Raw genomic sequence first — 42,461 nt, 5'->3', positions numbered from 1 at the left:
CGCCCGGTTACATTCCGAACCCGGAAGCTAAGCCTTTCAGCGCCGATGGTACTGCAGGGGGGACCCTGTGGGAGAGTAGGACGCCGCCGAACAATCTTTCAAGGACCCTTGGTCCCAGCGACATGCTGGGACCAAGGGTCCTTTTGTTTTTCCGAAGCGCGCCGAAGTCGTCGGTGCGTGAGAATGAATGCAGTACCGAAGACAGGAGTCACGTCGATGTCCACCAACTCTTCCGACGATCGTTCGGAGCGCCGGCCGCAGCGGCGTGACGACGGTGACCGCGGTGGTTTCCGGCGTGACGACCGGGGGCCGCGGCGCGACAGCCGCGACGCCCGCGACAGCCGGGACGGCCGTGGTGGTGACCGCGGCGACCGCGGTGGGTTCCGGCGGGACGACCGCGGGCCGCGGCGGGACGACCGTGGCGGGTTCCGGCGCGATGACCGCCCGTCCGGTGGTGACCGCGGTGGCTTCCGTGGGGGCGACCGCCGGGACGAGCGGCCGCGTGGGCCGCGTCGTGACGATGAGCGCGGGGGCGGCTTCCGTCGGGACGAGCGTGGGCACGGTGGCGACCGTGACCGCGGCGGGTTCCGGCGCGATGACCGGTCGGGCGGTGGCGACCGCGGCGGGTTCCGCCGGGACGACCGTCCGTCCGGTGGTGACCGCGGTGGCTTCCGTCGGGACGACCGCCGGGACGACCGTGGCGGGTTCCGTCGGGACGAGCGGCGCGACGACCGTTGGGACGACCGGCGGGACGACCGGTTCTCGCGGGACCGGGACGAGCGGTTCTCCCGGGGTGACCGGGGTGGCGACCGTGACCGTGGGGGCTTCCGGCGGGATGACCGGCCGGGTGGCGGCGACCGTGACCGGGGCGGGTTCCGGCGTGACGAGCGGTCGGGCGGTGGCGACCGCGGTGGCTTCCGGCGCGACGAGCGGCGGGACGACCGTCGTGACGAGCGGCGGGACGACCGTGGTGGGTTCCGTCGGGACGAGCGTGGGCACGGTGGTGACCGTGACCGCGGCGGGTTCCGGCGCGATGAGCGGCGGGATGACCGGCGGGACGAGCGGCGCGATGACCGTGGTGGGTTCCGGCGCGATGACCGTCCGTCCGGTGGTGACCGCGGTGGGTTCCGGCGGGACGACCGGGGGCCGCGGCGGGACGACCGTGGTGGGTTCCGGCGGGACGACGAGCGCGGTGGGCGCCGGCCGTACGGTGGCGGGCGCGGCCGGGACGACCGGCGGGACGACCGTCGTGACCGGGACCGGGAGCCGATCAAGCGGCTGCCGATTCCGGACGACGTCACCGGTGAGGAGATCGACAAGGACGTCCGGCAGGAGCTGATGAGCCTGCCGAAGACGCTGGCCGGGGACGTCGCCAGGAACCTGGTGATGGTCGCGCGGCTGCTGGACGAGGACCCGGAGAAGGCGTACGGGTACTCGCGGGTGGCGCTGCGGCTGGCGTCGCGGGTCGCGGCGGTGCGGGAGGCCGCGGGCTTCGCCGCGTACGCGGTCGGCAAGTACAGCGAGGCGCTGGCGGAGTTCCGGGCGGCGCGGCGGATGACCGGCAGCGTGGAGCTGTGGCCGGTGATGGCGGACTGCGAGCGTGGGCTGGGCCGGCCGGAGAAGGCGCTGGCGATGGCCGGCGAGCCCGAGGTGCAGAAGCTGGACCGGGCCGGGCAGGTCGAGATGCGGCTGGTCGCGGCGGGTGCCCGTCGGGACATGGGGCAGGCGGACGCGGCGGTGGTGACGCTGCAGAGTCCGGAGCTGGCCTCGACGGCCGTGCACCCGTGGACGGCGCGGCTGCGGTACGCGTACGCCGATGCGCTGCTGGAGGTCGGGCGTGAGAGCGAGGCCCGTGACTGGTTCGCCAGGGCGCTGGAGGCCGACCAGGGCGGTACCACGGACGCCTCGGACCGGCTGGCGGAGCTGGACGGTGTGGAGTTCACCGACGTGCTGGAGGAGTCCGGCGAGTCGGAGGAGAACGGTGACGCGGACGGTGACGCGGACGGCGGTGAGCGGCCCGAGAAGGGCTGACGGTCGCCGGATGAGGTGATGACGAAGGGCGGGACCCCGGTGGGGTCCCGCCCTTCGGCGTTGTGGGGGTGTCCGGCTCAGCGGGCCGGGGCGTGGGGGGCGATCGGGTTGCGGAGGGTGCCGATGAGCTGGAGGGCGCCGGCCGGGTCCTGGAGGTCGACCATCTGCTGGTTGTTGCGCAGCTGGAGGCGGTTGAGGCAGGAGAGTGCGAACTCGTCGGTGAACATGTCGTACTGGGCGAACTTGTCGGCCAGGTGGGGGTGGGCCGTCTGGTAGTCGGTGACGCATTCGGCGACCGTGCGCCAGAAGGCGTCCTCGTCGAGGATGCCCCGGTCGTCGAGGGTGGCGGCGAGGAAGCGGAAGAAGCAGTCGAAGACGTCGGTGAAGACGGAGAGGAGCTTCTTGTCCTCGGGGACGTCGGCGCGGATGCGTTCGACGGCGGGCGGCAGGACGGCATCGGGGTCCATGACGGCGATCTCCTCCGCGATGTCCTTGAAGATCACGCGGGCCACGGCGCCGTCCTCGACGACCAGGATGGCGTTCTCGCCGTGCGGCATGAAGACCAGGTCGTAGGCGTAGAAGGCGTGCAGGACCGGGACGAGGTAGCCGTCGAGGTAGCGGCGCAGCCAGACGGCGGGCTCCAGGCCGGACTCCTCGATGAGGGCGCCGGCGAGGGAGCCGCCGTCGCGGTCGGTGTGGAGGAGGGAGGCCATGGTGGCCAGGCGCTGGCCCGGTTCCAGGGTGGGGACCGGGCTCTCCCGCCAGAGGGCGGCCAGCATCTTCAGGTACGGGGAGCCCTTCTCGGTGGCGGCCTCGTACTGGCGGTGGTGGTAGCCGATGGCGGCGCGCTCGCGGATGATCGAGAAGCGGGCGGCGCGGAAGGTGTCGTCGGCGTCGATCAGGCGGGCGAGCCAGTCGTTGATGGCCGGGGTGGCTTCCATGTACGAGGCGGACAGGCCGCGCATGAAGCCCATGTTGAGGACCGAGAGGGCCGTTTTGACGTAGTGCTTGGCCGGGTCGGTGGTGTTGAAGAAGGTGCGGATGGACTGCTGGGCGAGGTACTCGTCGTCGCCGGGGCCCAGGCAGACCAGGTGCTGCCGGGCGACCTCGGCGGCGAAGGTGACCGAGAGCTTGTTCCACCACTGCCAGGGGTGGGTGGGGAAGAGGTAGTAGTCGTCGGGGTCGAGGCCGAGGCCGGTGAGGGTGGCGGTGAAGCGGGTGCGGGTCTCCTCGGGGAGTTCGGCGCGGATCAGGGTGTCGTAGTCGAGGCCGGCGCCGGCGCCGGCGGTGAAGGTGGCGTGGTCGCGGCGGGCGGCGAGCCAGATGAGCGCCAGCGGGCTGGCGGCCTCGGGGGCGTAGGCGTGGTACTCGTGGATGCCGAAGCCGAGGCGGCCGTTGTTGGCGACGAAGCAGGGGTGGCCCTCGGTCATGCCGGTCTCGATGGCCTGGAAGCCGGACTTGGCGAGTTCGGCGGCGGAGGGCTGGTCGAGGCCGAGCTTGTAGGCGGTGCCGGAGAGGGTGGAGCTGATCTCCTCCAGGTAGACCGGCAGGATCTCCTGGCCGAGGCCCAGGGCCGTGCGGAGTTCGAGGAAGAACTCCAGGGCGTCCAGGGGGAGTTCGTCCGGTCCGCGGTGGCGGGTGATGCTGTCGGCGTCGACCTGCCAGTGGTCGAGGGCGGTTCTGCGGGCGGCGAAGCGGTATTCGGTGCCGCCGTCGTCGCTGCGTACGGCGTAGTGGCCGTCCTGCGGCAGGCGCTGGGGGGTGAGCAGCCGCTCGTGGGCGAATTCGGCCAGGCCTTTGCGGATCAGCAGGCGGTTGGCGCGGGCCCACAGGGCGGGCGTGAGGTGGGCGACGGCGTCCTGGGCGGTGGGCATCAGTGGTCTCCTCGGGCAGCCAGGAACTGGTCGCGGGTGCAGGTGCTCAGGTAGGCGTCCTTGGAGGGCAGCGAGACGGTGCGGCGGATCTCGAAGCCGACGGCCTTGTTGAGGGCGTGCACGGCGGTGTTGCGGGTGTCGGGTTCGACGACGACGCGGTGGGTGGCCGGGTCGGCGAAGAGCATCTCCATGACGGTGGTGATCACCGCGTGGGTGAAGCCGTGGAGGGGGTTGGCGGTGGGCGCGGTGAGGAAGTGCATGCCGATGTCGCCCGGCTCGGCGATGTGGATGCCGACCAGTTCGCGGTGGGCGGGGTCGTAGCGCTCCATCAGGAAGGCCGGGGTGCCGTTGTGCAGGCCGAGGAAGGCGTCGTGGTGGGGGTCGGCGGCGATCCGCACGAACTCCTTCTCGACGGCGGCGAGGTCGCACTCCTGCATCAGCCAGAAGACCGCCTTGGGGTGGGTGACCCAGGAGTGCAGGACGGCGGCGTCGGCGGTGGGGTCGACGGGCCGCAGGGAGAATTCCCCCAGAGCGGGATCGGTGCGGCTGAAGACGGGGGTACTCATGCGGGTATCTCCATGGGGTGGTGCGGGCCGGCCGGGGCGGCGAACTCCTGGAAGGCGATGGCCTTTTCGACCGGGTAGTACTCGCGGCCGAGCAGCTCGCGGACGATGCACGAGTTGCGGTAGGCGGCCATGCCGAGGTCGGGGGTGACGAAGCCGTGGGTGTGCAGCTCGGCGTTCTGCACGAAGATGCCCTGGCCGGTGGTGTCGATGCTGTAGTTGCGGGCGACGGCGTAGCGGCCGGCGTCGTCCCAGGCGATCCGGTCGTGGATCGGTGCGAGGAAGTCCGGTACCTGGTAGCGGTATCCGGTGGCGAGGACCAGGCCCTGGGTGTCGTGGGTGAAGTCGGTGCCCTGTTCCTCCTGGCGCAGGCCGAGGGTGTAGGTGCCGGAGGTCTCGTCGTAGGAGGCCGTGTGCAGGGCGGTGTTGGTGAGCAGGCGGGTGCGGACCGGGCCGGCCAGGCTCTTCTGGTAGAGCAGGTCGAAGATCTCGTTGATCAGCTCGGAGTCGATGCCCTTGTAGAGGTGCTTCTGGGTGGCGTTGAGCCGGTCGCGGGTGGCCCCGGGGAGGGCGTGGAAGTAGTCCACGTACTCCGGTGAGGTCATCTCCAGTGTGAGCTTGGTGTATTCGAGGGGGAAGAAGCGCGGCGAGCGGGTGGCCCAGGTCAGGTGGTAGTCGTGGGCGTCGAGGTCCGTGAGGAGGTCGTAGTAGATCTCCGCGGCGCTCTGGCCGCTGCCGATCAGGGTGATCGAGTCCTTGGCCTGGAGGGCGGGCTTGGCGTCCAGGTAGCCGGCGTTGTGCAGCAGGTCGCCGCCCAGGCCCCGGCACGCCTCGGGGAGGTGCGGCGGGGTGCCGGTGCCGAGGACGAGTTTGCGGGCGCGGAAGGTGAGGCGTTCGCCGGTGGGGAGGTGCTCGGCGTGGACGGTGTACAGCTCCTCGCGGGCGTCGTACTCGACGGTGGTGACGCGGTGTCCGAAGCGGATGCTGTCGAGCTTGCCGGCCGCCCAGCGGCAGTAGTCGTTGAACTCGGCGCGCAGCGGATAGAAGCTCTCGCGGATGTAGAACGGGTAGATCCGCCCGGATTCCTTCAGGTAGTTGAGGAAGGAGAACGGGGAGGTCGGATCGGCGAGGGTGACCAGGTCGGCCATGAACGGCACCTGGAGGTGGCTGCTTTCCAGCATCATGCCGGGGTGCCAGTCGAAGGACGGTTTGTCGTCCAGGAACAGGCCGTCGAGTCCGTCGATCGGCTCGGTCAGGCAGGCCAGGCCGAGGTTGAAGGGGCCCAGGCCGATGGCGAGGAAGTCGTAAGGGGCGGACACGGGGTCTCCGATGGGGGGTTCGGCTCGGGGAGGGTCAGCGCGCGCTGAGCGCCGGCCGGGGTTGCTCGGCGAGGAAGGCGCCGGCGTGCTCGGCGATCAGGTCGAGGACGGTGGCGATGTCGTCGAGGGTGGTCTCCGGGTTGAGCAGGGTGAACTTGAGGTAGTGGCGCCCGTCGACCTTGGTGCCGGCGACGATCGCGTCGCCGGAGGCGAACAGCGCTTCGCGGGCGTGCAGGTTGACCCGGTCGGCGAGCTCGGGATCGGGGTCGGCGCTGGGGACGTAGCGGAAGACCAGGGTGCTCAGCCGGGGCTCGGTGACCACCTCGAAGCGGGGGTCGTCGTGGAGGAGTTTCCAGGCGTCGGCGGTGCGGTCGACGACCTCGTCGAAGAGTTCGCCGACGGCCCGGGCGCCCATGATGCGCAGGGTAAGCCAGAGTTTGAGGGCGTCGAAGCGGCGGGTGGTCTGGATCGACTTGTCGACCTGGTTGGGGATCCTGGCCTCGGCCATCCGGCGCGGGTTGAGGTAGTCCGCGTGGTAGGTGACGTGCCGCAGGGTGGCGCGGTCGCGGACCAGGACGGCGCTCGAACTGACCGGCTGGAAGAAGGACTTGTGGTAGTCGACGGTGACGGAGTCGGCGCGCTCGATGCCGTCGAGCAGGTCGCGGCGGCGGGAGACCAGCAGCCCGCATCCGTAGGCGGCGTCGACGTGCATCCAGGCACCGTGGCGGGCGCACAGGTCGGCGGTCTCCGGGAGCGGGTCGATGGAGCCGAAGTCGGTGGTGCCGGCGGTGGCGACGACCGCCATGGGTATCAGGCCGTCGCGGTGGCAGCGGGCCAGTTCGTCGGCCAGTGCGTCGGTGCGCATCCGCTTCTCGGCGTCGACGGGTACGGCGATGACGGCCTCGGCGCCCAGGCCCAGCAGGGTGGCGGACTTGCGGATGCTGAAGTGGCTGCAGGCGGAGGTCAGGATGCGCAGCCGGGGGAGGACGTCGGTGAGCCGGGCGTCCGGGGCTGTGTCGGCCAGTGCGCGGCGGCAGGCCTCGTCGCGGGCGAGCAGCATGGCCTGGAGGTTGGACTGGCTGCCGCCGCTGGTGAAGATGCCGTCGGCCAGCTCGCCGAGGCCGATCCGGGCGGCCGTCCAGTCGATCAGCCGGCGTTCGATGAGCGTGCCGCCGGCGCTCTGGTCCCAGGTGTCCAGGGAGGAGTTGACGGCGGAGAGGACGGCCTCGCCGACGAGGGCGGGGATCACCACGGGGCAGTTGAGGTGCGCGAGGTAGCGCGGGTGGTGGAAGTAGACCGCGTCGCGGAGGTAGACCTCTTCGAGTTCGTCGAGCGCGGCGGCCGCGTCGTGCAGCGGCGCGTCGAGGTCGACACCGGCGATCGCGGGGGCGAGGTCGTCGACGGAGATGCCGGTGAACGGGCGGGTGGTACCGGCGATTTTGGCGCTGATCCGGGTGACGCTCTCGGTGACCGCGCTGTGGTAGCGGTGGGCCGTACCGTTGTTGAGCAGATACGTCCGGCTGTCGGCCGGGTCCTCGGCGGAGTGCGCGAGGAGACTCATGAAGGTGTCCTCCCTGGTGCGGAGTTGACCACGTCCTGCGCAGGGTGGGGTGTGCGCAGGGGCAGGGAGGCCCGCCCGGCGACGTAGTGAGGTAAGCCTAACCTAACTACGTCCCAGGTGGGGAGACGGGGCCCGGACCGGGCCCCGTCCGCGGCTCAGTTGTCGTCCTCCAGCGTCCGCAGCACCAGGCCGGTGGCGGGCTTGGGCCCGAAGGACGTGGACTTGCGGGGCATCGTCACACCGCACTCGGCGAGTTGACGGACGGTCTCCTCGGACGTGGCGCGCATCAGCACGGCCGATCCGCCGTGCCGGGCGGCGTGCGCGACGGCGGCCTCGGCGTGGTGCAGATAGCCGATGTCCGACGGGTGGTCAGGGATGTGCCATACCTCGTCCAGCAGGACGGAGTGCAGCACAGTGGCGTCCAGCCGCCGCCACGCCTCGGGCCGGTCTCGGCGGATCATACGGTCCAGCAGCTCGGGATCCGGGCGGTCCAGGAGGTGGAAGGTGTCCGGCCCGCCGCTGAGGACGAAGGCGGTACCGGGCGTCTCCTCCAGGGCGCGCAGGGCGTCCGGCAGCCCGCCCGCGAGCGGACGGGTGCGGAAGGCGCCGGCCAGCTCCGCCAGCGCCTTGGCGGGCGGCAGATGCGGCAGTACCCGGTGGATCGCGCGGACCTGGAGCGGATAGCGGGCGGTGTCGACGAGCAGGACCAGGCCGGACGCCCAGGGGGAGGCGGCGGTGGCACCCGGCTGCTGCTCGTACAGCCGCTGGTAGGTCGCCCAGCGGTGGTGGCCGTCGGCGATCAGGGCCTGCCGGCGGGCGAGGTCCGCCTCGATGGTGGCGAGGTCGGCGGGGGCGGTGACCGCCCACAGGCGGTGGGTGAAACCGTCCTCCGTGGTGGTGGACAGCAGCGGGGTGCCCTCCACCACGCGCTCGATCACCGCGGTGGCGCCGTTCGCCGGGTTCCCGCCACGGTACGACAGCAGCAACGGCTCGAAATTGGCGGCCGCGGCACGCATCAGCGCGGCCCGGTCCTCGACGACCTCGGGGATCACGTCCTCGTGCGGCAGCACCGGGCCGTCCAGGCGCAGCGCGCCGATCAGCCCGCGCTGCAGCACCTCGCCGGAGCGCTGCTCGTACACGTACAGTGCGGGGTCGGGGTCCTGCGCCAGCACGCCCTCGGCGCGCCAGCGGCGCAGGGTGTCGGCGGCCTGGCGGTGCCGGGCGGCCGGGTCCGCGGCGTGCGGGAGGATCAGCCGGACGATGTTGTACGGATCGGCGGTCTCCAGATGGCGCACCCCCTCCGGCCGGACCACCACGTCGTACGGCGGCGAGGTCACGGCGGTGAGGCTGCTGATCCGGTCCGGGGCGTAGCGCAGTCCGCGGAACGGGAGGAGGCGGAGGCCGTCGGTATCGGTCATTGAAGAATGCTATGCCGCGGGGGCGATGAGGGAAGATCGGGGGACAGTCCGGATGTGGCTGGAAATACCGGTAGGTGCGAGGAGCAGGACGGCATGAACGAGCAGGTTCGCAGGCAGCCCGACGGGAGCCGGCGCGCGCTGAGCGCGGCGTACGACACCGCACTGCTGGATCTGGACGGGGTCGTCTACGCCGGTGGGCGGGCCATCGCGCACGCCGTCGCGTCGCTGACCTGCGCCCGGGACGGCGGGATGCACCTGGCGTATGTGACCAACAACGCGGCCCGCACCCCGCAGGCCGTCGCCGACCAGCTGTCCGGATTCGGGCTGCCCACCGGCGCCGCGGACGTGATCACCTCGGCCCAGGCGGTGGCCCGGCTGATCGCCGAGCAGGTACCGGCCGGGGCCCGGGTGCTGGCGATCGGCGGCGAGGGACTTCTGGTCGCGCTGCGCGAGCGCGGTCTTGAGCCGGTGTTCTCCGCGGACGACGACCCGGCGGCCGTGGTGCAGGGCTATGACCCGTCCCTGGACTGGGCACGGCTGGCGGAGGCCGCGTACGCGGTGCAGCGCGGGGTGCCGTGGTTCGCGTCCAACACCGACCTGACGATCCCCAAGGAGCGCGGGATCGCGCCCGGCAACGGGGCGTTGGTGGAGGTCGTCCGGATCGCGGCGGGCGGCACGCCCCAGGTGGCGGGCAAGCCGCAGCCGCCGATGCACCGCGAGACGGTGCTGCGGACCGGTGCCCGGCGGCCGCTGGTGATCGGCGACCGGCTGGACACCGACATCGAGGGCGCCCACAACGGCGCGGTGGACTCCCTGCTGGTGCTCACCGGCGTGACCACCCCCGCCGAACTGCTGGCCGCCCCGCCGGAGCACCGCCCCTCCTACGTGGACGCGGACCTGCGCGGGCTGCTCGCACCGCAGCCGGAGGTGACCGCGGACGGCGGTGGCTTCCGGTGCGGCGGCTGGCGGGCCGAGGCCGCCGGCGAGGTGCTCGCCCTGGCGGGCGAGGGGGAGCCGCTGGACGGGCTGCGGGCGCTGTGCGCGGCGGCCTGGACGCAGGCGGGGGACGGCAGTTGCCGCGCCGACGCGGGGAAGGCGCTGGCCCGCATCGGGATGTGAGGACGGCGCCCCGGGGCCCGGCCCGCGGCGGGGCCCCGGCGCTCGGCGGCCGATGGCTCAGTCCTGCTCGGCCGCCGCGGTGCCCGCCGTCAGCTCGGCGAGCAGGTCCTCCTCACAGGCGCCGCGCCGCCAGTAGCCGGTGAACTTGACCGCCCGGCGGTCGAAGCCGCGCTCGCGGACGAGATGGCGGCGCACCGCCTTGACGGTGCCGGACTCCCCGGCGACCCAGGCGTACGGCGTGCCGGCGGGCAGCGCGGCGACGCGCAGCGCGTCGAGCACCGGCTCGTGGTGCGCCGCGGCGGCCGGGTCCCGGACGAGCCAGGTGACCTCGGCGTCCGCGAAGGTCGGCAGCGGCTGCCGGTCGTCCTCGTGCCCGATCTCGATGAAGACCTTGGCCTGGGTGCCGGGGGAGAGCCAGGAGAGGATGCCGGCGATTGCGGGCAGCGCCGTCTCGTCGCCGGTGATCAGGATCCAGTCGGTGCCGGCCGGCGGCCGGAAGTCGACGCCGCCGTTGTCCTCCACGGCCGGGGCGAGGACGGTCAGCCGGTCGCCGGGCCGGGCGGCGGCGGCCCAGCGCGAGGCCGGCCCGCCCTTCGTCGCAAAGGCCCCGGGTTCCGCGCCGTGCAGCGCGAAGTCCACGTCGAACTCCCCGGAGTCCGGGCGCTGTTCGCGGATGGTGTACGAGCGCATCACCGCGCGCTCGGCCGGATCCTGGGCCCGCCAGGCGGTGTACCAGCCCTCGCCCAGGTCGTCGAGGACCGGCCGGTCCTGGTGGGGCTGCGGGAGGAAGAGCTTGAAGCGCTGGTCACGGCCGCCGGAGGCCAGTTCGTCCAGCCGCTCGCCGCCGAAGGTGACCCGCAGCATGGCGGGGCCGAGCCGTCGGGAGCGGACGACATGCACGTCGAAGAAGCGGAACGGGGCGGTGGCGGGGGCGGCGGTCGTGGTCATGCGGGAACCTCCCGGACGGTGGTGGGGGTGGGGGCGGCCGCGGGGACGCGCGGGTGCGGGCGGGCGGCCCACCGCGGCCGGCGGACGTGCGGTGCGGACGGCCCGGAGCCGGTCCGCGCGGCACGTCGGTGCGTCAGCCGACCTTCTTGGCGCTCTCGACGGCCTTGGCCAGCGTCTCGATGAGCGGTGCGGAGCCCGCGTAGGAGAAGCGCGGCTCGCTCGACCACGGGGTGATCTGGCCGGCCTTGACGGCGGGCAGCTTCGCCCAGGAGGGCTTGGCGGCCAGGTCCTTGGGCTGGAGGGTGGCGGTCCGGTTGTCCAGCAGGAGCACGTCCGCCTTGTACTTGTCGGCGTTCTCCCAGCTCAGGCTCTCGAAGTAGCCGCCCTTGTCCAGGTGGTCGGGGACGATCAGGTCGACGCCGAGGGACTTGTAGTACATCAGGTCGGCGTTGATGCCGGGGTTGGAGGCGTAGAAGAGGCCCGGGCTGCCGGAGCAGGCGAGCACCTTGACCGGGTTCGACCTGGCGGCCTTGCGCAGCTTCTCGGCGGCCTCCTCGAAGCGGGACTTGGCGTCGGTGACCTTCTTTGCCTTGAGGTCGGCGCCGAGCGATCCGGCCAGTTCGGCGTAGCGCTCGATGATTTTGACGAGCGGGACGCGGGAGGAGGTGAGGGCCACGGACTCGGCGAGCTTGGTGATCTTGTCCTTGCTGTCGTCCGGGACGAACCACAGCGCACCCGGCTCGTACATGTTGGTGACCAGCAGATCCGGCCGCAGCCCCGCGAACTTCTCGACGTTGAACTGGTTGTAGGCGTTGCCGAGGATGGTGACCTTGTCGACGTCGAGGTCGCCGGCCTGCGGGTCGGGCTTGCCGTTCTTGAGCTTGGTGGGGCCGAAGACGCCGACGATCTGGTCGTCGATCCCGAAGTCGTGCAGGGCGGCCGCGGTGCCGGTGAAGGCGACGATCCGCTGTGGGGTGCCCTTGAGGGAGACCTTGTGCTTGCGGTCGTCGGTGAAGCTCCACGGGCCGCCCTTGGCGCCGCCGTTGGCGTCCGCCGGTCCCTTCTCGCTGCCGCACGCGGCCAGCAGGGCGCCGATGCCGACGGCGCCGCCCGCGGCAAGGACGCCGCGGCGGGACAGGGATACGCTTCGGGAAGTGCTCATGGTGGCTGCGCTTCTCTCTGGGAGGGCCGGCAAGTCGATGTGAGGGTAGGCTAACCTAACTACCGTGTTGGTCGACAGTCCCCCCGAAGCATCAACGGCCCCGGCCCCCACGGCACCCCGGAGGCGGCACGCCCTGCGCTCCGCGGGACTGCTCGGCTCCGTGGCCGTCCTCGCCGCCGTCCTCGTCCTCGGCATCGCCGTCGGCGCCAAACCGATCCCGCTCGACCAGGTGTGGCACGGGGTGTTCCACTACTCCGGCACCGACACCGACGTGGTCGTCCACGACGTGCGCATCCCCCGCACCCTGCTCGGCCTGATGGCCGGCGCCGCCCTCGGCCTGGCCGGCACCGTCATGCAGGCACTGACCCGAAATCCCCTGGCGGACCCCGGAGTTCTCGGCATCAACGCCGGCGCCTCGGCCGCCGTCGTCTCCGCCATCAGCTTCTTCGGCGTCACCTCCCTGACCGGCTATGTGTGGTTCGCGTTCGCCGGCGCCGCGGTCGTCTCGGTCGCCGTCTACGTCCTCGGCGGCACCCGCAGCGCCACCCCGGTACGGCTCGCGCTGGCCGGCACCGCACTCACCGCCGTCCTCGTCGGCTACATCAACGCGGTCAACCTCATGGACACCGCGGCGCTCGACAAGATGCGCTTCTGGACGGTGGGTTCACTGGCCGCCGCCACCATGCCGACGGTCACCGATGTCGCCCCCTTCCTGGCCGTCGGCGGGGTCCTCGCGCTGCTGCTCGCCCGGCCGCTCAACGCCATCGCGCTCGGCGACGACCAGGCGCGGGCACTGGGCACCCGGCTCACCCGCACCCGGGTCCTGGCCATGGTCGCGGTCACCCTGCTGTGCGGCGGCGCCACCGCCGCCTGCGGCCCGATCGTCTACGTCGGCCTGATGGTTCCGCACGTCGTACGGGCCATCACCGGCCCCGACCTGCGCTGGATCCTGCCGTACTCCGCGGTGCTCTCACCGGTCCTGCTGCTCGGCGCGGACGTCCTCGGCCGGGTGGCGGCCCGCCCCGGCGAACTCCAGGTCGGCATCGTCACCGCGGTCATCGGCGGACCGGTCTTCATCTATCTCGTACGACGGCGGAGGATGGCCCAGCTGTGAGCGTCGCACCCGCGGCCGCCGGGCCGCAGTCGAGTACGAAAGCCGCACCTCTGCGCCGCGGGGGCGGAGAAGCGAGCAAGGAGACGCTGTGAACCCCCAGGCTGTGAAACCCGCGCAGGGCACGAAGCGCGCGGCGGCGCTGCGCATCAAAGGTGGGGCCGACGGCGGGCTCTCGCTGCGCCTGGACGTGCGTGCCGTGGTCGTCGGACTGGTGCTGCTGGTCCTCGCGCTGGCCGCCGGCATCGCGCTGATCGGCTCCGGCGACTACCCGCTGGCGCCGGGCGAGGTGATTGCCACACTGACCGGCGGCGGCGACCCCGGCGCCCAATTCGTCGTGCAGGACCTGCGGCTGCCCCGGGTGCTGGTGGGGCTGCTGGTCGGCGCCGCGTTCGGGATCGCCGGGGCGGTCTTCCAGACCGTCTCCCGCAATCCGCTCGGCAGCCCGGACGTCCTCGGCTTCGCCCAGGGCTCCTCGGTCGGCGCGCTGATCGCCATCGTCTACTTCCAGGCCGGCACCTTCGCGGTCGCCGCCGGAGCGGTCGCCGGCGGCGTGGCCACCGGAGTCGCCATCTTCCTGCTCGCCTGGAAGCGCGGCATCCACGGCTACCGCTTCGTGCTCGTCGGCATCGGGGCGAGCGCCATGCTCTACGCGATGGTCCTCTACCTGATGACCAAGGCCAACATCGTCGAGGCGACCAGGGCCACCACCTGGATGACCGGTTCCCTCAACGGCCGCGACTGGGACCAGGTGGGGCCGCTCGCCGCCGTCTGCGCCGTCCTGATCCCGCTGGTGCTCCTCCACGGGCGGCCGCTGCGGATGCTGGAGATGGGCGACGACGCGGCGTACGCACTGGGCGTACGCGTCGACCGGGTGCGCATCGTGGTGCTGCTGGCCGCGGTCGTGCTGGTCGCCGCGGCCACCGCGGCGGCCGGCCCGATCTCCTTCGTGGCGCTCACCGCGCCCCAGCTCGCCCGGCGCCTGACCTGCTCGCCCGGCCCCAACCTGCTGCCCGCCGCCCTCATGGGTGCCGTCCTGCTGGTCGCCGCCGACTGGGCGTCCCAGCGGCTCTTCGGCGCCGACCAGCTGTCGGTGGGCGTGCTGACCGGCGTCCTCGGCGGCGGATACCTGCTGTGGCTGCTGGCCGTCGAGCGGAAGGCCGGGCGGGTATGAGACCCGGACACCCTGGAGACTCGGGCCACCCGGGCCTCAGCGCCGACAGCAGCGCGACCACGTCCTCACCACCACCCCAGGAGTTTTCGAAGTGAGCCGTCTCACGGCCGAGAACGTCACCCTCGCCTACGACCGGCGGGTCATCGCCGAGAACCTCTCGGTCGCCATCCCCGACCGGTCCTTCACGGTCATCGTCGGCCCGAACGCCTGCGGCAAGTCCACGCTGCTGCGCGCCCTCTCCCGGATGCTCCGGCCGAGCGCCGGATCGGTGCTGCTGGACGGCGCGGCGATCTCGTCCCTCCCGGCCAAGAAGGTCGCCAGGACGCTCGGTCTGCTGCCCCAGTCCTCGGTCGCCCCGGACGGCATCACCGTCGCGGACCTCGTGGCGCGCGGCCGCTACCCGCACCAGGGGCTGCTGCGGCAGTGGTCCGGCGAGGACGAGCGGATCGTGACGGAGTCCATGGCGGCCACCGGCGTCGACGGGCTCGCCGACCGCTACGTCGACGAACTGTCCGGCGGCCAGCGCCAGCGCGTCTGGATCGCCATGGCGCTCGCCCAGCAGACCCCGCTCTTCCTCCTCGACGAGCCCACGACCTACCTGGACATCCAGCACCAGATCGAGGTCCTGGACCTGTGCGCCGAACTGCACGAGGAGCAGGGGCGGACGCTGGTCGCCGTGCTGCACGACCTCAACCACGCCGCCCGTTACGCGACCCACCTCATCGCCATGAAGGACGGCGAGATCGTTGCCCAGGGCCCGCCCGCCGACATCGTCACCGCGGACCTGGTCGCCCGGGTCTTCGGGATCAGCTGCCAGGTCATCGACGACCCGGAGACCGGCACACCACTGGTCGTGCCCGCGGCCCGGCAGCCGCGCGGCGGCCGGGCGGCACGGCAGGCGGCCGGCGAGGCGGTGGGCACCGCTACAGCAGCGTCCTGAGGCGCAGCAGATCGCGCAGCCCGGCCTCCAGCTTGACCCGGCCGCTGCCCCAGGCCCGGGCGAAGTTCAGCTGCCCGTCCACCAGCGCGACCAGATCGTCGCCCGTCATGGACAGCCGGATCTCGGCCCTGTCCGGGGGCGGGCCGGGCGCGCAGGTCACGTCCTGGATGCTGCCCTGGGCCAGCCGGCCCAGGAACGTGACGTCCAGGTCGGTGATGCGGCAGCTGAGCGAACGGTCGAGCGCGGCGGCGCCACGGACCTTGCCGTCAGCCGAGGACAGGTTCTGGGCCAGCCGGTCGAGCGCGGCACGGCACTGGTCGAGGGTTGCCATCCCGATCGACGATACGCCAGGTCGCCGGGCCGCCGGTCCGCCCCGGACACCCGCCCGCCGAGGTAGCGTCGGGGGCATGGAACAGTCCACGCCCGGCCCGGAGCCGGAGCCGGCCGGCGGCACGGAGCAGGCCGGGCCCGCGCGGCCGGCCGGAAGCGCCGGGGAGGCGGCCCCCGAGGAGGCGGCGGCCACCGAGGAGGCCGGGCCCGAGCCGCTCGGCGTCGCCGTCACCCCCACCGGCCAGGCCGCGGTCGACGCCGGACTGCGGCGTCTCGCCGATGCCGACCACCTGCCGGTGGGCGGACACCTGAAGGTGTACGAGGATGTGCACCGCGGGCTCCGCGACGTACTGGCCGGTCTTGACCAGCACCCCGGGCCGCCCGCACCGTCCTCCACGACGCACGACAACAGGAGCTGAACCACAGGTGGCAGGAGTGGCACGACGCCGACTCGACGCGGAGCTGGTGCGCCGCAAGCTGGCCCGCTCGCGCGAGCACGCCAGCCAGCTGATCGCCGCGGGCCGGGTGACCGTCGGCGGTACCACCGCGAGCAAACCGGCCACCCAGGTGGAGACCAGCGCCGCCGTGGTCGTCCGCGCCGACGACAGCGACCCGGACTACGTCTCGCGCGGCGGTCACAAGCTCGCCGGGGCGTTCGCCGCGTTCGTCCCGCACGGCCTGAAGATCGAGGGGCGCCGGGCGCTGGACGCCGGCGCCTCCACCGGCGGCTTCACCGACGTCCTGCTGCGGGCCGGTGCCGGTCATGTCGTCGCCGTCGACGTCGGATACGGCCAGCTCGCCTGGTCGCTGCAGAGCGACGAGCGGGTCACCGTGAAGGACCGCACCAATGTGCGCGAGTTGACGCTCGACCAGATCGACGGGCTGCCCGTCGACCTCGTCGTGGGCGACCTCTCCTTCATCCCGCTGGGGCTCGTGCTGCCCGCGCTGGTCGGCTGCGCGGCGCCGGACGCCGACCTGGTGCTGATGGTCAAGCCGCAGTTCGAGGTCGGCAAGGAGCGGCTGGGCAGCGGCGGGGTCGTACGCAGCGCCGCGCTGCGGGCCGAGGCCGTCACGGCCGTCGCGACCCGGGCGGCGGAACTGGGACTTGGCGTACTTGGAGTAGTTGCGAGCCCGCTGCCTGGACCTTCCGGGAATGTCGAGTACTTTCTGTGGCTGCGCGCCGGGGCGCCTGCACTCGACCCGGCGGATGTCGACCGTGCAGTGGCGGAGGGGCCTCGTTGACCACAACCCAGGCAGTTGAAGGCAGCGCAGCACACGAGAACACCGGAGCCGGGCGGACGGTGTTCCTGCTCGCACACACCGGCCGCCCCGCGGCCGTGCGCAGCGCCGAACTCGTCGTCCAGGGGCTGCTGCGCAGCGGCATCGGGGTGCGGGTGCTGGCCGAGGAGGCCGCGGACCTGCCGCTGCCGCCCTCGGTCGAACGCGTCGAGCTGGAGCAGTGCGCGGCCGAGGGCTGCGAACTGATCGTGGTCCTGGGCGGGGACGGGACCCTGCTGCGCGGCGCGGACTTCGCCCGGACGTCCGGCGTCCCGATGCTCGGCGTCAACCTCGGCCGGGTCGGCTTCCTCGCCGAGGCCGAACGCGATGACCTCGACAAGGTCGTCGACCGGGTCGTCACCCGCGCCTACGAGGTCGAGGAGCGCATGACCCTCGACATCCTCGTCCGCAACAACGGCAACATCGTGCACACCGACTGGGCGCTCAACGAGGCGTCGGTGGAGAAGGCCGCCCGCGAGCGGATGCTGGAGGTCGTGACCGAGGTCGACGGCCGGCCGGTCTCCCGCTTCGGCGGCGACGGCGTGGTCTGCGCGACCCCCACCGGCTCGACCGCCTACGCCTTCTCGGCCGGCGGCCCGGTGGTCTGGCCCGAGGTCGAGGCATTGCTGATGGTCCCCATCAGCGCCCACGCCCTCTTCGCCAAGCCGCTGGTCACCTCGCCGCACTCGGTCCTCGCCGTCGAGGTCCAGCCCAAGACGCCGCACGGCGTGCTGTGGTGCGACGGCCGCCGCACCGTCGAACTCCCCGCCGGCGCCCGCGTCGAGGTCCGCCGCGGCGCCGTGCCGGTCCGCCTGGCCCGGCTGCACCACGCCTCCTTCACCGACCGCCTGGTCGCCAAGTTCGCCCTCCCGGTGGCGGGCTGGCGGGGAGCGCCCCACTAGGGCCGGTCCGACGGGTCATGGCAGGGTCCGCGACCCTGCCCCGTCGGACAGGCCCTGGCGGCCGCTCACGACGGCCCGGCGAGGAGTGCCCTGGCACGGGCCAGGCCCGGATCCCGGTGCGCGGCGAGGTCCTCGTCGGCGAAGACCGGGACCGGTACGGCCGGAGGGATGCCGGCGCCGTCGAAGGTCCGGCCGCCGGCGGTCAGGAACTCCTCGTTGGGCAGACCGAAGTGCCAGCCGTTCGCCAGGCCGCGGTCCAGCACGTCGGAGAAGACGCCCTGGGTGGGCTCGCCGATCCGGGTGGGGGCGGGGGAGCGGCCCATCAGGGACTGGGTGAAGGTCTCGCCCGCACTGATGGTCAGACGGCCGGTGAGCACCGCCACCGGGCCGGTGTAGACCGGCCCGTGGTACGGCCGGACCCGCACCGGCACCGGCGTGGTGAACCGCGCCGGATCCCGCGGGTCGTTGCGCGCCCGCTTGCGGTAGGCGAGATAGCCGCGGTCGGTGAGCCGGGAGGCGATGCGCAGGCCCAGCGGATCGGCGCCGCCGCCGTTCAGCCGGACGTCGACGATCAGGCCGCGCAGCGCCCCCGGCCCCCGGGTACGGCCCTTCGTGAACACCGCGTCCAGGGCCCGGTCGAGCTCGGCGACGTCCCCCGCGTAATCGCCCTTCTTCGTGTACCGGGCGAACTGGGTGACACGGAAGTACCCGATTCGGCCGGGCAGATCGGCATAGGACAGCCTGCCCTGCGCCCACTCGCGCCGGTGGACGCCGGGACCGAGGCCGGCCGCTGTCGCCGCCTCGACCCGGGCGGTGAAGGCCGGTGTGGGCAGGACCGTACCGGGACGTTTCCCCGCGAACCACCGGTCCGGGCCGGCCACGACCCGGGTGTGCGCGTCATGCAGCGGCTCGATCATCGCGCGCAGCACCGCGAAGAGTTCGGCATCCGTGGTCCGGGCCGTGATCCGGGGACGGTAGCGGTCGCGGACCGCCGCCCAGTCGACCTTCTTCGCCCGGAAGAACGGGTAGTTCTCGGCGTACGTCCGCCAGAACACGTCGAAGGCCGCCCGGGGACCGCGCGGCGGGCGCCCGGCGCACCGGGCGGGCAGCGCGGCGATCCGGTGCAGGACCCGCCGCCCCGCGTTGTCCGCACTCGTCCACCGGGCGCGGCCGGCCCCCTCCGGGGTCAGCGTGAGCGGCGCCGAGTCCGGGACCGTGAACCGGCTCCCGCCCCGCCCGTCGGGCCCGCCCGCCCGGGTACCCGTGACGGCCCCCGGCAGACAGCTGACGGCGGTGGTCTCGTACGTCCGCAGGCTGCGGCCCTTGACGGTGACCAGGGTCCCGTAGCCGTCCATCCGCCAGACGCCCTCCAGGGACGCGCGGCCGGCGGACGCCGGCCGGGAAGCGGCGGGGTCCCGTGCGGTGGCCGGGCCGCCGGCGCACGCGGTGGTGGCGGTCAGCGCGGTCACGGCCGTCACGGCGGCGAACAGCGCGAGCGTGCCGCGGGGGCGACGGGGGCGACGGGAGCGGCCGGGGCCGCAGCGGTCGTTCATGGCGTACCTCGTGAGGGTGGTCAGGCCGCGGCCAGGGTGTCCGTGGCACGGCGGCGCAGCGTCAGATGGACCGGCAGACCGGTCGCGAGCAGGGCGAGCAGCAGGGTGCCGCCGGCGATCGCGGCGGCCGTCGTCCAGGGCACGTACGGCAGCGCGGCACCGAACATCCGCCGGAGCACCGGGGCGAGCGTGAGCAGGGCGATGGCCGTGCCGAGGACCAGGGCGGTGCCCGCGACGACGGCCGCCTCCCAGGCCGCCATCGCCCGCACCTGGCGGCGGTACGAACCGATCAGCCGCAGCAGCGCCAGCTCACGGCGGCGCTCGGCGGTGATCACGGCGAGGGTGTTGGCGGCGGCGATGGCGGCGAACCCCGCGTACAGCCCGGTACCGACCTGGTCCAGCCACACCTCGTCGGGCGGACCGGCGGAACCGGTCAGATGCTGCGCGGTGGTGTGCAGCGCGATCTTCGTGGTGCCGAACGCCACCACCAGGACCAGCGGGACCACCGCCGCGGAGAACCGGCGGGACTGCGCCGAGACGTTCCGCATCGCCAGCCCGGCCGCGCCGCCGAACCGGCCGACCAGCCGGGACACCAGCCACGCCGCCGGGCCCACCAGCCGCGGCCCCAGCAGCGCCACCCCGGCACAGAACAGCAGCAGCACCAGGAACGCGCCCTGACCGGCCTTCTCGGCGGGCTGGTCGGCCAGCAGCCGGGAGAGCAGCACCCCGCCCGCCGTCACCAGCAGCCCCAGCGGCAGCCGCAGCGGCCCCAGCTTCCGGCGCCCGGCCGCCGCCTCCGCAAGCGCCCGCGCGGGCCGCAGCCCCGCGAACCGGGCGGCCGCGAGCAGCCCGGCCACCGCCGACGTCACCACCGCCACCGCCAGGCACACCGGCAGCGCCACCCACCTGAACCGGAAGGCCACCCCGCCGGGAATCAGACCGCGGGCCACCATGCCGTCGAACCACCAGCGCGCCAGCACCGCGCCCAGCGCACATCCGGCGAGCGCCGCCGGCACGGCCGCCAGCACCGCCTGCACGGCGACCGCCCGCCGGATCTGCCACGGACGCGCACCGACCGCCCGCAGCATCGCGAATTCGCGGTGCTGCTGGGCGACGGCCGTACCCATCGTCGAGGCGATCACGAAGACCGACAGATAGACCGAGCCGAGGAGCAGGACCAGCGCCATCTCCCCGACGCCGTGGGCCGCCATCGTCCGCCGCGCCGCGACCGGAGCGCCGTCCGCACCGGCCACCGCGAGCATCGTCACCGACGCCCCGACGACCGCGGCGGCGAACAGCGCCGCCACCGCCGTCCCCGCGAACGCCGGCCGGTGACCGCGCAACGCCGCGCGCGCCAATCCGCTGGGCATGAACGCACCTTTCGTTTCGCAACCGTGATCAGGGCGGCCGAGCCGGAACGTGACCGACCCGGCCGCCCCGGACGTGACCTGCGGGGTCGTCCCGGAAGCCCGCGGGGCCGTCGTCCCGGACCCGTGATCAGGGTCGCGGCCCGGCGGCACCGGGCACCATGCGGAAACCCTCCGCTTTCGGGTGGGGTTTTCCGCAGTACCGGGCGGACGGGAGAGGGGAGGCCGTCGCGGGGCGCCCCCAGGACCTCGTAAGGTCGTATCCGTGTTGGAGGAGATGCGGATCCGGTCCCTGGGCGTCATTGACGACGCCGTAGTCGAGCTGTCCCCGGGCTTCACGGCGGTGACCGGCGAGACGGGCGCCGGCAAGACCATGGTCGTCACCAGCCTCGGCCTGCTGCTCGGCGGGCGCGCCGACCCCGCCCTGGTACGCCTCGGCGCCAAGTCGGCCGTCGTCGAGGGCAGGATCACCGTCGGCCCCGAGACCCCGGCCGCGGTACGCGCCGAGGAGGCCGGCGCCGAACTCGACGACGGCGCCCTGCTGATCAGCCGCACCCTCTCCGCCGAGGGTCGCTCCCGGGCCCACGTCGGCGGCCGCTCCGTACCCGTCGGCCTGCTGGGCGAGTTGGCCGACGACCTGGTCGCCGTGCACGGCCAGACCGACCAGCAGGGCCTGCTGCGCCCCGCCCGGCAGCGCCAGGCCCTGGACCGCTACGCCGGCGACGCGGTCGCCGTCCCGCTCGCCAAGTACACCGCCGCGCACCGCCGGCTGCGCGCCGTCACCACCGAACTGGACGAGCTGACCACCCGCGCCCGCGAACGCGCCCAGGAAGCCGATCTGCTGCGCTTCGGCCTCGACGAGATCGCCGCGGTCGAACCCCAGCCCGGCGAGGACACCGAACTCGCCGCCGAGGCCGAGCGGCTCGGCCACGCCGAGGCACTCGCCTCCGCCGCCACCGCCGCGCACGCCGCGCTGGCCGGCAACCCCGAGGACCCCGAAGGCGTCGAGGCCACCACGCTCGTCGCCGGCGCGCACCGCGCCCTCGAAGCCGTACGCAGCCACGACCCGGAGCTCGCCGGCCTCGCCGACCGCCTCGGGGAGCTCGGCATCCTGATGGCCGACGTGGCGGGCGAGCTCGCCGGCTACGCCGACAACCTCGACGCCGACCCGCTGCGGCTCGCCGCGGTCGAGGAGCGCCGCGCCGCCCTCACCCACCTGACCCGCAAATACGGCGAGGACATCGCCGCGGTGCTGACCTGGTCGGAGAAGAGCGCCGCCCGGCTCGCCGAACTCGACGGCGACGACGACCGGATCGGCGAACTCACCACCGAACGCGACGCACTGAGGGCCGAACTGGGCGAACTCGCCCAGACGTTGACCGATGCCCGCACCGCGTCCGCCGAGCGCTTCGCCGACGCCGTGACCGCCGAACTCGCCGAGCTGGCCATGCCGCACGCCCGGGTGACCGTCGAGATCCGGCAGACCGAGGTGCCCGAGGACGCCGACGGCATCGTGGTCGGCGGCCGCACCGTCGCCTACGGGCCGGCCGGCGCCGACGAGGTCGAACTCCTCCTCGCCCCGCACCCCGGCGCCCCGCCCCGGCCGATCGCCAAGGGGGCGTCCGGCGGTGAACTCTCCCGGGTGATGCTCGCCGTCGAGGTGGTCTTCGCCGGCTCCGACCCCGTACCGACCTACCTCTTCGACGAGGTCGACGCGGGCGTCGGCGGCAAGGCGGCCGTCGAGGTCGGCCGGCGGCTGGCCCGGCTCGCCAAATCCGCCCAGGTCGTGGTCGTCACCCACCTCCCGCAGGTCGCCGCCTTCGCCGACCGCCAGCTCCTGGTGGCGAAGACCAACGACGGCTCGGTCACCAGGAGCGGCGTCACGATCCTGGAGGGCGAGGAGCGGGTCCGCGAACTCTCCCGCATGCTCGCCGGCCAGGAAGACTCCGAAACGGCCCGCGCCCACGCCGAGGAACTCCTCGAAACGGCCCGAACGGGTCGCTAGGTGTGCTGCCCCGCCCGGCGGTGATCCCTGAGTCCGGACAGCCCGCCTCCGCCCCCTAGGGTGACCGGAGTTCGAGCCGGCAGGGTGCCGGCCGAGGGGAGTGACATGGTGGCGGCAGGCGGCAAGGTGCTCACACGGATCTCGGCGCTGCTGGGGGCGGCCTGCGCGACCCGGGCCGCCTACGGGGCGCTCAGGAGCCGGCCGCCGGGCGGCGCCGTCCTGTGGGAGCGCAAGAACCACGCCGGCCGCACCGTCCATCTGCACGCCGGGCTCGCCACGGCCACCGGCACCGTCCTCGCCGTGGCCACCGCACCGGGCCTCCCGGCCCGCACCCGGGCGGCATCCGCGCTGGCCGTACTGGCGGCCGGGGCCTGTGGGGCGTACGACGACGTCTTCGGCGCCAGTGACCCCCGCCGCGGATTCCGGGCCCACCTGTCGGCGCTGCGGAACCGTGAGGTCACCAGTGGGGCGGTGAAGCTGTTCGGCATCGGCGCCGCCGGTCTCGCGGCGGGCGCCCTGCTGAAGGAACGCCCGGCCGACAAGCTCCTGGCGGGCGTGGTCATCGCGGGCTCGGCGCACCTGGTGAACCTCCTGGACGTCCGCCCCGGCCGCGCAGCCGGCGCCGTCCTGGCCCTCGGCGCGCCGGGCCTCCTCCGCCGCGGCCCGGCGGGACCGCTGGCCGCCGCACCCATGGGGGCCGTGGCCGTGATCGCCCGCGACGACCTGGCGGAACGCACCATGCTCGGCGACGCCGGCGCCCACGCCCTCGGTGCCGCCCTCGGCCTCGCCATCGCCACCGGCACCACCCGCCCCGGCCTGACCGCCCACGCCGCCGCCCTGGTCGCCGCAACGATCACGGGGGACCGCGTGAGCCGGTGGGCGGGGGCGGGGGCGGGGACTGTGTGAGCCGGTGGGCGGGGGTGGGGGCGCGTGAGCTGGCGGGCGAAAGCTGAGGGGGCCGAGGCTTCCCCCGCCCCCTCCCCCTCTCCCCCTTCGGGGGAGGGGGCGGGGGGTGGGTTCGGGGGTGGGGGGAGCGGACGGCCGTTCGCGGCGCCACAACAGGGGGCGGGCGCGGCGGCAGGGGGCTGGGTGCCGCGGCAGCGGCCGCTGGGCCCAGGGCCGTAGCCCCTCAGGCACGCGGCGCGTAGGGGCCGCAGCTCTTCGGGCAGACGGCGCGTAGGGGCCCGGCCGCGGAGCGAGCGCGTCGTGCGCGCCTCCCGGTGGGGCAGACAGCGCGCTCCGGTGGGCGGCTCACCCGTACGTACCGTCGACCCGCGCGGGCGGATTGTCATCCGTGTGGGTGATCTCAAGCGCGCTGGGGTGAGACTTCCCACCGGAACGGCGGGCGGACGATGCCGAATTGACGCCGCCGGACTGGCATCCTGGGCCCGGTGCACGGTTCCGGGTGCGCTCGCTGCGTCCTGCCGTCGTCCGGTGGGCCGGCCCGCCCGGTGGCGCGCCGCGCAGCGTCCGCACCCAGCGGACCGACCTACCGGTACGGCCCGTTCCGCCTCGACCCAGGAGTCCCGCACACGTGAGTACCCCGACCTCGACGCACGGGCTGTCACCGCTGCGCACGGTCCAGGTGCTGGGGTACGGCGGCGCCGGCAGCGCGGCCCATGTCCGCTCGCTGGCCGAGGGACTGGTGGCGCGCGGCGTCCGGGTCACCGTCTGCGCCACGCCGGAATCCGAGGAGGCGTACGACTTCACCGGCGCCGGTGCGCGGTTCGTCCACGTTCCTCCGCGGATGGACCCGGTGAGCGTGGCGACGCTGCGCAGCGCCTGCTGGGACGCCGATCTGGTCCATGCGCACGGCCTGCGGGCCGGGCTGCGCGCCTCGATGGCGCTGCGCGGACTGCGCGGCCCCAGGGGAGGACGGCGGGTCCCGCTGGTCATCACCTGGCACACGAGTCCGCACACCGAAGGCCCGCGGGCCGGCGTGGTGCACCTGATGGAGCGTCGGGTGGCCCGGGCCGCCGCCGTGGTCCTGGGCGCCTGCTCCGACCTCGTGGACCGGGCACGCGAGCGGGGTGCGCGCGACGCCCGGCTCGCCCCGGTCGCCATTCCGCGGCCCCGCTCCGGCGGGGCACCGGCCGAGCCCGAGGAACGCGACCGGATGCGCCACAAGGAGCGGGCCGAACTGGGCGCGACCGGCCGCCCGTTGCTGCTCGCGGTCGGCCGCCTCGACCCCGGCCAGGGCCACGACCTGCTGCTGGACGCCGCACACGCCTGGTGCGCGCTCGACCCACAGCCGCTGGTCGTCATCGCGGGGGAGGGCGACCAACGGGCCGCGCTGCAGCGCCGGATCGACCAGGAGGAGCTGCCCGTCCAGCTGCTCGGCCGGCGCGACGACGTACCCGAACTCCTCGCCGCCGCCGACCTCGTCGTACTCCCCAGCAGGTGGGAGGCGCGCTCGCTGATCGCGCAGGAGGCGCTGCGCGCCGGGGTGCCGCTGGTCGCCACCGACACCGGCGGCACTCGCGAACTGGTCGGCCCCGCCGCGGAACTGGTCCCTTACGGAGACGCCGCCGCCCTCGCCCGCAGCGTGCTCGCCCTGCTCGCGGACCCCACCCGCCGGGACGCGCTCGCCGAGGCCGGCCGCATCCAGGCGGCAGGCTGGCCGACCGAGAACGACACCGTGACTCAAATCCTCAGCGTCTACGACGAGTTGACGCAACCCTTGCCGTCCCCGCACTAGCCGGGTGACGGGTACGGGCTGCGTGACGGGCACGGGGCTGTATGACGGGCACGGGCGGCGGCCGCAAGGCCCCGGGCCGAGGAGGCGCAGGCGAGGAGACGTACGCGAGGAGACGCAGGCGAGGAGACATACGCGACGAGACGTACGCGACGAGACGTACGCGACGAGACGTACGCGACGAGACGTACGACGGAACGCCGGTCTCACCGGGAAGGCCGGATGCCCCCTGGGTGGGCTACGGCCGGTCGGTGTGGCGTCTGGCGCGCAGGGCCAGGCGCAGGCCCAGTACGGTCTGTGGATCGTCCAGGTCGGTGCCGAGCAGCTGGGCGATGCGGGCCAGCCGGTCGTAGAGGGTCTGGCGGTTGACGTTCAGATCGCGGGCCGTCTCGGCCTTGCGTCCCGCGCTGGCCAGATACGCCTCCAGTGTGGGCAGCAACGGCTGCCGGGCGCCCCGGTCGTGGGCGAGCAGCGGGCCGATGGCACGTTCCACGAAATCGCTGAGCACACCCTGTTCGCCCTGTTCGCGCATCCGCCACAGCAGCAGCTCGATGTCCAGCCGGCGCGCGTCGTACCAGGGCTGTTCCGGCAGGCCCTGGGCGGCCGCCGCGGCCTCCGCGGCGTGGCGCAGGCCGGGGCCGGCCGCCGCCCAGTCGTCTGCGGCCCCGACGACGACCACCGGGCGGTGCGCCGTCGGACGGTCCAGCCCCGCGCGGACCACCCCGGCGCGCAGCGCCTCGGCGACGCGGTCGGCGAGCGCCTCGCGCGGCTGGCCGGCGCGCAGTGCCACGAGCATCGGCACCCGGCCCTCCACGGGGCGAACGCCGAGGAGCACCGGCGCCCCGAGGGCGGCGAGTTCCTCACGCAGTGTCTGGGCGAGCAGCGCCCAGCTGTTGGGGGTGGGGAGGCCGGCCGGTAGCCGCATGACCACCGGAAGGACCGGTTCCGAGCCGGGGCGGAACCCGAGCAGCCGGGCCTGTGCGGGTGCCTCGGCCGCGGAGATCCGGCCCTCCGCCAGATCGGCGAGGAAGTCACCGCGGCCGCGGGCGGCCAGCACTTCCTCCTGGCGGGACTGGAGCATCACGACGGCGAGCAGATCGGCGGCGCGTTCCGCGGCGATCCGGTGCACCGGTGCCACGGGGGCGTTGACGGGCAGCAGCACCAGGCGGGCGCGGACCGCGTCGGGACCGTGCCCGCCACCGGGAACGTCGATCCGGACGCCCGAATCGCGCAGACCCTCCCAGGCCAGCAGCGGATCGGCGTCGGCGGACCCGTCCTCGTCGCCGCCGTCCGGGCCCGCGGCGTACAGCGGGCTGCCGTCGGGGGCCTCCAGGCAGAGCGGGTTGCCGGTGAAGACGGCCAGCAGCCGCAGCACCTCGGGCGCACCGCCGCCGCGCAGCAGGACGTCGGTACACCGGCGCAGGATCTGGTCGGCGCGGCGCAGCAGCGCGTAGTGGCTGTTGATGATCTCCGTATGGATGGCCTCGGTGACCGTGACGTACGGGACCTCGCGGTGCAGCTGGATCAACGGCAGCCCGCAGTCCCGTGCGGCGTCCACCAGCGCCGGGGGCAGCGATTCGAAACGAGAGCCCAGCTCCACGACGAGAGCAGCGATCTCGCGGTCCGCGAGCTTACGGATGAACGCCCGCTGCTCGGACGGCCGGGTGCCCAGTCCGAGACCGGTGGTCAGCAGCAGCTCGCCGCCCTTGAGCAGCGAGGCGATGTGCGGCACCTCGCCCGCGTGCACCCAGCGCACCGCGCGGTCCAGCCGGTCCCCGCCGGCCAGCACCTCCGGCAGCCCGCGCCGCAGCGCGGGCAGCTCAAGTGCCCTGCGTACCGTGATCTCGGCTTCGATTTTTGCTTCCGGCCCCATGCCGACGAACGGTACCCGCAGTCCGCTATCCGGAGCCTCCCCGTCCGGGGGCCGGGCTGGGGCGGGGCCCGCTGGCCGGGCGCACGGCGAGGCCGGTGCCGGGGGCCACGGACGGGGCGCAGGCGACGCGGGTGGCGGGGGCCGCGGACCGGGGGCGGAGCGGTGCTTCCGTACGAGAGCGGTGGTCGGGTCTGGGGGCGGGGATTCTGTCTGAGAGTGGGCGTCGGGTCCGAGGACGGCGGTTCGGCCCGAGAGTGGTGGTCGCGCCCGAGTGCACCGGCCGCACCCGAGAGCGCTGCTCTTGTTCAAGAGCAGCGGCCGCCCGAGAGCGGACGCCAGGTTCGAGAGCGGCGGGCTCGTCCGAGAGCTCCGGCCGCATCCGAGAGCGGTGCTCTGGTGCGAGAGCGGCGGCTCCGTTCGAGAGCGGTGTCGCGCCGCCGCACCGGGAAGCCGGGCTCCGGCTGGAGAGCGGCCCGCCCCCGGTCGCGGCCCCGCTTCCGTCGCCGTACGTCCCAGTCGCGGCTCGTCCCAGTTGCGGCCCGCCCCGGCCACCGCCCGTTCGGCCCACCGCCCACCCCGGTCACCGCCTGTCCCGGCCACCGCCTGTCCCGGACCGCGGCAGGCACCAAGCTCGCCCGGCCCGCGCCTCACACCGGGACGGCTCGCTCACGTCGACTCACGTCGACTCACGTCGACTCACGTCGACTCACGTCGACTCACGTCGACTCACGTCGACTCACGCACCACCAACCGCGCCTCCGTGATCACCGGCGCCAGCCCCGGCGCAGCCGCCACGCCAGCCGTCCCGGACCCGAGATCCGCCTCGCCCCCACGGTCCGTTCCGCCACCGAGACCCGCACTGCTCCCACGACCCGCACCACCCCCAACGTCCGCACCGCCCGCTACATCCGCCCTACCTCCAACATCCACACCGCCCCCAAGCTCAGCCCCGGCACCCTCAAGCTCAGCCCCGGCGCCCGACCCCCGCGCACCCCCCGCCCGCCGCGTGTCCAGCAGCCGCAGCAGCAGCCGGGCCATCAGGCGGCCCATCTCCTCCACGTCCTGCCGCACCGTGGTCAGCGGTGGGTCCGCCCAGGCGGCCGGTTCCAGGTCGTCGTAGCCGACCACCGCCACATCGTCCGGGACCCGCCGCCCCCGCGCCCGTAGGGTCCGCAAGGCGCCGTTCGCCATCAGGTCGGAGCACGCGAAGACGGCGTCCAGGTCCGGCGCGGCGTCCAGGAGCGTGGCCATGGCACGCTCGCCGCCCTCCGCCGTGAAGCCGCCGTCCGCGATCAACCGCGGATCGGGCTCGCTCGTGCCCAGTGCCTCCCGATAGCCGTCGAGCCGGTCCAGCGCCGACGTCTGGTCGAGCGGACCGGTGATCACCGCGATCCGCCGGCGGCCGCGGTCGAGGAGATGGCGTACGGCCTGACGGGCGCCGTCGCGGTTGTCCGTGTCGACGTACAGCGGTCGCGGCGCGCGGTCGGCGCCCGCCCAGCCGGGCCGGCCGCCGTACACGGTGGGCAGCCCGGCGCGCTCGGCCATGGCCGGCAGCGGGTCGTCGCGGTGCAGCGAGAACATCAGCGCGCCGTCGACATGGCCACCCGCCAGATAGCGGCCGATGCGGTCGTAGTCGGCGCGGTGCTCGACGAACATCAGCAGGAGCTGGGTGTCGGCGGCGGCCAGTTCCCGGCTGATGCCCCGTAGTTGACGGCCGAAGAAGGGATCGGTGAAGACTCGGGCCTCCGGTTCCGCGATGACCACGGCGACCGCTCCGGTGCGGCGGGTGACCAGGGTGCGGGCCGCACTGTTCGGTACGTAACCCAGCTCGTGCACCGCCCGGCGGACCCGTTCCTGGACCGCTTCCCGTACGCCCGCACCGCCGTTGACCACGCGGGACACCGTGGCACGGGAGACGCCGGCATGCGCCGCGACCGCCTCCAGCGTGGGTCGCCCACCGTTCGGCTCAGGCACGTTCCAACTCCTTTTTCGACGAGGTGACTTGACGGTGTGCCGTCGAGTCGGCAGGGTGCACTGAGGACGTCATGAGAGCGCTCTCAAGCGCGATGTCCTCACGGATACCCCCCAGAACTCCTCACTACCCCCCACCGTTTCCGAGGAGAGAATGTCATGAGCATGAGGAAAAGAGCGGTGCTCTTCATCATGAGCACCGCACTCGTCAGCACCTGCTCCCTCGCCGTCGCCCTCCCCAGCGCCTCCGCCGGGGAAGCGGCACCCACGACCGGCACCGCGCACGCGACGAACACCGGCCGCACGACGAGCACCACGCTCACCTCGAACGCCGGCCGCACGGCGACCACCGCCCGTACCGCGAACGCCGCGACCGCCTTCCAGGAAGTGTGGCGTACGGACTTCAACGGCGCTGCCGGATCACGCCCGAGCGGCGACGACTGGATCATCGACACCGGTACCGGCTACCCCGGCGGCCCCGGCAACTGGGGCACCGGCGAACGCGAGACGTACACGGACAAACCCGAAAACCTCCAGCTCGACGGCGCCGGCCACCTCAAAATCACCGCACTCAAGGACGGCGCCACCTGGACCTCGGCCCGCATCGAGACCCGGCGCACCGACTTCGCCGCACCGGCCGGCGGCAAGCTCCGCATCGAGGCGAGCATCCGGATGCCTGACGTCACCGGTGACGCCGCGCTCGGCTACTGGCCCGCCTTCTGGACGCTGGGCGCCGACTACCGAGGCAACTACCAGAACTGGCCCGGCATCGGCGAGTTCGACCTCATGGAGAACGTCAACGGCATCAACAAGGTCTGGGGCACACTGCACTGCGGCGTCAACCCCGGCGGGCCGTGCAACGAGACGCAGGGCAGGGGCAGTTCCCGCGAGTGTCCCGGCAGCGCCTGCCAGGCCGGCTTCCACACGTACGCACTGGAGTTGGACCGCACCAACGGCGCCGCGGAGTCGCTGAACTGGTATGTCGACGGGCAGAAGTTCCACACCGTGACGTCGGCCGAAATGGACGCCGACACCTGGGCCAAGGCCACCCACCACGGCCATTTCCTGCTGCTGAACCTCGCGATGGGCGGGGCGTTCCCGGACGGCGTCGCGGGCCGGGCGACCCCCACCGACGCCACCCGCCCCGGCGGCTCACTCCTCGTGGACCACATCGCGGTCTCCGTACAGCAGTCCGCAGCAGCCTCCGCCCCCCGTACGGCCCGCAAGCCCGCCCCGCCCGCTGGCACCGACCGGCACCCCTCCGCCCCGCAAGGAGCCACCCCCCAAGGAGCCACCCCGTGATCACTCGACGTACCCTGCTCGGCGGCCTCGCCGCCGGCGCCGCCACGGCCTCGGGCCTCACCCTGGCCGGCCGCGCCCTCGGGTCCCCTCTGGAGGCTCGTACGACCGCGGGGCAAAAACGGGCGGCGGGGGCGGTCCCCCTGCGTATCCTCAACAACTCCGGGGCGTACCGGAATTCCTCGGTGTGGGTGTACATCGTCGGGAATGACGGGGCGCAGCAGGTGTGGGTCGGGCCGGACGGAGTGCTCAAGCCCGTGGCGCTCGGGGACAACGGGCCGGACGGGTACACCGATTACGCCATCCCGCTCGCCGCGAGCGGGACCACCACCGTCCAACTGCCCCAGATGTCCGGCCGGATCTACGTCGCGCTGGGCAGCAAGCTCAAGTTCAAGGCAGTCAAGGACGGCAACGGCAAACCCGCGCTCGCCTATCCGGCGGGCTGGGTCTCCGGTGACCCCAACTACGACGTCCTCCACGACTGCGCCGAGTTCACCCACAACTCAAGCGGGCTGTACTGCAACACCACCATGGTCGACATGTTCAGCGTGCCGCTCGCCATCAAGCTCTCCGGCGCCAAGGAGCAGACCACCGGCACGCTCAAGGACGGCGCCCGCGACCGGATCTTCGCCGACGTCAAGGCCGCCGAGGGATTCGACCGGCTGGTCATCGGCGACAAGCGGGTGATCGCCCCCGGGCACGGCCTCGACAGCGGACTGTTCGCCAAGGACTACCTCGCCCCCGCCATCGACGAGGCCTGGTCCGCCTACGCGAGCAAGGACCTGACCGTCACCACCAACGCCGGCAGCTTCACCGGCCGGGTCGGCGGAGGCAAGCTCGTCTTCCAGGGGCCGGGCACGGTCTCCTTCGACAAGCCGTCCACCCGCGACGTCCTCTTCTGCGACGGCACCCTGGCCGCCCCCAACGACGGCACCCTCGGCCCGGTGGCCGCCGTCCTGGGCGCGGCCCTCAACCGCTCCACCCTGGTCTCGCAGGCCCACCAGCCCACCACCGACCCCGCCGCCTTCTACCGGCAGCGGCTGACCAACCACTACGCCAAGGCCATGCACGCCGCCACCCAGGACGGCCGGGCCTACGGCTTCGCCTTCGACGACGTCGCCGGCTTCGCCTCGTACATCGAGGACAGCGCCCCGAAGGAGATCACCCTCACCCTGACCCCCTTCTGACGCACCGGACCGCCCGGTCTTGCGCCCCACACGCCCACGCGCCGCGGCCGCCCCCGGAACACTCCCGGGGACGGCCGCGGTGTACACCATCGGCGGGCTCAGCCGCCGTACGCCCCGCTCGCCGTCAGGCGCAGGGCGGTGTCGATCAGCGGAACGTGGCTGAACGCCTGCGGGAAGTTGCCCACCTGGCGTTTGCCCTTGGGGTCCCACTCCTCCGCGAGCAGCCCGAGGTCGTTGCGGAGCGAGAGCAGCTTCTCGAAGAGCTGGCGGGCCTCGTCGACCCGGCCGATCATCGCCAGGTCGTCCGCGAGCCAGAACGAGCAGGCCAGGAAGGCACCCTCCTCGCCCTCCAGACCGTCCACGCCCAGCTCGCCCTGGCCGGCCGTCGGGTACCGCAGCACGAAGCCGTCCTCGGTGGTCAGCTCCCGCTGGATCGCCTCGATCGTGCCGATGACCCGCTTGTCGTCCGGCGGCAGGAACCCGACCTGCGGGATCAGCAGGAGCGAGGCGTCCAGCTCCTGCGAACCGTAGGACTGGGTGAAGGTGTTGCGCTCCTTGTCGTAACCCTTCTCGCAGACGTCCCGGTGGATCGTCTCGCGCAGGTCCTTCCAGCGCTCCAGCGGGCCGTCGACGTCCCCGGACTCGATCAGCTTGACCGTGCGGTCCACCGCGACCCAGGTCATCACCTTGGAGTGGACGAAGTGCCGGCGCGGACCGCGGACCTCCCAGATGCCCTCGTCCGGCTCGTCCCAGTGCTTCTCCACCCACTGGATCAGCTTGATCTGCAGCAGCGAGGCGTAGTCGTTGCGGGCCAGGCCGGTCATGTGCGCCAGGTGCAGGGCCTCGGTGACCTCGCCGTACACGTCGAGCTGCAGCTGGCCCGCGGCGCCGTTGCCGACCCGCACCGGACGTGAATTCTCGTACCCGGGAAGCCAGTTGAGCTCGTTCTCGCCGAGCTCGCGCTCACCGGCGATGCCGTACATGATCTGCAGGTTGTCCGGGTCGCCGGCCACCGCCCGCAGCAGCCACTCCCGCCAGGCCCGGGCCTCTTCGCGGTAGCCGGTGCGCAGCAGCGAGGACAGGGTGATCGCGGCGTCCCGGAGCCAGGTGAAGCGGTAGTCCCAGTTGCGGACGCCGCCGATGCACTCGGGCAGGGAGGTGGTCGGCGCGGCGACGATCCCGCCGGTCGGCGCGTACGTCAGCGCCTTCAGCGTGATCAGCGAGCGGACCACGGCGTCGCGGTACGGGCCGTGGTACGTGCAGTGCTCGACCCACTCGCGCCAGAACTCCTCGGTGGCCTCCAGCGACCCCTCCGGGTCCGCCACGGCCGGCGGCTGGTGGTGCGAGGGCTGCCAGCTGATCGTGAACGCGATCCGCTCGCCCGGCGAGACGGTGAAGTTGGAGAAGGTCGTCAGGTCCTTCCCGTACGTCTCGACCTCGGTGTCCAGCCATACGGAGTCCGGGCCGGCGACCGCCACGGTCCGCTCGTCGATCTTGTGCACCCACGGCACGACCCAGCCGTACGCGAACCGCATCCGCAGCTCCGAACGCATCGGGACGCGGCCGCTGACGCCCTCCACGATGCGGATCACCTGCGGCGCGCCGTCCCGCGGAGGCATGAAGTCGATCACCCGGACGGTACCGCGCGGGGTGTCCCACTCGGATTCCAGCACGAGTGAATCGCCCCGGTAGCGGCGGCGGTCGGCGGGCTGCGGCCCGTCCTCGGAACCGGTCACCGGCCCCATCCGCCAGTAGCCGTTCTCCTCCGTGCCCAGCAGCCCTGCGAAGACCGCCGGCGAGTCGAAGCGGGGCAGGCACAGCCAGTCGACCGTGCCGTCCCTGCACACTAGAGCGGCGGTCTGCATATCGCCGATAAGTGCGTAGTCCTCGATGCGCCCGGCCACGTGCATCTCCCGTCGAACTGGAGTCACGCCCCCCATGGGACGTTGTGATCTGTCCGTCCTGCCCATGAAACGTCGCCGAGCAGCTGGACCGGAAATCGGGCTGGGGGTCCCATCCAGCGGTAGCTGGGGGAGGGAGTGCCTTCCCGGACGGCTCGTTGCGAGTGTCCGAGCAGGATACGACGCAGGCGGGTGATCCGCGCGACGCTCGCGACGAGTGAAGTGCTCCGAACGGGTGGCCTCCGTCACGTGACAGCGTCAACCCCTCCCCGTCACGCATCGTGACGGGGAGGGGTCGCACGAGGTTCCGGTGCGTGGCCGGGCGCGACCATGCCCGGGCGCTGATAGCCTGGTACCCCGTGGACCGGTGGGCCCCGGCAACATGTCACGGCACCCCCGACCGCAGCGACGGCACCCCTCACAGACGCGGGACGGCGCCGCTTCGCACCTCTCCACCTCGCGACCACGGGAGCTCCCTCTTGGCCATGCCAGCCAAATCCACGACGACCAAGCACCTCTTCGTCACCGGGGGCGTCGCCTCCTCGCTCGGCAAGGGGCTCACGGCCTCCAGCCTGGGTGCTCTCCTCAAGGCGCGCGGCCTGCGGGTCACGATGCAGAAGCTCGACCCGTACCTGAACGTCGACCCCGGAACGATGAACCCGTTCCAGCACGGCGAGGTCTTCGTCACCAACGACGGCGCCGAGACCGACCTGGACATCGGCCACTACGAGCGGTTCCTCGACGTCGACCTCGACGGTTCGGCGAACGTGACCACCGGCCAGGTCTACAACACCGTGATCGCCAAGGAGCGCCGAGGTGAGTACCTCGGCGACACCGTGCAGGTCATCCCGCACATCACCAACGAGATCAAGCACCGCATCCGGCGGATGGCGACCGAGGACGTCGACGTCGTGATCACCGAGGTCGGCGGCACCGTCGGCGACATCGAGTCGCTGCCGTTCCTGGAGACCGTCCGCCAGGTCCGCCACGAGGTCGGCCGGGACAACGTCTTCGTCGTGCACATCTCGCTGCTGCCGTACATCGGCCCGTCCGGTGAGCTCAAGACCAAGCCGACCCAGCACTCGGTCGCGGCGCTGCGCAACATCGGTATCCAGCCCGACGCGATCGTGCTGCGCGCCGACCGCGAGGTGCCCACCGCCATCAAGCGCAAGATCTCGCTGATGTGCGACGTCGACGAGGCCGCGGTGGTCGCCGCGATCGACGCCCCGTCGATCTACGACATCCCCAAGGTGCTGCACGCCGAGGGCCTGGACGCCTACGTCGTGCGCAAGCTCGACCTGCCGTTCCGCGACGTGGACTGGACCCAGTGGGCCGATCTGCTGGAGCGCGTCCACAACCCCGACCACGAGGTCAAGGTCGCACTGGTCGGCAAGTACATCGACCTGCCGGACGCCTACCTCTCGGTCACCGAGGCGCTGCGGGCCGGCGGCTTCGCCAACAAGGCCCGCGTCAAGATCAAGTGGGTCACCTCGGACGACTGCAGGACCCCGGCCGGTGCCGCGGCGCAGCTCTCCGACTGCGACGCGATCTGCATCCCCGGCGGCTTCGGCGACCGCGGTGTGGACGGCAAGGTCGGCGCGATCACCTACGCCCGCGAGAACAAGCTGCCGCTGCTCGGCCTGTGCCTGGGCCTGCAGTGCGTGGTCATCGAGGCGGCCCGCAACCTCGCCGGTATCGAGGGCGCCAACTCCACCGAGTTCGACCCGGCGACCGCCCACCCGGTCATCTCCACCATGGCCGAGCAGCTGGACATCGTCGCAGGTGAGGGCGACATGGGCGGTACGATGCGGCTGGGCATGTACCCGGCCAAGCTCGCCGAGGGCTCCATCGTCCGCGAGGTCTACGGCGACCAGGGGTACGTCGAGGAGCGCCACCGCCACCGCTACGAGGTCAACAACGCCTACCGCGGTGAGCTGGAGAAGAAGGCCGGGCTGCAGTTCTCCGGCACCTCCCCGGACAACAAGCTCGTCGAGTACGTCGAGTACCCGCGCGAGACCCACCCCTACCTCGTCGCCACCCAGGCGCACCCGGAGCTCCGCTCCCGCCCGACCCGCCCGCACCCGCTCTTCGCCGGGCTGGTGAAGGCCGCGGTCGCGCGCAAGACGGGCGCCGCGAAGTAGCACCCACCGGGCCGGTTACGGTTGCCGGGGCACGGCCTCTTCGGCGAGGTCGTGCCCCGGTTTCCGCGTTGTTAGAGGGCTCACACAGGAGGACGCGCCATGGCGATCAAGGACACCCCGGAGGAGTGGACGGTCACCGCCTCCACCACGCCGTTCACCGGGAACAAGACCAGCGTCCGCACCGACGAGGTCGTGATGCCGGACGGCGCCAAGGTCACCCGCGACTACCAGGTGCACCCCGGCTCGGTGGCCGTCCTCGCCCTCGACGACGAGGGCCGGGTGCTGGTGCTGAAGCAGTACCGCCACCCCGTGCGCATGAAGCTGTGGGAGATCCCCGCCGGGCTGCTCGACGTCCCCGGGGAGAACCCGCTGCGCGCCGCCCAGCGCGAGCTGTACGAGGAGGCGCACGTCAAGGCCGAGGACTGGCGGGTGCTGACCGACGTCTACACCACGCCCGGCGGCTGCGACGAGGCCGTGCGGATCTTCCTCGCCCGGGACCTGTCCGAGGCCGAGGGCGAGCGCTTCGAGGTCGCCGAGGAGGAGGCCGACATGGAGCTGGCGCGGGTACCGCAGGAGGAGCTGGTGCGCGGCGTGCTCGCCGGTGAGCTGCACAACAACTGCCTGGTCGTGGGCGTGCTGGCCCTCACCGCGGCGCAGCGCGGCACGGGCCTGGACGCGCTGCGGCCGGCCGATGCGCCCTGGCCGGCCCGCCCGTTCGAGGCCTGACCGCCCCCTGCCGCGGTCCGCGGGCGGCCGGCCCCGATCCGGTCGGGTGACCCAACCGCCCTGCTCCGCACGGCACGTGACGCCCCGTGAACTACGCTCGTAAGGGTTCCCGCCCGCGCCTGCGGCGGGTTCGTACGCGCAGGTGGACGGGAGCGTGACCGGTGACGGACCAGGCGGTGGGCACGGGGCGGCTCGCGCCTCAGACGGCGACGGCCCCCGCCGCCGCGGGCCGCACCCCCGCGGCCGGCTTCGCCGGGCGCCGCCGCGAGCTCAAGGCGCTGCACGCCGACATCGCCCGGGCCGGCCTGGACACCCTCTCGGGGCGCAAGGGCGCCCGCAGCCGGGTCCTGCTGATCGCCGGCCGCCCCGGCTCGGGACGCACCGCACTCGCCGAGCAGCTGCTCGGCGAGCTGGCCGGCGAGCACCCCGACGGGGTGCTGCGCGCCGCGCTGACCGGACCGGGCGGGGAGGTCGCCGACACCGGAAGCACCGCGCGTGAGCTGCTGACCGCGCTCGGTGCGGACGCCCCGCCGGGCGCCGACGGGGACGAACTGGCCGAGCGGCTGCGCGGGGCGCTCGCCGGCCGCCGCGCACTGCTCTTCCTCGACGACGCACCGGGCGCCGACGCCGTCGAACCGCTGCTCCCGGACGCCCCGGACTGCCTGGTCGTGGTCGTCTCCCAGGGGCCGCTGACCGGCATCACCGACGTCCGCCCGTGCACCCTGGGCGGGCTGGACGGCGCGGCCTGCGTGGAGATCCTGGAGCGCTACGCCGGGCCGACCCGGATCACCGTCGACCCGCGGACCGCCGACAGCGTCGCCGAGGAGTGCGGCGGCCAGCCCGCCGCGCTGATCCTGGCCGGCGCCTGGCTCGCCGCCCGCCCCAAATCGTCGGTGGCCGATCTCCACCAGGCGCTGCGGGCGGTCCCGGTGCCGCCGGACCTGCCCAGCGGCGCCCGCCCCCTCTTCCGGGCCTTCCGGCTCTCCTACGAGGCGCTGCCGGCGACCGCCGCCCGGATACTGCGGCTGCTCACCCTCGCCCCGGCCGGCCTCGTGGACGCGCACACCGCCTCCGCGCTGGCCGGCTGCTCGATGCCGACGGCCGCCGCCGCACTCGCCGACTTCGCCGTGCTCGGCCTGCTGCGGCCGGTCCCGGCGGACCCCGACGCCCCGCCCGCCGGCACCGGAACCGCGGACGCCGCGCGGCACCCGCAGTACCGCGTCCCCGGCTGCCTCGACCCGCTGCTGCGCGAGCAGCTCGAGGAGGCCGAGCGGCCGGCCGAGCTCCAGCTGGCCCGCGCCCGGGTGCTGGAGCGGACCGTGCGGCTGCTCCAGTCGTGTCGGGCGATGACCGAACCGGCCGGATCCACCGCCCGGCAGAAGGCCGCCGGACTGCCCCGGTCGCTGCGCTTCAGCTCCCGGGGCACCGCGGCGCACTGGCTGCGCAGCCGCCGCCCGGCGCTGCTCGCCGCCGCCCGCGCGGCCGCCGCGGACGGTCAACTCGACACCCTGGACCGGCGGTTGATGGCCGCGCTGACCCGTACCCTGCTCGCGCACCAGGGCGCCGAGGCGGCCGCGCCGGACCTCTATACGGTGCACGGCCTCGTGCTGCGGGCGGCCGAGCGGCGCGGGCTGGCGCGCGAGCGGGCCGCCGCGCTGTTGAACCTCGCGGACCTGGACAGCGGTGCGGGGCGGACGGCCCAGGCGCTCGGCCGTTACCGGGGTGCGCTGGAGGCGGCACGGTCGGTGGCGGACCCGGTGGCCACCGTCCGGGCCATGGAGTCACTGGGCGGTACGTATGCCGAGCTGGGGGACGGGGTGCGGGCCGCCGACTGGTACGGGCGGGCGCTGGAGCTGCGGCTGGCGCGCGGCGAGGCGGCGGACGCGGCGCGGGTGCACGGGCGGATCGGCGGGGCGCTGATGGCGTGCGGGCGGTGGGGGGAGGCGCTCAAGCAGTGGCGGGCGGCCGCCCGGACGTACCGCAGGCTGGGCGATCTCGCCGGCCAGGCGCGGGCGACCGGGGAGGCGGCGCGGGTCCAGGAGTACGCCGGACGCCCCGAGGAGGCGCTGCGGACCTGTCTGGAGGCCCTGGATCTGGTCCGCAAAACGGACGACACACGGCTCCAGGCGGCCCTCCAGCTGCGGATCGCGGACACCCTCGAACGGCTCGGGGACCCAAGCGCGGCAGGGCTCCACCGCGCCGCGGGGGAACGACTCCTGGAAGATCACCCGGAGTGACCTACGAAATCGGTGGTACCTCTCTCAAGATTTAATGCTTTGCAAGGCTAGACAACAGGAGCTCCTTCAATAGACTGGCTGGGCCGCGTACGGCGCGGTCAGTTCCGTCATGCATCGCATGAGGGGATAATTCCTCCTGCACCCTCTCTTTCAAGGACCGTGATCGACGTGAAGGTCGGCATCCCCCGCGAGGTCAAGAACAACGAGTTCCGCGTGGCCATCACGCCCGCCGGAGTCAACGAACTCGTCCGCCACGGCCACCAGGTCTTCATCGAGAAGGACGCCGGCCTCGGCTCCTCCATCACCAATGAGGAGTACGTCTCCGCCGGTGCCACCATCCTGGACACCGCTGACGAGGTCTGGGGCACCGCTGACCTGCTGCTGAAGGTCAAGGAGCCGATCGCGGAGGAGTACCACCGCCTCCGTAAGGACCAGACCCTCTTCACCTACCTGCACCTGGCCGCCTCCCGTGAGTGCACGGACGCCCTCCTGGAGTCCGGCACCACCGCGATCGCCTACGAGACCGTCGAGACGGCCGGCCGCCAGCTGCCGCTGCTCGCCCCGATGTCCGAGGTCGCGGGCCGGATCGCCCCGCAGGTCGGCGCCTACCACCTGATGCGCCAGGCCGGCGGCCGCGGTGTGCTGCCCGGCGGTGTCCCCGGTGTCGCCGCGGGCAAGGCCGTCGTCATCGGCGGTGGCGTCTCCGGCTGGAACGCGGTGCAGATCGCCGTGGGCCTCGGCTTCCACGTCACCCTGCTCGACAAGGACATCAACAAGCTCCGCGAGGCCGACAAGATCTTCGGCACCAAGGTGCAGACGATCGTCTCCAACGCCTACGAGCTGGAGAAGGCCGTCGTTGAGGCCGACCTCGTCGTCGGTGCGGTCCTGATCCCGGGCGCCAAGGCCCCCAAGCTCGTCACCAACGAGCTCGTCGCCAAGATGAAGCCGGGCAGTGTCCTTGTCGACATCGCGATCGACCAGGGCGGCTGCTTCGAGGACTCCCGTCCCACCACGCACGCCGAGCCGACCTTCGAGGTGCACAACTCGGTCTTCTACTGCGTCGCCAACATGCCGGGCGCGGTGCCGAACACCTCCACCTACGCGCTCACCAACGCCACGCTGCCCTACATCGTGGAGCTGGCGAACCGCGGCTGGGTCGAGGCGCTGCGCCGTGACCCGGCGCTGGCCAAGGGCCTGAACACCCACGACGGCAAGGTCGTTTACGGCCCGGTCGCCGAGGCCCACGGTCTTGAGTGCACCGAACTCCGCACCCTCCTGGGCTGAGACGTCAACGAAGCGCGTCAACGCTGAGCATCCGGCCGGGCCTTGTCGACAGGGCCCGGCCGGTGGCGTGTGTGACGCAGGGTGCACGCCGTTCCGGAACGTCGTCTCTCAACTCGCCGTGAACGTAACCCTTTAACCGATTCGCGCACCCCCGAAACATCGGTCCGATCCCGCTTGCGCCCTTGACATCGGGGGGTCCGGTTACCGACACATCGTGCCGGGTCCGGTGGATTGTGTTGCTGCGGACGCCCGACACGCCATAGAGTCGCCAACCGTCGGCATGGTGCCACGCTGACCTATCGATAAAGTTTCCTGGTCACGTCCAAGGAGGTAAGACGACTTGTGAATGAGTCGACATTTACTCCCGGGGGTGGTCAACCAGGAGCGGTTGCACGGGGCCAGGGTCCCTCGGGGTTCGAGGCTGTCGGCTCCGTCGCGATCCACACCTTCGCGGCCCATCAGAGCATTTCCACGACAGCCCACCAGAGCATGGACGGCCATCACGTGAACGCCATGGCCGGCGACCGGGGCAGTGGAGAACCCGCCCGTTTCGCCGACTACGACGACCTGCCCGAGGGGCACTTCTACGATCCGGACGCGGAGTACGAGCCGGACCCCGAATACGCCGCGACGCTCGCGCCGGACGCCGCGCGCCAGCGCCGCGAACGCGTCGGCCCGACCGGACGCCCGCTCCCTTACTTCCCCATCCCGGGACCACTGTCGGACCACGGCCCGGCCAAGATCATCGCGATGTGCAACCAGAAGGGCGGGGTCGGCAAGACCACCTCGACCATCAACCTGGGCGCCGCACTCGCCGAATACGGACGACGGGTGCTGCTCGTCGACTTCGACCCGCAGGGCGCCCTGTCGGTCGGCCTCGGCGTCAACCCGATGGAACTCGACCTGACGGTCTACAACCTGCTCATGGAGCGGGGCATGTCGGCCGACGAGGTCCTGCTGAAGACCGCGGTCCCCAACATGGACCTGCTGCCCAGCAATATCGATTTGTCAGCGGCAGAGGTGCAGTTGGTCAGCGAGGTCGCCCGCGAGTCGACCCTGCAGCGCGCCCTGAAACCGCTGCTGGCCGACTACGACTACATCGTCATCGACTGCCAGCCCTCGCTCGGCCTGCTCACCGTCAACGCCCTGACGGCGGCTCACAAGGTCATCGTGCCGCTGGAGTGCGAGTTCTTCGCGCTGCGCGGTGTCGCGCTGCTCACCGAGACCATCGAGAAGGTCCAGGAGCGGCTCAACCCCGAGCTGGAGCTCGACGGCATCCTCGCGACGATGTACGACTCCCGCACCGTGCACAGCCGCGAGGTCCTCGCGCGCGTCGTCGAGGCCTTCGACGACCACGTCTACCACACCGTCATCGGCCGTACGGTCCGCTTCCCCGAGACCACCGTCGCGGGCGAGCCGATCACCACGTACGCCTCCAACTCCGTCGGTGCCGCCGCCTATCGCCAGCTCGCCAGGGAGGTGCTCGCCCGGTGTCACGCCGAGTGAGTCTGCCGGGAGCCGACGAACTGTTCCGCACCACTGGGGGAGTGGCGCTGCAGCCCTCCACCCCCCGTCGTACGCCGGGGGGTTCGGCGGCCGCGGCCAACGGCGAGGCACCCCGGGTGCCCGCGCCGGCCGGCGAGCCCGACCCGGCCGCGGAGGGCCCGGAGGCGGCTCCCGCACGCCGGCGATGCACGGAGAACGACGGTACGGACGCACCGGCCACGGCCGGTGACGGCGGACCGGCCACCCCGCCCCCGGTGCCCCCGGTCGCCCCCGCGGCCGAGCACGGCGGGCGCGAGGCGGACGGCGCCGGCGGCGCGTCCCACCGCACCCGCGCCTCCCGGCAGGGCGCTCCGGAGGCCGGCGCGGCCGCCACCGCACCGGCCACCGGCCGCCGCCGCGGCACCCGGGGCGCCAACCGCCGCCCCAGCGGCCGGGAACGGCACGACGAGAAGATCACCGTCTATGTCTCCGCCGAGGAGCTCATGGACCTCGAACACGCGCGGCTGGTGCTGCGCGGCGAGCACGGCCTCGCCGTCGACCGCGGCCGGATCGTCCGCGAGGCGGTCGCCGTGGTCCTCGCCGACCTGGAGTCGCGCGGCGACGCCAGCATCCTGGTGCGGCGCCTGCGCGGCCGCTGAGCACCACCGGCCCCGCCGCGCGGCGCGTCCGCCGCGGTGCTGAAACGTCACATCGGGCGGCGCGGGATAGCCTGCCACCGCGATGCCGAACCATGACGAAACCCCTGCCCCCCGCGCCCGCCGACGACTCGGGCGCGGGCCGGGCGGGGAGCAGGAGGCGCCTGCGCTGCAGGTGCCCGCGGTGCAGGTGCCCGCGGTGCAGGTGCCCGCGGTGCAGGTGCCCGCGGTGCCGGGGGAGTCTCCGGTGGGGTCTCCTGAGCAGCTTGTTGCCGACGGCCATGCTGGGACCGACGCGGGGCCGACGACCGGCGACCGGGCCGGGCTTCCCCACGGGACCGGTGACGGGAC

31 protein-coding genes, 1 rRNA gene and 1 pseudogene are annotated in these 42,461 nt (G+C 73.1%); 20 read left to right on the top strand and 13 right to left on the bottom strand.

Going from position 1 to position 42,461, the window contains the following annotated elements:
- Both rrf and ACGF4C_RS29415 read left to right on the top strand, forming a co-directional pair.
- Positions 1 to 92: ribosomal RNA gene (rrf, locus tag ACGF4C_RS29420) — 5S ribosomal RNA — on the top strand; the annotation flags it as partial.
- Positions 93 to 1,278: 1,186 nt separating this feature from the next.
- Positions 1,279 to 2,031, top strand: a complete 753-nt coding sequence (locus ACGF4C_RS29415; protein WP_393570115.1) for a hypothetical protein — start codon at positions 1,279 to 1,281, stop codon at positions 2,029 to 2,031.
- Between the two features lie 77 nt (positions 2,032 to 2,108).
- On the opposite strand, the gene ACGF4C_RS29410 is transcribed toward ACGF4C_RS29415, so the two are convergent.
- From ACGF4C_RS29410 to ACGF4C_RS29390, 5 genes are all read right to left on the bottom strand, one after another.
- Positions 2,109 to 3,905: an IucA/IucC family protein gene (locus tag ACGF4C_RS29410; protein WP_393570100.1), complete on the bottom strand. Its 1,797-nt coding sequence runs from the start codon at positions 3,903 to 3,905 to the stop codon at positions 2,109 to 2,111.
- Positions 3,905 to 4,471, bottom strand: coding sequence for a GNAT family N-acetyltransferase (locus ACGF4C_RS29405; RefSeq protein WP_393570098.1), 567 nt, complete (start codon positions 4,469 to 4,471; stop codon positions 3,905 to 3,907). Before ACGF4C_RS29405 ends, ACGF4C_RS29410 begins: the two co-directional genes overlap by 1 nt.
- Positions 4,468 to 5,787, bottom strand: a complete 1,320-nt coding sequence (locus ACGF4C_RS29400; RefSeq protein ID WP_393570096.1) for a lysine N(6)-hydroxylase/L-ornithine N(5)-oxygenase family protein — start codon at positions 5,785 to 5,787, stop codon at positions 4,468 to 4,470. The genes ACGF4C_RS29405 and ACGF4C_RS29400 overlap by 4 nt, the downstream gene beginning before the upstream one ends.
- A 34-nt stretch (positions 5,788 to 5,821) precedes the next feature.
- Positions 5,822 to 7,348: a pyridoxal phosphate-dependent decarboxylase family protein gene (locus ACGF4C_RS29395; RefSeq protein WP_393570094.1), complete on the bottom strand. Its 1,527-nt coding sequence runs from the start codon at positions 7,346 to 7,348 to the stop codon at positions 5,822 to 5,824.
- A gap of 155 nt (positions 7,349 to 7,503) precedes the next feature.
- A complete protein-coding gene (locus tag ACGF4C_RS29390) occupies positions 7,504 to 8,766 on the bottom strand; it encodes a DUF1015 family protein (RefSeq protein ID WP_393570092.1) in 1,263 nt (420 codons plus the stop codon).
- 93 nt (positions 8,767 to 8,859) lie between these two features.
- On the opposite strand from ACGF4C_RS29390, the gene ACGF4C_RS29385 reads away from it, so the two are divergent.
- Complete coding sequence (locus tag ACGF4C_RS29385) at positions 8,860 to 9,885, top strand: HAD-IIA family hydrolase (protein WP_393570090.1); 1,026 nt, start codon at positions 8,860 to 8,862, stop codon at positions 9,883 to 9,885.
- 57 nt (positions 9,886 to 9,942) lie between these two features.
- Here the strand turns inward: ACGF4C_RS29385 and ACGF4C_RS29380 are convergent, their stop codons facing one another.
- Positions 9,943 to 10,833 carry a siderophore-interacting protein gene (locus ACGF4C_RS29380; protein ID WP_393570088.1) on the bottom strand — a complete coding sequence of 297 codons (891 nt, stop codon included), beginning with the start codon at positions 10,831 to 10,833 and terminating at the stop codon, positions 9,943 to 9,945.
- Between the two features lie 133 nt (positions 10,834 to 10,966).
- On the bottom strand, positions 10,967 to 11,995 hold the full coding sequence (locus tag ACGF4C_RS29375; protein ID WP_393570086.1) for an ABC transporter substrate-binding protein: 1,029 nt from the start codon (positions 11,993 to 11,995) through the stop codon (positions 10,967 to 10,969).
- Between the two features lie 64 nt (positions 11,996 to 12,059).
- On the opposite strand from ACGF4C_RS29375, the gene ACGF4C_RS29370 reads away from it, so the two are divergent.
- The 3 genes from ACGF4C_RS29370 (at position 12,060) to ACGF4C_RS29360 (ending at position 15,220) form a co-directional block, all read left to right on the top strand.
- Positions 12,060 to 13,109: a FecCD family ABC transporter permease gene (locus ACGF4C_RS29370; RefSeq protein ID WP_393570084.1), complete on the top strand. Its 1,050-nt coding sequence runs from the start codon at positions 12,060 to 12,062 to the stop codon at positions 13,107 to 13,109.
- 139 nt (positions 13,110 to 13,248) lie between these two features.
- A complete protein-coding gene (locus tag ACGF4C_RS29365) occupies positions 13,249 to 14,280 on the top strand; it encodes a FecCD family ABC transporter permease (RefSeq protein ID WP_393570113.1) in 1,032 nt (343 codons plus the stop codon).
- 91 nt (positions 14,281 to 14,371) lie between these two features.
- Positions 14,372 to 15,220: an ABC transporter ATP-binding protein gene (locus ACGF4C_RS29360; protein ID WP_030416329.1), complete on the top strand. Its 849-nt coding sequence runs from the start codon at positions 14,372 to 14,374 to the stop codon at positions 15,218 to 15,220.
- On the opposite strand, the gene ACGF4C_RS29355 is transcribed toward ACGF4C_RS29360, so the two are convergent.
- Entirely contained in the window at positions 15,204 to 15,551 is a 348-nt protein-coding gene (locus ACGF4C_RS29355) for a sterol-binding protein (RefSeq protein ID WP_393570081.1), read from the bottom strand. The genes ACGF4C_RS29360 and ACGF4C_RS29355 overlap by 17 nt on opposite strands.
- 76 nt (positions 15,552 to 15,627) lie before the next feature.
- Here ACGF4C_RS29355 and ACGF4C_RS29350 point away from each other — a divergent pair, with 76 nt between their 5' ends.
- Genes ACGF4C_RS29350 through ACGF4C_RS29340 form a run of 3 tightly spaced genes read left to right on the top strand, consistent with a single transcriptional unit; the run spans position 15,628 to position 17,730 of the window.
- The gene (locus ACGF4C_RS29350) at positions 15,628 to 15,969 is read left to right on the top strand and encodes a hypothetical protein (RefSeq protein WP_393570079.1); all 342 of its coding nucleotides are present in this window, start codon (positions 15,628 to 15,630) and stop codon (positions 15,967 to 15,969) included.
- A gap of 7 nt (positions 15,970 to 15,976) precedes the next feature.
- Complete coding sequence (locus tag ACGF4C_RS29345; protein ID WP_393570077.1) at positions 15,977 to 16,792, top strand: TlyA family RNA methyltransferase; 816 nt, start codon at positions 15,977 to 15,979, stop codon at positions 16,790 to 16,792.
- Positions 16,789 to 17,730, top strand: coding sequence for an NAD kinase (locus ACGF4C_RS29340; protein ID WP_362148833.1), 942 nt, complete (start codon positions 16,789 to 16,791; stop codon positions 17,728 to 17,730). The genes ACGF4C_RS29345 and ACGF4C_RS29340 overlap by 4 nt, the downstream gene beginning before the upstream one ends.
- A gap of 65 nt (positions 17,731 to 17,795) precedes the next feature.
- Here the strand turns inward: ACGF4C_RS29340 and ACGF4C_RS29335 are convergent, their stop codons facing one another.
- Positions 17,796 to 19,283 (bottom strand): S41 family peptidase, encoded by a 1,488-nt coding sequence (locus ACGF4C_RS29335; RefSeq protein ID WP_393570074.1) that lies wholly within the window; start codon positions 19,281 to 19,283, stop codon positions 17,796 to 17,798.
- Between the two features lie 20 nt (positions 19,284 to 19,303).
- Positions 19,304 to 20,653, bottom strand: a complete 1,350-nt coding sequence (locus ACGF4C_RS29330; protein WP_393570072.1) for an FtsX-like permease family protein — start codon at positions 20,651 to 20,653, stop codon at positions 19,304 to 19,306.
- A gap of 274 nt (positions 20,654 to 20,927) precedes the next feature.
- On the opposite strand from ACGF4C_RS29330, the gene recN reads away from it, so the two are divergent.
- From recN to ACGF4C_RS29315, 3 genes are all read left to right on the top strand, one after another.
- Positions 20,928 to 22,655 (top strand): DNA repair protein RecN, encoded by a 1,728-nt coding sequence (gene recN, locus ACGF4C_RS29325; protein ID WP_393570111.1) that lies wholly within the window; start codon positions 20,928 to 20,930, stop codon positions 22,653 to 22,655.
- Between the two features lie 105 nt (positions 22,656 to 22,760).
- A complete protein-coding gene (locus ACGF4C_RS29320; protein ID WP_393570070.1) occupies positions 22,761 to 23,561 on the top strand; it encodes a hypothetical protein in 801 nt (266 codons plus the stop codon).
- Positions 23,562 to 24,189: 628 nt separating this feature from the next.
- Entirely contained in the window at positions 24,190 to 25,353 is a 1,164-nt protein-coding gene (locus ACGF4C_RS29315; protein ID WP_393570068.1) for a glycosyltransferase family 4 protein, read from the top strand.
- Between the two features lie 235 nt (positions 25,354 to 25,588).
- Here ACGF4C_RS29315 and ACGF4C_RS29310 read toward each other — a convergent pair whose 3' ends face one another.
- Together ACGF4C_RS29310 and ACGF4C_RS29305 are read right to left on the bottom strand one after the other, a co-directional pair.
- Positions 25,589 to 27,223 (bottom strand): PucR family transcriptional regulator, encoded by a 1,635-nt coding sequence (locus ACGF4C_RS29310; RefSeq protein ID WP_393570066.1) that lies wholly within the window; start codon positions 27,221 to 27,223, stop codon positions 25,589 to 25,591.
- A 987-nt stretch (positions 27,224 to 28,210) separates the two neighbouring features.
- Positions 28,211 to 29,197, bottom strand: a pseudogene (locus tag ACGF4C_RS29305) (LacI family DNA-binding transcriptional regulator); the annotation flags it as partial.
- 156 nt (positions 29,198 to 29,353) lie between these two features.
- Between ACGF4C_RS29305 and ACGF4C_RS29300 the strand changes: the two are divergent.
- Together ACGF4C_RS29300 and ACGF4C_RS29295 are read left to right on the top strand one after the other, a co-directional pair.
- The gene (locus ACGF4C_RS29300; protein ID WP_393570064.1) at positions 29,354 to 30,496 is read left to right on the top strand and encodes a glycoside hydrolase family 16 protein; all 1,143 of its coding nucleotides are present in this window, start codon (positions 29,354 to 29,356) and stop codon (positions 30,494 to 30,496) included.
- The gene (locus ACGF4C_RS29295) at positions 30,493 to 31,680 is read left to right on the top strand and encodes a beta-1,3-glucanase family protein (RefSeq protein ID WP_393570062.1); all 1,188 of its coding nucleotides are present in this window, start codon (positions 30,493 to 30,495) and stop codon (positions 31,678 to 31,680) included. Before ACGF4C_RS29300 ends, ACGF4C_RS29295 begins: the two co-directional genes overlap by 4 nt.
- Before the next feature lie 98 nt (positions 31,681 to 31,778).
- Here the strand turns inward: ACGF4C_RS29295 and ACGF4C_RS29290 are convergent, their stop codons facing one another.
- A complete protein-coding gene (locus ACGF4C_RS29290) occupies positions 31,779 to 33,590 on the bottom strand; it encodes a glycoside hydrolase family 15 protein (RefSeq protein ID WP_393570109.1) in 1,812 nt (603 codons plus the stop codon).
- Positions 33,591 to 34,066: 476 nt separating this feature from the next.
- On the opposite strand from ACGF4C_RS29290, the gene ACGF4C_RS29285 reads away from it, so the two are divergent.
- The 6 genes from ACGF4C_RS29285 (at position 34,067) to ACGF4C_RS29260 (ending at position 42,113) form a co-directional block, all read left to right on the top strand.
- Complete coding sequence (locus ACGF4C_RS29285; RefSeq protein WP_362148902.1) at positions 34,067 to 35,722, top strand: CTP synthase; 1,656 nt, start codon at positions 34,067 to 34,069, stop codon at positions 35,720 to 35,722.
- Between the two features lie 99 nt (positions 35,723 to 35,821).
- Entirely contained in the window at positions 35,822 to 36,448 is a 627-nt protein-coding gene (locus ACGF4C_RS29280) for an NUDIX hydrolase (protein WP_030416500.1), read from the top strand.
- Between the two features lie 161 nt (positions 36,449 to 36,609).
- The gene (locus ACGF4C_RS29275; protein ID WP_393570059.1) at positions 36,610 to 38,685 is read left to right on the top strand and encodes a tetratricopeptide repeat protein; all 2,076 of its coding nucleotides are present in this window, start codon (positions 36,610 to 36,612) and stop codon (positions 38,683 to 38,685) included.
- Between the two features lie 168 nt (positions 38,686 to 38,853).
- The gene (ald, locus tag ACGF4C_RS29270; protein WP_362148916.1) at positions 38,854 to 39,969 is read left to right on the top strand and encodes an alanine dehydrogenase; all 1,116 of its coding nucleotides are present in this window, start codon (positions 38,854 to 38,856) and stop codon (positions 39,967 to 39,969) included.
- Positions 39,970 to 40,458: 489 nt separating this feature from the next.
- Positions 40,459 to 41,475, top strand: coding sequence for a ParA family protein (locus ACGF4C_RS29265; protein ID WP_030416497.1), 1,017 nt, complete (start codon positions 40,459 to 40,461; stop codon positions 41,473 to 41,475).
- Positions 41,460 to 42,113, top strand: coding sequence for a hypothetical protein (locus ACGF4C_RS29260; RefSeq protein WP_393570056.1), 654 nt, complete (start codon positions 41,460 to 41,462; stop codon positions 42,111 to 42,113). The genes ACGF4C_RS29265 and ACGF4C_RS29260 overlap by 16 nt, the downstream gene beginning before the upstream one ends.
- The last annotated feature ends 348 nt before the right edge of the window (positions 42,114 to 42,461 follow it).

The organism is Streptomyces sp. NPDC048197 (assembly GCF_043202395.1).
GTDB classification, from domain to species: Bacteria; Actinomycetota; Actinomycetes; order Streptomycetales; family Streptomycetaceae; genus Streptomyces; species Streptomyces siderophoricus.
The sequence above is the reverse complement of the archived record's forward strand: the minus strand, read 5'-3'. Positions and strand labels throughout refer to the sequence as shown.

Bases quoted from the DNA above. Each gene is read 5' to 3' on its own strand.
- ACGF4C_RS29405 (WP_393570098.1), bottom strand. From the start codon at position 4,471: ATGAGTACCCCCGTCTTCAGCCGCACCGATCCCGCTCTGGGGGAATTC.
- ACGF4C_RS29285 (WP_362148902.1), top strand. From the start codon at position 34,067: ATGCCAGCCAAATCCACGACGACCAAGCACCTCTTCGTCACCGGGGGC.
- ACGF4C_RS29265 (WP_030416497.1), top strand. From the start codon at position 40,459: ATGGACGGCCATCACGTGAACGCCATGGCCGGCGACCGGGGCAGTGGA.
- ACGF4C_RS29385 (WP_393570090.1), top strand. From the start codon at position 8,860: ATGAACGAGCAGGTTCGCAGGCAGCCCGACGGGAGCCGGCGCGCGCTG.
- ACGF4C_RS29375 (WP_393570086.1), bottom strand. From the start codon at position 11,995: ATGAGCACTTCCCGAAGCGTATCCCTGTCCCGCCGCGGCGTCCTTGCC.
- ACGF4C_RS29380 (WP_393570088.1), bottom strand. From the start codon at position 10,833: ATGACCACGACCGCCGCCCCCGCCACCGCCCCGTTCCGCTTCTTCGAC.
- ACGF4C_RS29350 (WP_393570079.1), top strand. From the start codon at position 15,628: ATGGAACAGTCCACGCCCGGCCCGGAGCCGGAGCCGGCCGGCGGCACG.
- ACGF4C_RS29395 (WP_393570094.1), bottom strand. From the start codon at position 7,348: ATGAGTCTCCTCGCGCACTCCGCCGAGGACCCGGCCGACAGCCGGACG.
- ACGF4C_RS29330 (WP_393570072.1), bottom strand. From the start codon at position 20,653: ATGCCCAGCGGATTGGCGCGCGCGGCGTTGCGCGGTCACCGGCCGGCG.
- ACGF4C_RS29290 (WP_393570109.1), bottom strand. From the start codon at position 33,590: ATGCACGTGGCCGGGCGCATCGAGGACTACGCACTTATCGGCGATATG.
- ACGF4C_RS29335 (WP_393570074.1), bottom strand. From the start codon at position 19,283: ATGAACGACCGCTGCGGCCCCGGCCGCTCCCGTCGCCCCCGTCGCCCC.
- ACGF4C_RS29355 (WP_393570081.1), bottom strand. From the start codon at position 15,551: ATGGCAACCCTCGACCAGTGCCGTGCCGCGCTCGACCGGCTGGCCCAG.
- ACGF4C_RS29390 (WP_393570092.1), bottom strand. From the start codon at position 8,766: ATGACCGATACCGACGGCCTCCGCCTCCTCCCGTTCCGCGGACTGCGC.
- ACGF4C_RS29300 (WP_393570064.1), top strand. From the start codon at position 29,354: ATGAGCATGAGGAAAAGAGCGGTGCTCTTCATCATGAGCACCGCACTC.
- ACGF4C_RS29410 (WP_393570100.1), bottom strand. From the start codon at position 3,905: ATGCCCACCGCCCAGGACGCCGTCGCCCACCTCACGCCCGCCCTGTGG.
- recN (WP_393570111.1), top strand. From the start codon at position 20,928: ATGCGGATCCGGTCCCTGGGCGTCATTGACGACGCCGTAGTCGAGCTG.
- ACGF4C_RS29310 (WP_393570066.1), bottom strand. From the start codon at position 27,223: ATGGGGCCGGAAGCAAAAATCGAAGCCGAGATCACGGTACGCAGGGCA.
- ACGF4C_RS29280 (WP_030416500.1), top strand. From the start codon at position 35,822: ATGGCGATCAAGGACACCCCGGAGGAGTGGACGGTCACCGCCTCCACC.
- ACGF4C_RS29320 (WP_393570070.1), top strand. From the start codon at position 22,761: ATGGTGGCGGCAGGCGGCAAGGTGCTCACACGGATCTCGGCGCTGCTG.